Consider the following 57,671-nt stretch of genomic DNA (forward strand, 5'->3'; position numbering starts at 1 on the left):
CCCGTTTCACAAAACACATCTATGTATTCAGCTAATTTTTCGTTGGAAATTTTAGGCAGGATATCTTCAATTAGCATTTTAAGATAACCGTCCTTATTACCTTGATATGCTTTAGGAAGTGCATGTGCTCCTAAAAAAGTTGCCTTAATTTCAATAGAATGATTTTCTTTAAGTTGTTTTATAACCCGGAGCATTTTTAATTCAGATGTTTCAGTCAGTCCATACCCGGATTTTATCTCCACGGCTCCTGTTCCTAACCTGATAATTTCTTCCAGTCTAATTTTGCTCTGGTCATATAGATCAGTTTCAGAAGTATCTTGTAGCGTTTTGGCCGAATTTAAAATACCGCCGCCTCTGTTTGCAATTTCTTCATAAGATAACCCGTTTATCCTGTCCACAAATTCACCTTCCCGATTTCCCGCATAAACAATGTGTGTATGAGAATCACACCAGGCTGGTAAAATCATTTTTCCGGTAGCATCAATAACCTCTGAAAAGTTATCCTGAGGGCAAGAGCTCATAGGTCCATAATCTTTGATCAAATCACTTTCAACAACTAAAAAAGCATTTTTTATAGTTGGTAAAACGCTCATTGCCTTTCCGGATACAAAAGATATTGGCTCGGATCTTACTTGTATTAATTCTTTGATATTTTTAAATAGTATTGCCATTAAAATAGATTATTTAAAATATGATCTTCGACTAAATTGGGTAAAGTTACTTTTAAATTAGGAGTTCTTTCCATTTCGCGCTTAATAGCAAATATAGCTTCATCATTTCTGGCCCAGCTTCTTCTGGCTATTCCATTGTTTACATCATAAAACAACATGTTTTTTAATCGGTCTTCTGCTTCTTTGGAGCCGTCTAATACCATTCCAAAACCACCATTCATGACTTCGCCCCAGCCAACGCCACCACCATTGTGAATAGATACCCAGGTAGCACCTCTAAAACTATCACCAATAACATTGTGAATTGCCATATCTGCAGTAAACTTACTGCCATCATAAATATTGGCGGTTTCTCTAAAGGGCGAATCTGTTCCGCTTACATCATGATGATCCCTGCCTAAAACTACAGGGCCAATTTCACCTTTGGCTATAGCATTATTAAAGGCCAGAGCTATTTTTGATCGTCCTTCAGCATCGGCATATAAAATTCTGGCTTGTGAGCCTACAACCATTTTATTCTTTTTAGCATCTTTAATCCATGTAATATTGTCTTGCATTTGCACTTGAATATCTTTAGGAGAATGCGCCATTATACCTTGTAAAACCTCTGCAGCAATGGCGTCTGTAGTATCCAGGTCTTCAGGCTTGCCCGAAGTACATACCCAACGAAATGGGCCAAAACCGTAATCAAAGCACATAGGGCCTAAAATATCCTGAACGTAAGATGGGTACTTAAAATCAATTCCGTTTTTTGCCATAATATCAGCTCCGGCTCTGGATGCCTCTAACAGGAAGGCATTGCCGTAATCAAAAAAGTAAGTCCCTTTTTGGGTGTGTTTATTTATGGCTGTGGCATGCCTTCGTAAAGATTCCTGAACTTTCTGTTTGAATATTTCCGGTTCCTCACGTATCAATCGGTTAGATTCTTCATAAGAAATACCCACAGGGTAATAGCCTCCTGTCCAAGGAATATGGAGTGAAGTTTGATCTGATCCCACATGAATAAAAATATCCTCCTCATCAAAATGTTCCCAAACTTCAACAATATTACCTATATAAGCAATAGAAACCACCTCCTTATTTTTTTGTGCCAGTTTTACTCTGGAAAGAAGGGCTTCCATATTATCAATTAAAACATCAACCCAGCCTTGCTCATGCCTTTTAATTGCGGCTTTAGGATTAACCTCTGCGGCAATTGTGATGCAACCGGCTATATTCCCTGCTTTGGGTTGAGCACCACTCATGCCCCCTAAACCGGCAGTTAAAAAGATCTTTCCGTTTGGGTTTTCATGGTTTTCTAAAATTTTTCTAAAGGCATTCATTACGGTTATAGTAGTGCCATGTACTATGCCTTGTGGACCAATATACATGAATGACCCTGCTGTCATTTGACCATATTGTGTGACTCCAAGTGCGTTAAATTTCTCCCAGTCATCAGGCTTTGAATAATTAGGGATCATCATGCCGTTAGTTACTACAACTCTTGGTGCATTTTTAGAGGATGGAAATAGTCCCATAGGGTGCCCAGAATATATATGTAATGTTTGTTCATTGGTCATGGTTGCCAAATACTGTACTACCAAGAGGTATTGAGCCCAATTTTGAAACACGGCACCATTACCGCCATAAGTTATCAATTCTTCGGGGTGTTGAGCAACAGCCGGGTCTAGGTTATTTTGAATCATTAACATGATTGCTGCTGCCTGAACGGACTTTGACGGATAATCAGAAATAGGTCTTGCATACATTTTGTATTCAGGTTTAAACCTGTACATATAGATTCTTCCGTATGCTTTCAGTTCGTATGCAAATTCAGGGGCTAATTCTTTATGCCATTCAACAGGAAAATAGCGTAAAGCATTTTTAATAGCCAGTTGTTTCTCTTCAATAGTTAAGATGTCTTTTCTTTTTGGAGCTCTATTAACGCCTATTGGATATGCTCTTTTAGAAGGTAATGTGTTTGGAATTCCTTGTAATATTTGTTCTTTAAAGGTCATAATGGCTATCTTAAATTGAACGCTTGATTTTTTACTAATGCTATCATTTTATCTATATCGGCTTTTAAAGCTCTGTCTTCTTCCAACTTTGGTACTTGTTTTCTAATGATTTTGAAATTATCTTCAATAATATCTGAAAAAGTATTTGGCCTTCTAAATTCTAAAGCTTGTGCTGCATACATGAGCTCTATGGCTAGTATTTTTTCCAGATTCTCTAAAATTTGATTGAATTTCCTTCCGGAAATACTTCCCATAGAGACATGATCTTCCTGCCCTAAAGAGGTTGGAATACTATCTGCTGAAGGAGGGAAGCACAAAGATTTGTTCTCTGTTACCAGCGCTGCTGTTGTATATTGAGGAATCATGAATCCGGAATTCAAACCGCCTCCAGTAGTGAGTAATCGAGGCAACCCAAACTTTCCTTCAAGTAATAGATAGCAGCGTCTGTCTGAAATGTTTCCTAATTCTGCTGCTGCTATGGAACCATAATCTAATGCCATTGCTAAGGGTTGTCCATGAAAATTTCCTCCGGAAATAGCTTCTGTTTCACTTAAAACTATAGGATTGTCTGTTACCGAATTCATTTCAATTTCGGCTAATTCTTTTAAATGATAATATGCATTTCTTGATGCACCGTGTACCTGGGGGATACAACGCATAGAATAGGGATCTTGTACCCGTTCACAATTTTCGTGGGCAACTACATTCTGTGACCTGTAGAGTAGCATAAACATGCGTTCAGCTACTTCAATCGTACCTTTAAACGGACGTATTTTATGGAGTTCGTTTTTAAAAGGTGAAAAACTACCCTGATAGCCTTCAATACTCATAGCTCCGGCAACATCAGCCAAATCTAACAGGTATTCCATTTTACTTAAGCCAGCTATAGTATGGGCCAGAATAAATTGTGTGCCGTTTATTAATCCAAGACCTTCTTTGGCTTGGAGTTCAATAGGTTTTATATCTTGTTCTTTCAAAACAGTTTTAGCTGGCTGAATGTTATCTCCAATCCAAAATTCGCCTTCGCCAAGCAAAGGTAAAAATAAGTGGGATAAAGGTGCTAAATCGCCAGAAGCCCCTACAGAACCTTGCTCTGGTACCACAGGAATTAAATCGTTTTCAATAAATAAAAGAATGCGTTCTATGAGCTCTAAACGCACTCCTGAATATCCCTGGCATAATGCATGAACTTTACAAACCATCATGATTTTTGATAGTTGTTTGTCAATTGGGTTTCCTACACCAACGGCATGGGTTATTAATAAATTTTCCTGTAATTTATTAGTTTCTTCGGGTGTAATTTGAACATCACATAAAGGGCCAAAACCTGTATTAATGCCATAAACTGCTTTATTGCCATTAGCAATAGTCTCCACTTTTTTTCTACACGCTATCACTTTTTCTTTAGCTTCATCAGTGATTTTGGCTTTTAATGAGCCATTGGCTATGCGTAATACTTTATCAATTGTGAGTTTGTCTATTCCGTATTTAAAGATCATTTTAACGCTTATTTTACTTTGTTCAAAGTTATTCTTATTTTTGATGCTTTAAAAGATCATTTGTGTTAAGTATTGATAACTATGAGTAATCAATTAGAAATAAGACATATTAAATATTTTTTGGCTGTGGCCGAAGAACTGCACTTTAGAAGAGCGGCTGATAGGCTGTATATCTCGCAGCCCGGATTAAGCAGGCAGATTAAGCAAATGGAAGACGATTTAGGAGTAGTGCTTTTTGAACGCCATAATAGAAAAGTAGAACTCACCAAGGCAGGGCAATATTTGCAAAACGAGCTAACCAAAAACCTGAAGCATTTAGATCATATATTTAGTCATGCCAAATTATTAAATAATGGACTGGGTGGCCATTTGAAATTAGGCTATGTTGGATCTGCTATGAATAAAATAATTCCGGATTTATTGTTAAAATTCAAAAAATCAAATAGTGATATTTTATTTTCTTTAAAAGAAATGGATAATCAAAAACAGATTGATAGCCTGATCTCACACGATATAGATTTAGGTTTTGTTAGGTTAGAACGGGTTCCTAGAGGAATTGCCCTTAAGCCCATTTTAAAGGAACCTTTTTGTCTGGTGCTTCCTAAACAACATCCTTTAGACCGTTCAAATTTTGAAGGTATTGAGCAATTGAAGGAGGAATCATTCATACTATTTGATAAAGAATATAGCTCTAGTTATTATGAAAAAGTAATGCAAATTTTTGATGATGGTGGGTTTGCTCCCAATATCTCTCACAATACTATTCATGCCGGTTCCATATATAATTTGGTGGAAAATAATTTTGGAGTGTCCATTGTACCTAAATCATTAAAGCCAAAACATAATAAAAATATAAAGTTTATAGACTTACTCCATATATCACAACGAACAATTTTGTCTGCTGTTTGGAATAAAGACATCAGGAATCCTGTGTTGGGAAGAATTTTGGAGTTTTTATAGTAGGATCTAGAACTTCACGTCCACATTAAATTTATTAGATAACAAAAAAGCTCATCAAATATTGATGAGCTTTTTTAATGAATTCTAAAGAAAATTAATCTTCTTTTTTATCTTCTCTAGGCCTTCTATCGTCTCTGCGATTATCCCTGTTACGGTTATCACGTCCACGATTATCACGACCTCTGTTGTTGTCACGACCATTGCGATTATTATCTCTTGGTGGTCTTGCTACGTAGCCTTCTGGTTTTGGTAAAATAGCTTTTCTGGATACTTTCTCTTTTCTAGTTCTAGAATCTATTCCAAAGTATTTCACATCAAAAACATCTCCCATGTTTACAACATCAGTTACATTTTCTGTGCGTTCCCAAGCTAATTCACTTACGTGCAATAATACTTCATTTCCAGGAGCTTCAACATACTCTACAACAGCACCAAAATCAAGCATCTTAATAACTTTTACTTCATAGATACTACCAACTTCAGGCTTAAACATCAAAGAATCTATCTTTGCAATAACGGCATCAATACCTTTACTACCAACACCTAAAATTTCAACAATACCTTCTTCAGTAACAGGATCTTCATTAATAACAATAGTTGTCTCTGTTTCTTTTTGTAATTCCTGAATTACTTTTCCTCCAGGACCAATTAATGCACCAATAAATTCATTAGGGATACGTCTTGTAACCATTGTAGGTGCATGTTCTTTAACTTCAGCATTAGGAGCTTCAATCGTATCAGTAATCTTTTCTAAGATATGTAAGCGACCGTCACGAGCTTGTTTTAAAGCGTTCACCAAGATTTCATATGATAAACCTTTTACTTTAATATCCATTTGGCAAGCCGTAATACCATCAGCAGTACCAGTTACTTTAAAGTCCATGTCTCCTAAGTGATCCTCATCACCTAAAATATCGGAAAGTACAGCATATTTTCCAGAGTCAGCATCAGAAATTAATCCCATAGCAATACCAGAAACCGGTTTCTTTAATTGTACACCAGCATCCATCATAGCCATAGTTCCTGCACAAACTGTTGCCATAGATGATGAACCGTTAGATTCTAGAATCTCAGAAACAACACGTACAGTATAAGGGCAATCTTCAGGAACCATACCTTTTAAAGCACGTTGCGCTAAGTTACCATGTCCTACTTCACGACGAGATGTTCCGCGAATTGGTCTTGCTTCACCTGTTGAGAAAGGAGGAAAGTTATAATGTAAATAGAAACGCTCTTCACCTTCATAAGAAGGCATATCTATTTGGTTTGCTTCTCTTGAAGTTCCTAAAGTAACTGTAGCCAAAGCTTGAGTTTCTCCACGAGTAAAGATTGAAGAACCATGAGTTGATGGTAAGTAATCCACCTCGCACCAAATAGGTCTGATATCAGTAGTTTTACGTCCGTCTAAACGTAAACCTTCATTTAAAGTTAAATCTCTAACAGCTGCTTTTTCAGCTTTACTGTAATATTTTGAAATTAATTCACCAAAATCCTCTTGCTCTTCTTCAGAAAAGCCAGCAACAATGTCTTCTTTAATTTCTGCAAAGGCAGCACCTCTTTCATGTTTAGAAGAACCTGCTTTTGCTACAGCATATACTTTGTCATATGCCATATTGTGAATTTTTTGAGCTAAATCCTCATCTTCACGTTCCGGCTCATATTCACGAGTTTCTTTTTTACCAAAAGCTTCAGCTAATTTAAGTTGTGCCGCACATTGTACTTTAATAGCTTCGTGAGCAAATTTAATAGCTTCGGTCATTTCTTCTTCAGAAATCTCATTCATTTCACCTTCAACCATCATTACAGAATCAGCAGAAGCACCAATCATCATATCAATGTCAGACTCTTCTAATTGAGCTCTTGTTGGATTGATTATGAATTCACCATTTACACGGCCAACTCTAGCTTCAGAAATAGCACATTCAAAAGGAAAATCTGATAACATGATTGCAGCAGAAGCGGCTAATCCTGCCATAGCATCAGGCATAACTTCATCATCATGAGACATTAACTGAATCATAACCTGAGTTTCACTATGATAATCTTTAGGGAATAACGGACGTAAAACGCGGTCTACTAAACGCATAGTTAAAACCTCTCCATCACTTGGTCTGGCTTCTCTTTTAAAGAAACCTCCGGGGTATCTACCCGCTGCAGCAAATTTTTCTCTGTAATCTACCGTTAATGGTAAAAAATCAACATCTGCTTGTTTGTAGTTGGAAACAACAGTACATAATAACATACAGTTTCCAGATTGCACAACAACGCTACCATGCGCTTGTTTTGCTAATTTTCCGGTTTCAATAGAAATCTCTCTACCGTCACCAAGGTCTATAACCTCTTTAAAAACTTGTGGAATCATAAATTTTTTCTTGTAATTCAAGCAAAAATGGGCTCAAATTATATTAAACAATGGTCGTTGTGTTGTGTAGTTGTTGTGTGATGACCAATGAAAAACTATAATTAGCTTCTTCTATTTTATGTCATTGTGAGTCACGCTTTTTTAGTGATGTGTAATCTATGCTTATTGAAAGATTGTCACCTTGTTACTTCTCGTAATGACACCGTAACGTATTTATTTTATTTGGGCGTTTCCCTATTGGGCCGGGCTTTCCCTACTCGCTCTTTACAAGGAGCTCAAACATACCGTTCAATCCCTAACGCAAAAACAAAAAAGAGGCTTAAAAAGCCTCTTTCTTTTATTTTCTTAATCCTAATTCTTTTACTATGGCACGATATCTTAAGATATCTTTCTTAGTTAAGTAATCTAGTAAAGCACGACGCTTACCTACCAGTTTTACTAGTGAACGCTCTGTATTGTAATCTTTACGATTGTTTTTTAAGTGTTCAGTTAAGTGATTAATTCTGTGCGTAAATAACGCAATTTGTCCCTCAGCAGAACCCGTGTCATTCTTTCCTTTACCGTGTTTTGCGAAGATCTCTTCTTTTACTTCTTTTGCTAAATACATGCTAATATTATTGTAAATGATTTTTATGTATACGAAAGCCTTTCTTTCGAGCGGCAAAGATAGTAATTTTTAACAATTTACAAGCAATTTAAGTAACTTGTTCAAATTCATTTGCTGAATTGCTTGAAATGTGTAGTTCCATGACACTTTTATTAGATTAGGCTGATAGCTTTCTCTTTAAATTAATACAATCTTAATATAAGTATAAAGCTATTTTAATGGTGTTTTATCGATAAAATTGTTTTTTTGTCGATATGAAAATTATTACATTTGTTGTCATGAAAACCCTAACCTTTATTACAATGAGAAAAAATTACCTCAAATTTTACATTATGCACTTACTTTTGATTAGTGCTTTTTCAAATCAGGCCCAAACTACCTTAGTAGATGGAGATATTGCATTTACAAGATATAATGCAGGTGATGATTCTTTTTCTTTTGTTTTCCTTACTGATGTGACAGCTTCAACAGAATTCTTTATTACAGATGAAGGATGGGATGGATCTGCATTCTATGGAAATGAAAGTACAATAAAGTTTGTTGTTAATACTAATATAGTGGCAGGAGAAGAATGTCATGTTACTACGAACACTTTAGGATATACTATGACATCAGGGAATAGCCCTATGAGTATAAGTAGTGTTGGGATATTTGACCCAAGCCTTGGAAATATGCTTGGTACGTTTGGTGATAATTTATTTGGGTACCAATCCAGTTCAAATATTATTGCTGGGATTAACGGTGATAATGGGATTTCAGGTTCACCAGGAAATGCGTGGTTTGCAAGTGCAAGTGCATCAACAAATGGTTCTATTTTGCCATCAGGGAAGACTAATGGGAGCAACGGTTTTCTTGGCCTTTTCCCAAATGGAGTTAACTCCGAAGTTGATAATGCCCGTTATAAAGCATCTGCAAATCATAATGATAGTAAAGCAGATCTTCTGGCAAGTTTGATGAATATAAATAATTGGGATTTTGATAATTCAACGGCCTATCCAGCCAGTTCAACTGTTTTTAATGTTTCTCCGGTTTTAAGTATTGAAAAAAAAGGTATGATCAAGAATTTTGAATTATTTCCAAACCCTGCTTCCGATTTTATAGAAATAAGCGGTTTGGAATTAGCTGAAAATCAATTTGAAATTTATAATACTTTAGGAGTAAAAGTTAAAGAAGGACGTTTGCTGAAAAATAAAAAGTTAAGTGTTGAAGGCTTAAAAGCCGGAATATACATCATTCGATTAAATAATAATCAAAATTTAAAATTTGTTAAAAAATAGGCTTAACGTAAAGCTAACACGCCGTAAAGTTTTAAACTTTACGGCGTGTTTATTTTATTAAGATGAAAAAACCTAAACTCTTAGTGGTTGGTTCAATATCAAATCAAGATATTGATTAACCCTGTTTTTTAGATCTCTACGTAAGGTGATAAAATCTAAAAACCCGTGTTCTAATAAAAACTCCGAAGTTTGAAAGCCTTCCGGTAATTCTTTTCCTGTGGTATCTCTTACAATACGTGGCCCTGCAAAACCAATTAAGGCCCCGGGTTCACTAATATTTATATCTCCCAACATGGCAAAAGAGGCTGTGGTTCCCCCAGTGGTTGGATCTGTACACAATGAAATATAAGGAATTTTAGCATCTGCTAATTGCGCTAATTTTACCGAGGTTTTTGCTAATTGCATTAATGATAAGGCGGCTTCCATCATACGTGCTCCCCCGGATTTTGAAATAACCATTAACGGAATATTATGCTTTAACGAATAATCTGCAGCTCGAGCTATTTTTTCTCCTACAACACTTCCCATTGAGCCACCAATAAAGGCAAAATCCATACATGCTACTACTAAATCTTTTCCCTTAGATTTACCAACCGCTGTTCTAACGGCATCTTTTAATTTGGTTTTTTCCTGAGCTGCTTTTAAACGCTCCGGGTATTTCTTGGTGTCTTCAAACTTTAAAGGGTCTTTAGACTCTAAGCTTTTATCTAATTCTTTAAATGTATTATCATCAAAAAGAATTTCAAAATATTCTTTACTGCCTATTCTTACATGGTAACCATCTTCCGGACTTACGTAGAAGTTTTTTTCTAATTCTTCTGTATCGACTATTTTACCTGTAGGAGATTTGTACCACAATCCTTTTGGAGTGTCCTTTTTCTCTTCGGTTTTAGTAGTAATTCCTTTTGTTTTTCTTTTAAACCAAGACATAATGATTTATTATTTTGTTATACCCCTTAAGGTGCTTTTTAAAACTAATGTGCAATTTAACCTTTTGCGTTAAGGATTGAGGCATTTGTTGGAGCTCTCCCAATTTTTATTGGGAAGCGACTGCCGAAAGCCTGACTACAAAATTAAACCTTTTTTTAATTTTGTAGTAACGCCATCATGATTTTATTGATAACTCACCTGTAAGTGTTTGTTAGTTAGTAGTGTAAAGTAAAAAGACTCCGCTTTATGCAGAGTCTTTTTGATATTAATTTGTAGTAAAACTTACCTTAAAATTATAAGGTGTTCACATTGTTTAAGTCTTCAAAAGCCTTTTTTAAACGAGCAACAAATGTTTTTTCGCCTTCACGTAACCAAACTCTAGGATCATAGAATTTCTTGTTAGGAACATCTTCACCATCAGGGTTACCAATTTGAGATTTTAAGTATTCAACTTTATCTCCCATGTAATCTCTAATACCACTCATAAAAGCGTATTGTAAATCTGTGTCAATATTCATTTTGATTACACCGTAGCTAATACCTTCACGAATTTCTTCAACTGTAGAACCTGATCCGCCATGGAAAACAAAATCAATATGGTTTTCATCAACACCATACTTCTCAGAAATATACTCTTGAGAATTCTTTAGGATTTTTGGTGTTAATTTTACGTTTCCTGGTTTGTAAACACCGTGCACATTACCAAACGCAGCAGCAATTGTAAATTGAGGACTTACTTTGCTTAATTCTTCATAAGCATAAGCAACTTCTTCTGGCTGTGTATATAATTTTGAATCGTCAACATCTGTATTATCAACACCATCTTCTTCACCTCCGGTAATACCTAACTCAATTTCTAAAGTCATACCCATTTTGCTCATACGCTCAAGGTATTGTTTACAAATTTCAATGTTTTCTTCAATAGGCTCTTCAGAAAGGTCAATCATATGTGAACTGAATAATGATTTTCCGGTTTCAGCAAAATGCTTTTCACTGGCATCTAATAAACCATCAATCCAAGGTAATAGTTTTTTTGCACAGTGGTCTGTATGTAAAATAACGGGAACACCATAAGCTTCAGCTAAAGTGTGTACATGTTTAGCACCAGCAACAGCTCCGGCAATGGCAGCTTTTTGTCCGTCATTACTCAATCCTTTACCAGCGTTAAATTGTGCGCCACCATTTGAAAACTGAATAATTACAGGAGCGTTTAAATCTCTTGCTGTCTCTAATACACCATTTATAGTGTCTGAACCTATAACGTTAACTGCAGGAAGTGCATAATTGTTAGCTTTTGCATGGTTGAAAATAGCTTGAACTTCTTGTCCTGTAGCTACTCCGGGTTTAATATTGTGTCCCATTTTAAAATTAAAATTGATTTCTATTATTAGGCCATAAAAGTAATCAATTTTTAAGTAATTTGAGATGGTTTACTAGTTGGAAAACGTTAAAACAATACTAAAACGTTATAGTGAACAGCATAAAATAACAGGTTAAAAAGGGTAGTTTATACCAATATTGTAAACAGCATTTCTAAAGTTATATTCTTTAAACCACCTTTTTCCTTCCGGTAAAGCCGGGTTGTAAGTTTTAAGGCCAATATCAAGCCTAAATACAAAAAAGCGGAAATCATAACGGAGGCCAATACCAGATCCAACTGCAATGTTGTTTAATGATTTAAGCCCAGAAAAGATAGCGCGCTCATCGGTCTCACTATCTAAAACATTCCAAATGTTACCGGCATCAATAAAAAGAGCGCCGTTGAGTTTATCAAAAAGATTAAAACGATGTTCTGCGCTAAAGGCTAATTTCATGTTGGCCTCATTAAATTCATTTGTTGTTCTGGAGCTTCCCGGACCTAAATTATAGGCACTCCATGCCCTGTTATCATTAGGCCCCCCTGCAAAGAAACTTTTAGAAAAAGGTATGCTGTTAGAGTTTCCATATGGAATGGCAATACCAAAAAAGCTTCTGATGGCAAGAACATTTTTTTTGCCTAAATCCCAATGTTTGATATAATCCAGCTCTGTTTTTATAAACTGGGAGTAGGCTACATTAAATAAATTATATCTGTTAGAGGCATCTTTTTTTAGATTTAAAAGTTTTGATGTTAGAGACAACAAGTTTCCTGCGGGTTCTATTCTTACTCTGAAAATAGAAAAATCTTTGTCAAACAGGTTGGTGCGTTCATCAATAGTCAGATTAAAGCTGGTAGATAAAATCAGGTTGTTTTCTGTTAGCCTGGTTTTACGTTCATTGATACTATTAACTGTTAAGAGCTGATCTTCAGTAAGCTCATCAGCTGGAGGCGGGCCTAAAGCATAATTTATAAATTCTTCAGCACCTTCTGGCCTGGTTAAATCAGTATCAGGATCTATATAATCAACATCCTTTGCTATTTGATTTAGTGTGTTGAATGAATTATTATAAACATAAAAATATCTGTCAACATTTAAATTTCTAACATATTGTACATTAAATACATCTAGTCGGTTAGATACTTTTTCATTGGGATGCCAGTTATAATTAAATATTCCACTAAAGGTTTGCTTGTCTAGTCCAATATTAGTTTGACTGGTAGTAGATAATGTAATATTGGTAGTGGGTGACATGTATTTTGGTATAAGATGCTTGGTATAAAAAGGAGAGAAAAATCTTGGTATGGTTAATCTTAGGTCTATACCGTATTCAATGATATCAAAAAAAGCATCGTTGGCATTGGGACTCCTTTCTTTTGATGCGCCTATAGACCCCTTACCTGATATTTCAAGGGTTTCTGCGCCTCTGAATATATTTCGCATGAGCAAGCTTGGATTTAAGGAAAGTCCAATGGTTTGGATATTACTTTGTGAAACATCAGTACCAAACCCTAAACTAAACTTTTTTAAAGGGGTTAGTAAAATAGTATCTGATAAGGTTTTGTCCAGGCGTTCTGAAATTTCAATATTGGGGTACCTAAAGGTGCGCAATTCTTTTAAATGCCTGTAAGTTCTTATAAGATCTTTGTCTTTATAAATATCTCCGGGAGTAATAAAAACGGCATCTGTTAAAGTTCTGGGCTTATATTTCATTTTACCATAACTATACAGGTTATAACCGTTAAATGTTACTGAATCCTGAAAGGGTTTGTTTCTGTTCTCAAAGGTGTAATCTGTAATGATATTAACATCACTAATTTTATAAACTTCAAAAGGTTCTCTTTTTATAGAGTCTGAGGTTCTAATGGCTCTGTCCTGAATGGTTAAATTAACATTTACTTTTTTATTTGTTCCTATAGTGTCAATTTGAAAGGTGACATAGTCCTGTTTAAAATGATAGATCCCGGAATTTCTTAAACTATTGGAGATCCTTTCACGCTCATTCTCAAAGTTTGAAGTTTTATACTGCTCATTTGGCTTTAAGATAGCTTCCTTTTTAATGTCTTCATAAAGGTTTTCTATAATGGGAGATTTTATGGTAGTTGTAATAGAGTCAAGTATAAATGCCGGACCTGTTTCAACAGTGTAATTAATTTCGGCACGTTTATTTTCTCCTTTTATAATGTTATAATCAGCTTCTACATCAAACCAACCGTTATTTATATGATAGGCCTTAAGTAAATTAACAGATTTTTTTGTTTTTTTCTCATTTATAATAACCGGAGCTTCCCCGGTTTTTTTCAGCCAGCTATTAAAGCCTACAACAGATTTTTTCAACCTGTCAACTTGCTTTTGAGAATAGATGCTATTTAAGCGTTCTCTCCGGTTAGCTTTTTTATCAACCCATGCTTCAAAAATGGAATCTCTGTTTGGCCTGGCTGTGTTATATAAATGCAAACGTAATGGGGTACCGATTATTTTTCTGTTAGGCTCCTGGATAATGAGTCTATTAATAGTTTCGGTCTTATCTTTTTTATCATTAATGGTTACTACGTTTTTAGTAAGCAAATATTCATCCTCTGCAACCCTTTTAACAGCATCACAAGAAAAAAGAATACTTGTAATTAGTGCTAATAATAATATATTTTGAAGTTGTTTTTTCAAATGAAATTAAGGTTAAATCAAGGTCTTATTGGCTTAATAAATTAAGAGATTTAATAGTAAATATCCAATGTAGGATCAAAAATAAACTATTTAGGCTAAAAAAATACTTAAATCGCACAAGCTTAAGTTAATCTTATTAATATTTTCTTTTCTTTATAAAAAAATAAATATTGCATGCTCTCAAAAAGCCAAATAAAATTAATTGCCAGTTTAAAGCAGAAAAAATATAGATTAAAACATGGTTTTTTTGTTGTTGAAGGTGTCAAAACAATAAAAGAACTTTTAAAATCTAATTTAGAACTTCATATGCTATTTACTGTAGAGACCTTCAATATTAATGCCAAAACTGAAGTTTTAATAACAGAAAGAGAATTAAAACAGATTAGTTTTTTGACAACCCCTAATAAGGCCATGGCAATTTTTAAAATCCCGAAGGTTAAACCTATAGATAAAAAAAACCTTATTGTTGCTCTGGATGATGTGCGTGACCCCGGAAACTTAGGTACTATTATCAGGCTTTGTGACTGGTTTGGTATCAAGGATTTGATATGTAGTAAAGCTACTGTAGATTGTTACAATCCAAAAGTAATACAAGCTACTATGGGGTCAATAACCAGGGTGAACATAAGCTATATTGATTTGTTGGATTTTATAACGCATACTGAGCTCCCTGTTTTTGGCGCTTTTATGAATGGTGAAAATGTATATCAAAAGCGTTTGCTTAAAAAAGGTGTTTTGATAATGGGTAATGAAGCCAATGGTATTTCAAAAGACCTAGAGGCGCTTATTAAGGAAAGAATAGCTATTCCCAGATTTGGAGACCTTAAGACAACCGAAAGCTTAAATGTGGCAACCGCAACAGCTATTTTACTTAGTGAATTTAGCAGGAGTTATTAATTACTGAAATGTAAAGTTTACAAATACACCGCGGGTTTTCATACTAACAATATTACTTGTCCATGGACTATCCGGATCTTTATCCCTAACTAACTCGTCATTTATTCCAAAGATGCCTCTTATGGATGGCGTGAATTTGAAGTTGTATAAGTATAAATCAATTCCAAAGCCCAGTTCATAGAAAATAGAATTCTTTGTAGTTCTAAATTGACCGTTACTGTTGTCTTCCGGGTTTTTTTCGTTGCTTGATAAATTTAATGCTGTTGAAAAACCACCGACAATAAAAGGTTTAAAGTTATTAATGCGCTTGGCAGAAATTTTTACTAATAGCGGTATATGAATATAGGTTGATTTAACCTCTCTGATTAAATCAGATTGATTAACATCAACACCCTCAAAATACTCTTGGCTATAATACAATTCTCTGGTAGTAATACATAAACCGGGCTCGAGGCGTAAATCTATAAAACTGTTTACACGCAAATTTCCAATAAGCCCTACATTAAAACCGGGACTTCGCTTTACATAAATATCTCTTAGATCTTCATAATAATCAAAATTGAAATCATAATTATTGAACCCTAAATAGTATCCCCAACGTAACAGATTATTATCCGTAGAACCTCTCCCTTGATTAGCATCATAGGTCACTTTTTCTTTTTTAAAAAGCTGCGCATGAGTGGTTTGTATTATGAGTAAAAATGCTATTAGGGCAAAAAAATGCTTCATATAATTACTTAGATGATTTGTAAATTGTAGCCACACCAAATGTTTGTGGAAAATCCTCAACATTAATAAACCCAATTTTACGTAAAATATTGTTCAAAGCTTCACCATACGGAAAAACAGATGCAGATTCACTTAAATATTTATAAGCACTTCGGTCTTTTGAAAACATTTTCCCTATCAGAGGCAAAATATTTTTGGAATAAAATTTATAACCTTGTTTAAAAGGAGTTTTGGTTGGTATTGATGTTTCAAGAATTACAAAAGTTCCATTTGGTTTTAATACTCTAAAGATTTCTTTTAAACCATTTTCTAAAGTTTCAAAGTTGCGAACACCAAATGCTACGGTAATAGCATCAAAAGTATCATCATCAAAAGGCATGTTCTCACTATCGCCTAAAGTCATCTCTATTTTTGATTCTAAACCTTTCTTTTTAACTTTTTCTTTACCAATTTCCAGCATGCCACTGCTAATATCCAGGCCAATAATTTTTGAAGCGTTGGTTTGAGCCAGGTTAATGGCCAAGTCGCCGGTTCCTGTTGCAATATCTAAAACAGTATCCGGGTTACTTTCTTTAACCAGTTTTACAACTTTATTGCGCCATTTAATATCTATTCCAAAACTAATTACACGGTTTAAACCATCATAATCTCCTGAAATCGTATCAAACATTTGGGTAACTTGCTCTTTTTTACCTAAATCACTGTTTTTGTATGGTTTTACTTTTGACAAGGTTCTGTTTTTGGGCAAACCTACATAATTTATTTAAAATTTGATATATCAAGCAATGTCAAAATAAATATTAATGGGCTATTCAGGGCAAAAAATTGTAAAATTGATCTTATCTAGACAAATACAACGCTATAAAAGAGCATTATATAATTTTGGGAATCTAAATAATTATATTAAGTCAATTTCATATAGCACTATGTATTTTGTGTTATATTTGTTGTACTTTTTATGATAATTAAACAATGAAAATAATTATTGCAGGAGCTGGTGAAGTAGGATTTCATTTGGCAAAGTTACTGTCTTACGAATCTCAAGAAATTACCCTAATAGATACCGAAAAAGAGAGTTTAGCCTATGCCGATACGCATTTAGATATAAAAGTTATCAGGGGAGATGCCACATCAATTGCTATTTTAAAAGAAGCAAGGGTGGAGGCTTCTGATTTGTTTATTGCTGTAACTGCTATTGAAACAACAAATATTACTGTTTGTGTTTTGGCAAAACAGTTAGGTTCTAAAAAAACCATTGCCAGAATTTCAAATACAGAATTTATACGTTTTAAAGACGAAGTTGGTTTTATAAAATTTGGAATAGATGAGTTGATTTCACCAGAAGCTTTAGCAGCATCAGAAATACTATTATCACTTAAGCAATCATCTTTTAACGAGAATTATGAATTTGAAGAAGGTGCTTTAACTATGGCAGGGTTAACGCTATCAAAGGAAGCTTCTTTTGTTGGTAAAACGGTAAAGGAAGCCGCTGAGATATTTCCGGAAATTCATTTTGTACCTATAGCAATACAAAGAGCAGGAACTCAATTTACCATAATTCCCAGAGGAGATACCATGTTTTATGAAGGTGACAATGTGGTGTTTGTAACTTCTGAAGGTGGAGATGAAGAGCTTTGTAAGCTTACCGGTAAAAAGAATGTTGAGATTAAGAATGTTATGATTCTTGGAGGAAGCCAAATTGGTTATAAAACTGCACGAGACCTTAGTGAAAAAGGATTTAAAGTTAAGCTCCTGGAAAAAAATAAGGAAAGGGCTTTTGATATTGCGGATGAATTACCAAAAGTTTTGGTCATTAATAGTGATGGAAGGAATGTTGATCTTTTAAATGAAGAGAATATTAGCGATATGGATGCCTTTATTGCTGTAGGAAATAATTCTGAAACCAATATTATGTCTTGTCTAGTTGCAAAATCAAAAGGTGTAAAAAAATCCATTGCTTTGGTTGAGAATATGGATTATTTTGAGTTATCTCATTCTATAGGAATTGATACATTAATCAATAAAAAACTTTTGGCTGCAAACAATATTTTTAGGTATATACGTAAAGGAGAAGTAGTAGCCATGACAAAACTTAGTAATATGAATGCCGAATTACTGGAGTTTGAAGTGAAAGCAACCTCACAGGTTTGTAATAAACGCATAAGGCATATAGATTTCCCCAGATCAGCTATTATTGGAGGGGTAATTAGAGATGGTTTAGGTTTAATAGCTTTAGGAAGTTTTAGAATTCAGGAAGGAGATCGTGTGGTAGTTTGCAGTTTACTCAGGTCTATAAAAGGTGTTGAAAAACTATTTCTTTAAATTAAAGGATGAAATTAAATCGTAAAATAATTTTTCATTTTTTAGGCTTATTAATGCTCTTTAATGGGGGCTTTATGTTATTGTCTGCATTGGTGAGCTTTATTTATAAAGATGGTGTGACCTTCCAGATATCTTTAGCGGGTATTATTACTTTATTGATAGGAACTTTGACCATGTTTTTGACTAGAAAGCATAGAAAAGAAATGAATAAACGTGAAGGCTATATTGTTGTAGCTTTTGGTTGGGTGATCATGTCTTTATCAGGAACTTTACCCTATATTCTAACAGAAAGTATATCAAGTTTTACAGATGCCTTTTTTGAAACCATGTCTGGCTATACCACAACAGGAGCTTCTATTTTAAATGATATAGAGGTTGTTCCTAAAGGCGTTTTATTTTGGAGAAGTTTAACACATTGGATAGGTGGTATGGGTATTATTGTTTTGGCCGTGGCTATCTTGCCCTTACTGGGAATTGGTGGCATGCAACTTTTTGCTGCTGAAGCTCCGGGGCCCAGTGCAGACAAATTGCATCCAAGAATAACAGATACAGCAAAACGACTGTGGTTAATATATTTTGGTTATACTGCCGCAGAGACTTTGCTTTTAAATGTGGCTGGTATGTCCTTTTTTGATGCCATAAATCATGCGTTATGCACATTGTCAACGGGAGGGTTTTCTACAAAGAATGCCAGTTTGGCTTATTGGAACGGGCAGCCTATAATTCAATACATTGTTATCTTCTTCATGTTTTTGGCCGGAGCAAATTTTGTATTGAGTTATTTTGCATTTAAAGGAAAGATCCAGAAAGTGATACATGATGAGGAATTTAAATTGTACTTTAAGTTTGTAGCTATATTTACTATAATAGCAGCATTTATTATCTATTTTAAAGCAGATGTATCAATGTCATCTATAGAGCATCCCATGGTTTGGGGAGAAGCAGAGAGTGCTTTCAGGCATGCTTTATTTCAGGTATTGGCTATAGTAACTACTACCGGATTTGTATCAGCAGATTATACGTTATGGGCACCTTTTCTTGTGGTTTTCTTTTTCGGATTGATGTTTCTTGGCGGGTCAGCTGGAAGTACTTCAGGAGGGGTTAAAGTGGTACGTCATTTGATTATGATAAAAAACGGATTTTTAGAGTTTAAAAGAGCATTACACCCTAGTGCCATTTTACCGGTTAGATATAATAAAAGAGCTATTTCCGGGGACATTGTATTTAATATATTGGGTTTCTTTATTTTATATATGTTATCCTTTATTATTGGCTCATTGGTTTTTTCAATGTTTGGAATAGATTATAAATCATCAATAGGTTTGGCGGCATCTACTTTAGGTAATGTAGGGCCAGCATTGGGCGATTTTGGACCGGTAAATAACTATGCACCTTTACCGGCTTTAGGTAAATGGTGGGCTTCTTTTTTAATGCTTATTGGGCGTTTAGAATTATTCACCGTACTTATTTTATTTACACCATTCTTTTGGAGAAATAGATAATGGTATAATATTTTGACGTTACCACAAGAGGTGGGCTTTTATTCATGAGTTTTTATTTTAGATTGTTGGATTCATGAACATAGATGTTTCATTATCTCTTTTTGCTTTGTCACTTTGAACGAAGTCAAGAGAATTTTACATAAAACAAAAAAGATAGCACTACAACCCCTAACACAACTTCTCGCTTTTGTTGTAACATTCTTGTTAAATATCCTACATATATATAAAGCAGCTACTTTTTATAATTATCAATTGATGCTCTAGGAAAACTTTATAGAGCTCAATTACACTTATGTTGGCTATTTCAACAAAGATTCACATTTAAAATTTTAGAACTTATGAGTTTTGGAGTAGTGCAATCTGCTATATCTACTATTAGGAATAACAGGAACTTATTACCTAAAAGGGAAAAACTAAAAAATAAATTGTCTGGTAAAGAAGGTAAACCGTTTGAAGCGAAAGTAGCTGATGCTAGTCCCTTGGAATTAAAAAGGATAAGGGATAAGCTGCAAAAGGAACACAGAGAAATTAGGATAAAGCAGCTGGTATTTGTTGCAGTTATAATGTTGATCTTGATTTCAGTATTTATCTATTATTATTAATCAAGTATAATCTAAAAGATGCCTTTAGGAGAATCATTTATAAGCACACTAAAAAGCAATAGGTCTATTATGCTTGATAAGAGCAGGAGATTTAGAAAAATACCTGGTAGTTATGATCAGTCTAAGAAAGAGTTTTTAAATCTACCTAAAGCAAAACCGGAAGGGTTATTAGAAATAAAGATTAGAATTCAAAAAGAAAACAGGGTAGTTTTTATTAAGCAACTCTTATTTGTGGCTTTGTCAATGGTAGCTGTTATTTCGTTAATTATTTATTTAATATTTTAAAACTAAAAAATCATGGGAGGAGAAGGTGCAATGGCTGCTGCTAACAATTCATTAAAGAATAACAGAAGTCTCTTATCTAAAAGAAAAGAAAAAAAAGCGTTGTCTGGAAGTTATGCTAATGTTGAAATGAGAGAATTTCCAGAGGCAACACCAGAAAAATTAAGAGAAATAAAAGAAAGATTACAAAGAGAAAACAATCAAGCCAAAGTAAAGCATTTTATAGGGTTTGTTATCCTTTTTTTAGGGTTTGTTATCCTTTTTTTAGGGTTTGTAGCTTTACTATTTTTCGTTACGTAACGATACCATTATATGATTAGTGTTTTTATATGGTCACGACTCTTTCATTATTTACCATATGTTAATGTTAATTACGTATTGGTGTAATACATTTGTAATGTTTACATATAAGTATAGTTTTATTTGTAAGTAGAAATAGTTAATATTTCATATAATAATTATTTTGAAGTTAGTCACAAAGCCTTGTTTTAACAGGGCTTTGCTTTTTGGTAAAGGAATCTATTTAAATCATGTAATAACCATTTATAGATTTAATGATAAAACGCTACTATTTTAATTAGTAGCTTTTAAAAATGTTATAAGACTAGCATTATTTACCATATGTGAAATTTATTTACACAAAAGTATAGTTTATTTGTAAGTAGAGATGATTAGTATTTTTACATAAAAATTATTTTGTAAATTTTAGTTTGAATAAGGCCTTGTTTTAAACAAGGCCTTATTGTTTTTTTGAGTTATTTAATTTTTCGTGATAACCATAATCGATTTAATATTAACAAGGACTAATTAAAATAGTCGCTTTTTAAATTTTGATAGATATAATCATTATTTACCACATGTTAAGTTTATTTACACATAAGTATAGTTAATTTGTAAATAGGAGTAATTTGAGTTTTCATACAATAATTATTTTGAGTTTAGTCTAAAATAAAACCTTGTTTTAAACAGGGTTTTATTGTTTTTGCTTATCAAGCATTTAATTTTTATGATAAGCATAATAGGTTACCGATAAAAAAAGCCACTAATTAATTAGTGGCTTTTTTTAAAATATTTTAAAGTTGTAAATCTTTAACTAACAGCTTCTTTAATACGCTTTATAGCTTCAACAATTTGTTCTGTAGAAGCAGCATATGATATTCTAATACAATCCGGATTACCAAAAGCTTCCCCAGTAACGGTTGCAACAAGCGCTTCTTCTAATAAATATAAAGAAAAGTCTGTTGCGTTATTAATGGTTTTACCTCTTAATGTTTTCCCAAAGAAATGAGTAATATCCGGGAACACATAAAATGCACCATCAGGAGTATTACATTTAAACCCTTCAATATCATTAAGTAAGTCTAAAATTAGGTCACGACGTTCTTTGAACTCGTCAATCATGTATTTAACTTTCTCAGGAGATTCATTACAAGCCGTAATTACTGCACGTTGAGCAATACAATTAGCACCACTTGTTGCTTGTCCCTGAAGTTTATTACAAGCGCGAGCAATTTTTTCAGGAGCACCAATGTAGCCTATACGCCACCCGGTCATAGCAAAAGCTTTAGAAACACCGTTTACTGTGATTGTTCTATCATACATGGAATCAAACTCAGCTATACTTGTATGACCTTTACCATAGTTTATATGTTCATAAATTTCGTCAGAAACCACACAGATGTTTGGGTGTTTTTCCAAAACATCAACTAGAGCCTGTAATTCAGCTTTACTATAAACTGATCCACTAGGATTACATGGTGAGCTGAACCACATCATTTTGGTGTTAGGGGTAATGGCAGCCTCCAATTGGTCTGCAGTCATTTTAAAATCTGTATCTATAGAGGTTTTAACTTCTACAGGAACACCTCCAAATAATTTAACAATATCAGAATAGCTTACCCAATACGGACAAGGTAAAATCACTTCATCTCCTTCGTTAAGCATAACTCCGGCTACATTAAATAAGGCTTGTTTAGCACCCGTTGAGACCACAATTTGGCTTGGTGAATAGGTTAAATTATTATCACGACTAAACTTTGTAATGATGGCCTCTTTTAAATCAGCATAACCATCCACAGGAGTATAGGAGTTATAGTTGTCATTAATAGCCTGAATAGCGGCATCCTTAATAAAATCGGGTGTGTTAAAATCCGGCTCTCCAAGACTTAAACCGATAATGTCTTTTCCCTCTCCTCTTAATTCTCTTGCTTTGGCAGCCATTGCTAAAGTAGCAGACGTAGCCATGCTTAAAATTCTATCAGATAATAATTGCATGTATTTATTGTTTTTGGATATATGATTAAGCTTAGGCAAAACTAGGTTTTTTTCCTAAATCTTTTAGTTGGTTATAATGTTCAGCTACAGCTCTCCAAAATGTTTTATATTCATTGTAAGGTAGGCTAAACTCTTTTGTAGTTTCTTTAACTATACTAGCTATTTTACTATAGTGGATATGACTAATATGCGCAAACAAATGGTGTTCTACCTGCCTGTTTAAACCACCGGTGTAAAATTCGGCTAACCAGCTTTTTGGTGAAAAGTTTGATGTAGTGAATAACTGATGAATAGCCCAGGTATTTTTCATATTACCATTTTCATCAGGTAAAGGCATTTCGGTATTAGGCATGACATGAGCTAACTGGAAAATAATACTTAAAATGATTCCGGCCGTATAATGCATTACAAAGAAACCAATTAAGACCTGCCACCAGATAAAACCAAGAGCTAACGGTAGTACTATCCATATGAAGTAGTACACTATTTTACCAATAATGAGTTTGGTCCATTGTGTAGCAGGATTAGGAAATTTACCATAAGCCAGCTTTCTTTTAAGGTACTGATAGGTTTGAATAAAATCTGTGGTAATAGCCCAGTTTGCAGTTAATAAACCATATAAGAAAAAGGCATAAAACTTTTGGTACTTATGAATTCTTAACCATTTTGTGTGCTTTGAAAAACGTATAATTCTACCGGCGTCAATGTCCTCATCATGCCCTTGAATATTAGTATATGTATGGTGTAATACGTTATGTTGTACTTTCCAGTTATAATCATTACCAGCTAAAATATAAATGCTGCTACCCATTAATTTATTTACCCATTTTTTACTGGAAAACGAGCCATGATTTGCATCATGCATAACGTTCATTCCAACCCCGGCCATTCCAATGCCAGCGGTAATCATACATAGTATTTGAGCCCACCAAGGTAAGCTAACAGTTAAAACCAGAACAACAGGGGCAACAAATAAAGCAAACATTATAATGGCTTTTGAGTATAATTTCCAATTTCCTGTACGCCTTATATTATTCTCTTTAAAATAATCGTTAACCCGCTTATTTAGTGTTTTGAAAAATTTTGCAGAATCAGTCCTGGAAAATGAAAGTGCTTGTTTTGTCATGCTATTAATTTTAATATGATAATTAATAAAAATTACTGATCATACCTGCGGCAAAGATAGGTATATTCAAATTTAAGTAATAACGTTTTTTTGTAAAAAAAAGCATTTAAAAAGCATATTTTTGTTGAAAATTTAACATCTGTTAAAAGCACATAGTTAAGATGCTATTTTTATACAAGATGGTTGTTGTGCAAATAATGCCGGTACGGTTTAACAAAAAACACATAATAATGGAACTTATTTTAAAGTACTTTCCTGATCTTACTGAAAATCAAATAGAACAATTTAAACAATTGGAATTGTTATATCAGGATTGGAACTTAAAGATTAATGTGGTCTCAAGAAAAGATATTGACGAATTATACTTACGCCATGTTTTACACGCTTTAGGTATTGCAAAAGTAATACGGTTTAAAAGTGATAGTAAAATTCTTGATGTAGGTACTGGAGGAGGCTTTCCAGGAATTCCATTAGCTATTTTGTTTCCTGAATGCTCATTTCATTTAGTAGATAGTATAGCCAAAAAATTAAAGGTGGTAGATGAAGTGGTTACCGGCTTGGGCTTAACTAATGTAAAAACAACTCACAGTAGGGTAGAAGCTATTAATGATACTTATGATTTTATAGTAAGTAGAGCAGTAGCCGCAATGCCAACATTTGTCCACTGGGTTAAAGGTAAAATTGCTAAAAAGCAAAATCACGATATGAAAAATGGGATCTTATACCTAAAAGGCGGAGATCTAAAAGAAGAACTTAAAGACTATAAAACAACTACAATATATGATTTAAGTAACTATTATTCTGAAGCCTTCTTTGAGACTAAAAAAGTAGTGCATTTGCCATTAAAATATAAGGGGTAGTTATTTTATTTTGACCAATTTAGCAATGTTGTTGTTAAAGTAATAGTATTGATTTTGAAACCAATAGGTGTTACTATACAGGTCTACAGAGTTTATTTCCTTATTTATTGACAATATTTGATTGGCGCGGTCAAAATTAAGTTTAGCATTTTTATCATCATTTATTTTATAGTATGCTACGGCCAATCCTAAATAAGCATCAAAATCATTGGAGTCAAATTTTAGGGCTGATGAGAAATCAGAAATCGCCTCAGTGAATTTTCCAAGTAATAAATATGAGGCACCCCTATAAAAATAGGCATAGGAATTATTTTGGTTGAGTTTTAAAGCTGTTGTTAGATCATCATTAGCTTTTTGAAAATAATTGATGTCCATATAAAAGGCACCACGATTATAGAATGTATTTGAATTAGGGTCTACAATGATAGCTTTGGTGTAATCTTCCAGAGCTTTTGTATATTTTTCCAGGGCTTTATATGCTGAGGCTCTTAATAAATAGGTTTTTGGTTGATTTGGAGCCATTTTTATAACCTGATCAAAATCTGTAATAGCATTTTCAAATTCTCCTAAATCAAATTTTACGCATGCCAGACTGTATAAAGCATCTATAAAATTCTCGTCCAGCATAAAGGCTTTGGCATAATCTTCTTTTGCTCCGGTATAATCTTTTATGCTATATCTGGAATTACCTCTATTATAATACGTATCCGCGTCAGGGTCTTGAACAATAATTTTTGAATAATCAACAATAGCACCTCTGTAATCGCCTAAATCGTTTTTTGCAATACCTCTTTGAAAATGAGCGTCCAGATTTTTAGGTTCTATGGAGATAACTTGAGATAATAGCTCAATTTTCTCTTTTAAATCTGTAGTTCTAAGAGCTTTCCTATACAATTTGTTTGCCTGACCAAAGGCTAGCAAAGGAAGAATGGTTAAGAAGGTGATTAGTGTTTTTTTCATTGACAAAATTTAATCCACAAATAACATGCCGTTTTTTGTATGAATAAAGTTAATGATAATTTTATATAAATAACAAACAATAATTTTTGAAAAAAATTGTTGCTTTTAAATTTTGTTTGCAAAATTTATATGAATCACTTTAGAATATTTATTTAATGTAGAAATAAGTTACAATATAAGAGGTTTTATTTTTCAACAAATAGAATTTTTTATTATCAATATACCCAAATTTGTTTGCAGAATATTGGTGTTATTTGGTGCTTTTAAGAATTTTTAAAAAAGTTGTTTTCTTTTTCTCCAAATATGTTCTTTCCAACGTATTATGTACGGTTTTTAATGCTAAATTTAAATACGTAATAGCTTTTTTTAGGTTATGTGTACCAGTAAAATAATCAGCCATAGTTCCATAGTACAGGTAGGCACGTTGTTCAAAATCCTCCTGCTTGATATCGTCCAGATATACTTTAGCCATTTTAAAATCCTGCATCTGTATGCATACCACGGCCATAGTTAATACATGGGAAGGCATAGGTTGCAGTTTGTTCAAGCATTGATACCAATAATGAATTTTCTCCCAGTTGGTCTCATTAAACGTACAGGCACGCAAATGTTCTGAAGCAATGGCTGCCTCATAGTGGTAGCAGGAAAATTCATTGGTTTCAACAGCTTTATTCATCATAACATGACCTAATTTGATGAGCGGAAAATACCAGGTACTACGATCCTGAGTTCTTAAATCCAGTAACTCGTTTTCAGTATTGATTTTTGCTTCTAGCCTGGCAGAATGAAAACACATTAAAGCACATAAGGCATAAGCTTCGGGTGTTCGGGTATGTATATTCTTTAAAAGCATTTGGGCAAGCCTAAGGGCTTCACCACATAATTCTTTGCGTATAAGCTTATCTTTTTGGTTGGAATGAAATCCTTCATTGAAAATTAAGTACAGCACTTCCATAACACTTTCCAGACGTTGAGGTAGCGATTTGCCTTGCGGAATCTCAAACTTCAGGTCAGCCTTACGAATGGTTTTTCTGGCTCTGAACAATCGTTTTTTAATGGACTCCTCTTTAGTAAGTAAGGCAGAGGAGATCTCTTTAATGCTAAACCCAGAGACCGTTTTTAAAGCAAAGGAAATACGGTCTCTGGGATCAAGTTTAGGATGACAGGCAGTAAATATCATACGTAACTGTGCATCTTCAATTTCTGTATCTAAAAAGAGTTCGTTTAGGGCAATAGTGTCCGTTCCCAGATTGATGTTTGGCAGGTGTTTTTGCTCTGTTTTGAGTTTTCTGAAAATATCCAGAACCCGGTTTTTAGCCGCTTGTGTTAACCAGGCTTCCGGGTATTCAGGTTGTTGAGTACGCCAATTGATACTGGCTTTAATAAAGGTGTCCTGAACGGCGTCTTCAATAATATCAAGATACTTAAATCCAAAGATCCGGATTAAAACAGAAACCATCTTTCCGCTATGATGCCGGAAAAGATGGTCTATTAATTTGTGGTCCATTAGCGGTCAAATACCATAATTTCTCTAATCTCAACGGTACCGCCCAGATCATAATCAGGGTAATCTTCGGCAATTTTTTGTACGGCATCAAAATCGGTAGTTTCTACAATGTAATAGCCCCCAACAATTTCTTTGACTTCGGCGGAAGTTAAATCGGTAACCGTTCTGTTAGCTCCAACCACACGTCTTATTTGCGGTATTAAGGCGTTACCTCCTCTTAGTACACCGGCTTGTTCCATTTTATCGTTCCAGGCAAACCATTTTCCCATTCTACCTTGAAGTTCCTCAGGGGACAGGCCCAGATCGGTATAATCGGCTCCAATGAAAATCATCATAAATTCTTTCATAATTATATATGTTTTTTAGTTTATACTTCTAAGACGTTTGCCATTTTAAAAAGGGGACAGGCTTTTCAAATTTAATTATTTTCTATAGGAATTGAGTTTTAAGAGTTGGTTCTTTTTTAGGCTTTTAGATACTGTTTTATCCTTAAATACATTATATGTATTATATTGAAATGGTAATTGAGGGTGTTCGTTTAACTTTTGGGATATGAAGTCGTTTTAATGATTTATATCCGACGTTAAACGAAATTAGCTGAATTTTTATACAAAATCAAATTTTAAAAAGCAATAAGAAACAAAAAAGGCTATCTAAATTTTAGATAGCCTTTTTATAATTTTTATCGGTTTAATAATCCTGTTTTACAGGGTGTATTAATTATTCTCCTAAAAACGGATATCTATAATCCGTAGGGGTTACAAAGGTCTCTTTGATCATTCTGGGCGATACCCAACGCAGTAAGTTCTGGGCACTACCGGCCTTATCATTAGTTCCTGAAGCTCTGGCACCACCAAAAGGTTGTTGGCCAACTACAGCCCCTGTTGGTTTATCATTAATATAAAAATTACCGGCACTGTTTTGTAAAGCTTCGGTAGCCTGGGTAATAGCATAACGGTCTTTAGCTAAGATAGCTCCTGTTAAGGCATATTCACTGGTTTCATCTACCAATTTTAAAGTTTCGGCATAAGCATCATCATCATACACATAAATGGTAATAACCGGGCCAAATAATTCCGTACACATGGTGGTGTATTTAGGATCCTTAGCAAGAATAACAGTAGGTTCTATAAAATAACCTTTGCTCTTATCATAGTTTCCTCCAACAATGATCTCAGCATCCGCATCCGCTTTAGCCTGATCAATATATTTTGCTAATTTATCAAATGACCCTTCATGGATCACAGCTGTAATAAAATTGCTCATATCTTCCGGAGATCCCATTTTAAAGGACTTTACATCTTCAATCACAAAGTTTTTGACATCTTCCCATAAACTTTGTGGAATATAAGCTCTTGATGCGGCACTACATTTTTGACCCTGGAATTCAAAAGCCCCACGGGAAATAGCTGTGGCCACTTGTTTGGCATTAGCCGATTTATGAGCAATGATAAAATCCTTACCACCGGTTTCTCCAACAATCCTTGGGTAGGTCTTATAGTTATGAATATTATTTCCTATTTGTTTCCAAAGCTCTTTAAAAATAAAGGTAGACCCTGTAAAGTGTAAGCCCGAAAAATCAGGACTGGACATTACGGTATTAGTAATCATTACCGGGTCGCCAAAAACAACATTGATTACTCCCGGAGGCACTCCTGCTTCTTCAAATACATCCATGATCACTTTAGCTGAATACACCTGACTATCACTAGGCTTCCAAACCACCACATTACCCATTAATGCCATACAGGCCGGTAAGTTTCCTGCAATTGCCGTAAAGTTAAAAGGTGTTACGGCATAGGTAAACCCTTCTAACGGACGGTATTCAATTCTATTCCAGGCATCACTGGTACTTTCAGGTTGCTCCATATAAATGTCAGTCATAAACTGCACATTAAAACGCAGAAAATCTATAAACTCGCAAGCAGCGTCTATTTCTGCCTGGTGAATGGTTTTAGATTGTGCAATCATAGTTGCCGCATTGATCTTTGCTCTGTATGGACCTGCAATCAATTCAGCAGCTTTTAAAAAGATACCTGCACGCTGTTCCCATGGCATTAAGCTCCACGTTTTCCTGGCTTCCAGGGCTGTAGCAATAGCCTCATCAATATGAGATTGCTCTGCCAGGTGATAAGTACCAACACTGTGTTGGTGGTCATGAGGAGGTGACATGGTTCTGGTATTACCCGTTTTTACATGCTCGCCATTTATATATAAAGGAACGTCAATTTTACTATTAAACATTGCTTTGTAGGTCTTAAGAACAGCATCGCGTTCTGGTGACCCCGGTGCATAAGATTTTACAGGTTCGTTAACCGCAACCGGTACATTAAAAAAGCCTTTTCCCATAATATTAGGTTTTTTATTATTGAATTTTCAGTAAATGTGGTGCAAATTTAAGAATTTTCAAATGATTAATTATGAGTTTGTCTTCATAAAATGACGTTAAATTTTGATTATTTTTTGTAAGTTGCCCCAGTGATTACAGACTACAATTTTTATGTGTACAGTAACTATTATTCCAAAAGGAAAAGAAGACTTTGTTTTAACTTCTAACCGCGATGAAGCCCCTAACAGGATATCGCTTAGCCCGGATTTTTATACTATTGAAAATACCAGGCTTTTATTTCCAAAAGATAATTTGGCAGGAGGTACCTGGATTGGGGTAAGCGAAAAAAAACGTGTAGTTTGTGTGCTTAACGGAGGGTTTGTACTACACCAACGAAAACCAAAATACAGAACCAGTAGAGGGGTTGTTGCCAAGGATCTTATGGTCTCTGATGCTATTGAAGCTACAATTGAAGCTTATGATTTTAATGGTATTGAACCTTTTACTATAGTGATTGCCGATTGGAACGAGACTTTAAAATTTTTGGAACTGGTTTGGGATGGAGAAAAGAAACATTTTAAAGCCTTACCATTAGCCCCTAAAATATGGTCATCTTCAACATTGTATTCTGAAACAATGAAACAGGAGCGTTTAAACTGGTTCAATGATTTTAAATCTGAAAACAAATTGAATGCAGATGCTTTATTGACATTCCATAAAACTGCTGGAAAGGGTAATGAAGATTTTGGTGTTGTTATGGACCGTGGTTTTGTTAAAACGACAAGTATAACCCAGGTTGAAAAGAATCATTCAAATGTAAGTATGCAGTATGAAAGCCTGGAAAATAATGTGGTTAACACTAAAACCTTCAATTCACCCCAGGTTGTAAATGAATAATACAGGAATCATTTTAACACTGGCTTACCCGGATACTATTGTGATGGTATCAGAAGAGTGGTTTTCTCCTTTTTTAAAATATGTAGGCGTAGGTACAAAAAACTATTTGCGTGCGGGACATGCAGCTTTGGTATTGATCCATAAAGAAACAGGCATTCTGGAATATCATGATTTTGGACGTTATATTACTCCCGAACCAACAGGTAGAGTGCGTGGACGGGATACTGATAATGAACTGCATTTTCCAATAAAAGCCGAAATAAACGGTAACACTATTGAAAATCTGGATGCCATTTTAGAATATTTGGCAACACACCCTAAAATTACGCATGGAGATGGTAAATTAGTAGCTTCAGTTTGTAAGCATGTTGATTATGATCTGGCCCGAATGCATATTACTGATATGCAGGATAAACACTTTATTCGGTATGCCGCTTTTATAAAAGAGGCTTGTAATTGTGCTCGTTTTGTAACCGATAGTTTAATTGCTTCGGTAACAGATACTATTATAAAAAAGAAACTTAAAAAGTCTAAATGGTTCACCCCGAGCACGGTGGGCAATGTACTGCTAGCAGATACTGAAAATCATGTTTATGAAGTTTCTGAAACCGGATTGATCTCTCAATTTAAGGGCTCACAAAAAAGTGAAAATCTACGTTGTTTTTTGGATAAGCTTAAAGATCATAAACCGTCATTTATTGGTACTTTAGAGCCTAAACCTGTTGACGGCTTACATAAAAACGCACAATGGCTGTCGGGTATTGCGGCTGGGGCCTGGTATGAACTGCATCAAACTAATCATGATCTGGAATATAGATACAGGCGCATTTCGCCTTATGGTCATGTAGATGTAGATGACCTGTTTGTAGTTAAAAATGAGTTGTTTGATTACAATACAGAATTTGAGATTGTACATTATTCAAATTGTAATTTTTTTCATGTAAAGCAAGGTAATGAGACGTTTAGGTTTGATAGAATAGGTTAATCTTTTATTCAGTTTGCTAAATAGCTATATTAGCATATTATTTAAGCTAAAATTTAGAGTTAACTTTAATATTTCAATAAAGAAGTTAATTGTTCTGCAACCAATAAAATAAATTAAAGACCATGAAAGGATATCCAATAAAATTTGAACCCATATTAAAAGAGCGCATTTGGGGTGGAGAGAAGTTAGTCAGTACCTTTAAGAAGCCATCCACTAAGACCAATATAGGAGAGAGTTGGGAGATATCAGATGTAGAAGGCGATATATCAGTAGTTTCAAACGGAGCATTAAAAGGCCAGTCACTAAGAGACCTGATCAGCACCTATAAAGGTGAATTTGTAGGGGATAAGGTTTACAAACAATTTGGAGACGCCTTTCCCATATTGATCAAGTTCATTGATGCCAAAACCCCTTTATCTATCCAGGTACATCCCAATAATGAGTTGGCAAAATCCAGACATAACTCGTTTGGGAAGAATGAGATGTGGTATATTATGGATACAGATAAAGACGCAGAACTCACAGTAGGGTTTAATAAAGCCGTATCCCAGGAGGAATATGTAGAAGCATTGCATAAGGGCAAGCTCTTAGATATTTTAAATACAGAAAAGATAAAGGCAGGAGACACTTTTTATATTCCTACTGGACGGGTACATGCTATAGGAGCGGGGGCGGTATTGGCAGAAATCCAGCAAACCTCAGATATTACCTACCGGATCTATGATTATGAACGGGTAGATGCCTCAGGCAACCAAAGGGAGTTGCATACGGAACAGGCACTGGAGGCCATAGATTATCAATTATATGACAATTACAAAACAGATTATGCAGTAGAAGCAAACCAGTCCACAAAATTGGTACATTCGCCTTATTTTAAGACAGATATTATTCAATTAAGGGGAGTTTTAGAGAAGGATTATAGGGCGTTGGATTCGTTTGTGATCTATATGTGTGTAGAAGGCGAATTTGAAATAGCCCACGATAATGAGGTCATGCCAGTCAATACAGGAGAAACTATTTTGTTACCGGCAACAGTTGAAGCCGTTAAATTGCAATCAAGATCAGCCAGAATCTTGGAGGTATACTTATAGTGGTTTTTAAGGGTTTTATTTTAAGTTTTCCGCTTCCAAATATGCTTTTAAGCTTTCATTAATGAAATAATTCCAGCCTGCAACCCCACTTTCTCTTTTGAATTCAGGGATGTTGTCAGGGAAATTTTCGAGTACTGTGAAGGTCAGTTTTAGTTTTGTTTGATTCTCTATGTGGCTTAGTTCAAAAGTTGAAATTCCACTACCAGTATACCCCTCGAACTTCCATTCATAGGATATTTTCTTCATTGGAATTACTTCTGTCAATGTCCATAAATGCGGAAATATTCTATCTTCAACCTGAATGATAAATCGGGTTTTAAATCCAACAACAGGCTCAAAAGATGGAATGTTAGGAAAAAACCATTGTGTCATTTTATCAAGTACCGTTATGGCATTCCAAACATTTTTTATGGACGTATTAAAAGTTTGTTCAACAATTATGGGCTGCTCTATATTTTCCATATTTTAAGGACAACTACAGGTATAATAAATTATTTTACTCTTACACTTTTAGGGACTAACTTGGTGTAATCTCCATTATTTCTAATCACATCCCTTACAATATTAGAAGCAATATAAGAGGTGTCTGCAGAGGTTAAAAGAAAAACAGTTTCAATAGGAGCGAGATCCCTGTTTGTGTGCGCAATGGCTTTTTCAAATTCAAAATCTGCCGGATTTCGTAAACCACGTAAAATAAACTCTACCCCTATACTTTGACAAAAATCTACCGTTAAGCCTTTGTAAGTTACTACTTTTACCTTGGGATCATCAGCAAAGGTTTTTTCAATAAAAGCTTTGCGTTCGTCAAGAGAAAACATATATTTTTTAGCGGCATTAACACCAATAGCTACAATAACTTCATCAAAAAGTGTAACACCACGTTTAATAATATCGTAATGTCCTAATGTTAATGGATCAAATGATCCTGGGAATAAAGCACGTTTCATTAAAAATGATTATTTAACATTCCAATTCAAAGATAACTATAAATTATTTCAAAGCTTCCTGAATAGCATTATCAAACAGTTCAGTTAATGAAATATTAGCTGCAGCTGCTTGCTGTGGTAATATACTTTCTCTAGTTAAACCGGGCACCGTATTCATTTCTAATAAATGAGGTTCTCCATCTTTAAAAATAAATTCACTTCTGCTAAATCCTTTCATTTTCAAAACTTCATAAACCTTTTTGGCTTCAGCAATTACTTTTTCTTCTTGTACTTTAGTTAATCTGGCAGGTGTGATTTCTTGTGATTTCCCCAAGTATTTTGCCTCATAATCAAAAAAGTCATTTTCAGAAACTATTTCTGTTATAGGCAATACTGTTGTTTTGCCTTTATAAGTAATAACCCCAACAGATACTTCTATACCATCTAAAAATGACTCAATGATGATTTCATCATCTTCTTTAAAAGCCACTTCAATTGCCTTTTGTAAGTCTTCCTTTTTGTGAGCTTTACTCACACCAAAACTACTTCCTGCTTTATTAGCTTTTACAAAACATGGTAATCCAACTTTAGCAATAATAGTATCTTCATTAATGGGATCTCCAAGGTTTAAATAAAAAGACTCAGCAGTTTTAATACCATAGGGTTTTAAAACACTTAACAGGTCACGTTTGTTAAAAGTTAAAGCTGCCTGATACATATTACAGCTGGTATGTGGCATATTCAATAATTCAAAATATCCTTGCATAAAACCATCCTCTCCCGGAGAGCCGTGAATGGCATTAAAGACACAATCAAATGAGATTTTTGTATTGTTAACCATTACTGAAAAATCATTTTTATCAACAGTAAATTCGTTATTGTTATCATCAACATGTACCCATTTGTTCTCGAAAATATGTATGCGGTAAGGGGTGTACTTTTCAGTGTCTAAGGTTTCATAAACTACATTTCCGCTGGTTAATGAAATTTGATATTCGCTGGAATAACCTCCCATTATGATGGCTATATTTTTTTTCATCAATTACTTTTTTTATTTCTGTAATAACAGAAATCTCATCACTACTAAATTATATTCATCTAAAAGCTATAATAAAACGTATTTATTATAGGCAAGCTAAAATATCATATAAATTGCAAAAGAAAAAACAGTTCTGTTTTTATATATTTGCTTAATCCAAAAATCTATAAATGAGTATTATAAAATTCTTTACCAGCAAAACGTTTTTAAAACAAATTTTATTGGCTGTTGTAGCAATTGTTGTGTTATGCTATGTTATTTTAAAATGGTTAAATGTATCTACTAACCATGGTGATTTTGAAACAGTTCCTGATTTGAAAGGAAAGTCTATTAGTGTTGCTCAGGTAGAATTAAATGACAATAATTTAGTAATGAAAATTCAGGATTCAGCCAATTACAATCCTGACTATCCAAAATTTTCTGTAATAGAACAAGAACCTGTGGCAGGATCTAAAGTAAAAGAAAACAGAAAGATATACATTACACTTAACCCGTCAGGATATAGAAAAATGAACATTCCGGATGGCTTAATAGATAAAACGTTCCGTCAGGTAAAACCAACTCTGGAAGCTTTGGGGTTTAAAGTGGGAAAAATTACTTATGTGAATAATATTGGTAAAGATATGGTGCTCAAATTATCACATCAGGGAAAAGTTTTAAGTCCGGGTGATAAATTGGCTAAAACTTCAGTGATTGATTTAGAGCTTGGTAATGGTAAACGCCCTTAAACCATGGACGATTATACACCGCAATTACCAGATGAAGACAACCTTTATGAGCATCATGCTTTTGTTGTTGATAAAGGCCAAACACCGTTACGTATTGATAAATATTTAATGAATTTTGTTGAAAATGCAACCCGTAACAAAATTCAGGCTGCAGCAAAAAACGGCAGTATTTTTGTAAATGATGTTCCGGTAAAATCCAGCTACAAAGTTAAGCCAAATGATACCATTCGTGTATTATTTACCCACCCGCCACATGAAAATTTATTGGTTGGAGAAGCTATTGATATTGATGTAGTTTATGAAGATGATGATCTTTTAGTAGTTAATAAACCTGCAGGGATGGTAGTGCATCCGGGGCATGGAAATTATTCAGGAACACTTATAAATGCTCTGATTTATAAGTTTGATAATTTGCCAAATAATTCAAGTGAACGTCCGGGTTTAGTACACAGAATTGATAAAGATACAAGTGGGCTTTTAGTGGTGGCAAAAACCGAACAGGCTATGACACATTTATCCTTACAGTTTGCAGAAAAAACCAGTGAACGTGAATATGTAGCTTTGGTTTGGGGGAATATTGAAGAAGATAAAGGCTCTATAGAAGGCCATATAGGACGTCATCCCAGGAACAGGTTGCAAAATACAGTGTTTTTAGGTGATGAGGCTGAAAAAGGTAAGCCGGCCATTACGCATTATAAGGTTATAGAACGCTTGGGGTATGTTACCGTAGTGTCCTGTAAATTGGAAACCGGACGTACACATCAAATACGTGTACATATGAAGCACATGGGGCACACCCTTTTTAATGATGAACGCTATGGTGGTGAAAAGATCTTAAAAGGAACAACATTTACTAAATACAAGCAGTTTGTAGAAAACTGTTTTAAAGTATTACCCAGGCAGGCACTTCATGCTAAAACATTAGGATTTACGCATCCAACAACAGGCAAGTTTATGTCTTTTGACACTCCTATTCCAGAAGATATGCAACTGTGCATTGAGAAATGGAGAGGGTATACTAAGCATATGGAGTAAGTTTAATCTTTTATAACTTCTTCATGAATAGCATCTAACAAGCCATTTTGTTGTGCATCATCGGTTAGTTGCCAGAACATAATACCGCCTAATCCGTTGTTTTTAACATATTTTGTTTTTAATTGCACGGATTTAGGGTTATCGTAAGATATAAATAAGCTATCAGTGGCATTATATAAATAGGGGGCTTTTGCAATGGGGTCCCAATATTCTACAAAGCCACCTTTACCTTCATGTTTATTCCTAATGTTTGCATATTGAGCCCAGCCAACCCAAACGCCATTGTTTTTTTGATACAGTCCGTTGTTTTCCGGTCCTACACCTTTCCAGCCTCTGCCGTAAAAAGCCCCGCCGATAATTATTTGCTCTGGTTTCACTCCTAGGCCTTTACAGAAGTCCACAATACTTTCTGCTGATCTCGGATTCCCCTTTCTTTTACTTTTAGTTACAAACTCATGAGCAGGAGTTCCTTTTATATCATCAAAACTAAAGGCTCCTAAATTGGTGTGATGCGCCGTAAAAGGAGAGCTGCCACCGGCTAGATCATAGGTCATGACATTCATGTAATCAGCATATTTCATAACTTCTAAAGTCTCAATATGATCATAATAACGTTCCCAGCCCGCAGAGGCAAAGGTCAAAGTCATATCTTTTCCTGTAGCATCCAGGCCTTCTCTTAATTCTTTCATTAAGGCTGTGAAGTTTTGAGTGTCTTCTTTTCTAAAGGTATTTCCAGCACCTCTCATGCCAGGATATTCCCAATCCATATCGGTGCCATCCAGATCATATTCTTTAATAAAATCCATAGTACTTTTAACAAACTTTTGCCTTAATTCAGGATCATTGGCCATATCTGAAAACCCGGCACAGCCACCCCAACCACCACAAGCAATCATCACTTTTAAGTGCGGGTATTGTTTTTTGTAGGTTACCAGATCTTTTAACTTTTGAGAAGAGGACTCATTTTTAAATTTCATTTGGTTGTCTATCACTTCTGTAAAAGAAAAAATGATGTGTGTTAATTTTTCAAAAGGAATATTTTCTAACGGATAATTATTTGAAGGCACATAATAGGCCATAACCGCCAATTCTTTTTCTTCTTGTGATGTACATGAATTTGAAACCAATGTTAAACTCACTAGGACTATTATAATTTTAAAAGCTTTCATAATATATTAAATTGTATTTATTGATGCGATAAAGGTATAAAACGTGTTGACAGGTTCGGTGTGTCCATATCTTTGTCTAAGGGGAGCATGTGCTGGACTCAATAGCAATACCTGCAATAGCGATTTTTGGTAATGGATTGTTTTTTTTACTTTTACAAGGACTTAAAATCAGTAGTAAATAAAACGAACGGATTAATATTTTCATAGCTGTAGTTTTGAAAATAGTTGATTAAGATAACTTATTTTAGTTATACCTCAAACTAATTTGTCAATCCTAAAAAGGAAATTATCAATTTTATTTTCAAAAAAAAATAATAGAATAAATACTGTTTATAACACTATTGCAAATAATTCTTATTTAAGATTTTAAAAGTAGATTAGTAATTGTAACTTTGGTTTTGTTATAAAGGGTTTCCGTTTTTATTTCGATTTGCTTCGACTCTGTTTAGCAACCGTAGCTTAGCGGAGACACGGAAATGCCTAATAAGTCATATATATGAAACTAGTTTTATCTCCAGCTAAATCACTTAATTTTGAAAGTGAATTGCCAACTGTACTAAATACAGAAGCCTGTTTTTTAAAGCAAGCAGAACGTTTAAACAAATTGCTTAAAAAAAAGTCAGCAAGAAGTTTATCAAAGCTGATGAATATTTCAGATGCTCTTGGGCAGCTAAATTATGAGCGTAATCAATCCTGGCAATTACCGTTTACAAAAGATAATGCAAGGCCAGCAGTTTATGCGTTTAGTGGTGATGTATACAGGGGGTTGGATGTGTATACAGTGCCTCAGGAAAAAATTGAAGTACTGCAAAATACAGTACGTATTCTTTCCGGACTATATGGTTTGTTAAAACCAACAGATTTAATCCAGCCCTATCGATTAGAAATGGGAACCAAAATGCCTGTTGGAGTTAAGAAAAACCTTTATGAATTTTGGAAAAAAAGCATCACCAAAGCTTTAAATGAAGAATTAGATGATGATGAATTGTTTTTAAACCTTGCAAGTAACGAATATTTTAAGGCTATTGATGTAAAAACTCTAAAGGTGCCTGTTGTAACTGCTAACTTTAAGGATTTTAAAAATGGTGAATATAAAACCATTATGACCTTTGCTAAACTGGCAAGAGGATACATGGCACGTTATGTTATTGATACTAACGCTAAAACTATTGATGATATAAAAGGATTTAATTATGAAGGATATGGGTTTAGTGAACCCATGTCAAATGGAAATGATTTGGTCTTTATCAGATAGTCATGATTTATTATTTAATAATTGCACTTCAGGGCTATTGCATATACCATTTATACACACATAGAAATGCGTATTACTGGTGGTTTTTAATCATATGTTTACCACCAATTGGCTGCATTATTTATCTCATTACTCAGGTATACAATAAGCGTGATGCCGAAAAAGTAACAAATGAAATTACCCATATTATAAACCCTGGTAAAAAAATACGGGATTTAGAAAAGCAGTTGCAATTTGCCGAAACTTACCAAAATCAATTAAACCTAGCTGATGCCTATTTAGAAATAGGAGATTATAATAATGCCATTTCTCAATATTTAGAAGTTTTAAAAGACGATTCGCAAAACAATTTTTACGCTATAACCCAACTGATTGAGGCATATTATAATATTAAAGATTTTGATCATGTGATTATGTATGCTGAAAAGGTTAAAACCCAATCAGAATTCAATAAATCCAGAACTCAATTTTTGTATGGTTTAGCACTTGAACATGTAGGTCAAATTGATGAAGCAGAAGTTAATCTAAGACAAATTGATATTAGATACTCCTTTTATAAAGAACGTTTAATGCTTGCCAGATTTCTCTTAAAAATAGGTAAAGAAGAAGAGGCAATAGAAATTCTGAACGATATCTATACAGAATCAAGTCATATGACAAAGACTAATAAACGTATTTACCGTTCAACTATTTTGGAAGTAGAAAAATTGTTAAAAGAATTAAACTAAATATTACTTAGCAGTAGCTTTATTGCTAATGTCAACTTTGTTTTCAATAGATGGTTTCTTTTTAACCCGTGGTCTTCTTGCTCCAAATGTCCCACGGTTTATTTTTCCGCGTTTTGTTTTTTTATCCCCTTTTCCCATAATTAGTAAATTAGTTGATATTCCTATAAAAGGAATTTTTACATTTATAACAAAATAATAATTTTAAATTAAAAGTCAAGTAAAACGTGTTTAAACATAAGCATCCGTATCCGCCTTTTATTAAAAAAGACACTACAAAGCTTATTGTAGGGACCTTACCGCCTCCCAGATTTTCAACCGGAGAGCTTTTAGAGAAAGATGTTGATTTTTGCTATGGGAGTTACTATAATTCACTATGGTTGTTTATAGATAAAATTCACCAACTAAATTTACGATATGATAATTCCAGAGAAGCTATAGAAGAAAGAAAACAATTTTTAATACAGCGTAAAATTGGAGTTTGTGATATTGTTGAAAGTTGTGAGCGTGATAAAATAGATGCCTCAGATTTAGGAATGAAAAACATTAAACTTAGAAATATTATAAGCTATTTGAAAGCCTATCCAAATATTGATACACTATTATTTACCGGAGGAAATAGTAAAAACGGACCGGAATACTTTTTCAGAAAGCATTTAAAAGATTATAATTTGAAGTTAGAATTGGTAAATAATGACATACCACGGATTCATCAAGTGGTCCTTCCCGGCAAAGCACAAGAGTCTGTTAAAAAAGGGCGTATTATTAAAACCGTTTCTCTAACCTCAGGCTCAGGTGCTGCAAATATTTCTATAAGCAGATTACCACTTTATAAGCAGTTAAAAGCTGAAAATCCTGAATTCAATACATTTGATTTTAGAGTGATGCAATACTCAGAGTATTTTTAATTAACGCTAATCCCTGTTGTGCCTATTGAATGGATAAAAAAAGCTCAAGTTAGAAACTTGAGCTTTTTTAATTTATTTTATAAATAAACTATTCTTGTTTTTTCTTTTTGCCTTTTCCTTTTCTCTTTTTCATACTTTCAGTGAATTCTTCCAGAGTAACAGAACCATCAGAATTAGCATCTAATCGGGCAAACTGCTTTTCTAATTTTTCAGCAGGAACTTCATTTTTTCGTTTCTTACCTTTAAACTCTTCCAGTGAAATGGAGCCATCCTTATTGGCATCAAACCTTTGAAACATTTTTTCTGGATTAGGTTTCTTTTTCTCTTGAGCTTCCGCAGTGGAAAATGCAAACAAGGCTAAGGCCAATGTTCCTAATTTTAAAGCTATTGATTTCATTTACAATGTGTTTTAAATTGTTAAATTAACTTTTAGACTAATTTTCATCTAAAAAGTTTAATGAATATAGTCAATTTTTTTTAATCCTTCATATACTACTATACTAACAGCATTGGCAAGGTTTAAGCTTCTTACATGTTGACTGTATAATGGTATTTTATAGAGCTGTTTTGAGTATTTGTTTAATATGTGCTTTGGCAATCCTACAGATTCTTTTCCAAATATTAGAAAGAGATGGTCTTCAAAAGGAATATCCCAGTGCGTCTTATTACCATGGCTGGATAGAAAAACCATCTTTTTATTGTTGTTAATATTGAAAAATTCATCTATGCTTTCATAATACGTCACAGAAAGGTGTTGCCAGTAATCTAATCCCGCTCTTTTAAGTCGAGTATCGTCAATTTCAAAACCAAAGGGTTTAACTAAATGTAAATGAGACCCTGAGGCTAACGCTAATCGCCCGATATTTCCAGTGTTGTTAGGGATTTCAGGCTCTATTAGAACAATGTTTAAAGGCATTTAATCTTGATTTACAGGTTTTCCAATGTCATCAATTTCATCTATTATTGGAGCTTTTGGGTCGGGACCGTATTGGTTGGGGCCAGTATCTCCAGAGTTAGCCATTAAAACAATGTACCATATTCTTCCAACAATAGGAATCAAATTGATAAATAAATAACTACCGCTTTTTCCGGTATCATGTAACCTTCTAACATTTACTGCAAGCCAGGGAATGAATGTTGCTAATATGAAAACACCAATAGTAACAGAACTCCAATCATTATCAATAAAATCTTCTAACAGTTCCAATGTTATGCTAATGGTTATTACAGTAAGTATCCAAAATATGACATACATCCAATACTCTTGTCGCCTGGCTCTTCCGGAAAAATTAGCATAATTATCCACCAAAACGGTTAAATACCATTTGAAAACACCATGCTTTTCTTTAACCATGCTTTATTTTATTTACGAAGGCATCTAGAGAGTTTATACCTTTATGAGTGACATGTTTTACAAAGGCGCTACCAATAATAGCCCCTTTAGCGTATTTGGTTGCTTGTGTAAAGGTGTTGTTATTACTAATACCAAAACCAATAATTTGTGGGTTTTTTAAGTCCATTTTGGCAATACGCTCAAAATAGGCTGTTTGCTCATCTCCAAAACCCGATTGTGCACCTGTGGTACTGGCACTGCTTACCATATAAATAAACCCGTTTGATATAGAGTCTATATAACGAATACGCTCATCGCTGGTTTGCGGTGTAATTAGAAACACATTAATTAGTCCGTATTTTTCAAAGATTTCTTGATATTGTTCATGATAAACATCAACGGGCAAATCCGGAATAATCAATCCGTCTATACCCAATTCCTGACATTTTTTACAGAAAGCTTCAACACCATATTGAAACATGGGGTTAAAATACCCCATAATGATTAAAGGAATTTTAACGGTTTTTCTAATGTCTTTTAATTGATCAAAAAGTACTTTGGTGGTCATACCATTTTTTAAAGCCTGAGTAGAGCTATCCTGAATGGTTGGCCCGTCAGCTAAGGGGTCACTAAATGGTAAACCAATTTCAATTAAGTCTACCCCGTGTTTTTCTAAATCTTGAATAATAGAAACGGTATCATCTATATTTGGATATCCAGCTGTAAAGTATATGGATAGTAGTTTCTTGTCTTCTTGTAGTTTTTGATTTATTCTATTCACAACTTATATTTTAAAATACTTTATATAATTCTCTAAATCTTTATCACCACGGCCAGATAAACTCACAACCACAATATCATCTGGTTTAAAGGTTTTCTGTTCAAAAATAGCCAAAGCATGAGAGCTTTCAATAGCTGGAATAATACCCTCCAACTTACAAAGTTCCAGACCGGCATTCATGGCTTCATCATCTGTGATAGACATAAACGCTGCACGCCCTGTTTTGCATAAATGTGAATGCATAGGGCCAACACCAGGATAATCTAAGCCTGCAGAAATAGAATAAGGTTCGGTAATTTGTCCGTCCTGAGTTTGCATTAACAACGTTTTACAGCCATGAATAATGCCTTCTTTACCTAGTACTGAAGTTGCAGCACTTTCTCCGGAATCAACTCCCAAACCTGCAGCTTCTACGGCTATAATGCCTACTTCTTCTTCATGTAAATAGTGGTAATAGGTACCTGCGGCATTACTGCCACCACCAATACAGGCCACTACATAATCAGGATTTTCTCTACCTTCTTGCGCTTTTAATTGCCATTTTATCTCCTCTGAAATAACAGCCTGAAAGCGTGTTACCATATCCGGGTATGGATGAGGGCCAATAGCAGAACCAATAATATAATGGGTGTTTACAGGGTTGTTGATCCAATCCCGGATGGCTTCGTTTGTGGCGTCTTTTAAAGTACGGCTACCAGATAATGCCGGTATTACTTTGGCTCCAAGCATTTTCATCCTGGCTACGTTTGGGGCCTGTCTGGCAATATCAATTTCACCCATATATACAATGCATTCCAATCCCATTAATGCACAAACGGTAGCGGTTGCAACACCGTGTTGCCCGGCACCGGTTTCGGCAATAATTCTGGTTTTACCTAAACGTTTGGCCATTAAAATTTGACCAATGGTATTGTTAATTTTATGGGCGCCGGTGTGATTTAAATCTTCACGTTTCAAATAAATTTTGGTGTTATACTTTTTCGAAAGGCGTTTAGCAAAGTAGAGTGGAGAAGGGCGCCCCACATAATCTTTTAAAAGCTGGTTGAATTCCTTTTGGAAATCCGGTTCGGCCATAACTTTTAAATAGTTTTGACGTAACTCTTCTACATTTGGATAGAGCATTTCCGGTATGAATGCACCTCCAAATTCCCCGTAATATCCTTTTTCGTCTACGTTGTAATTCATAATCTTTTGTCATCCTGAACTTGATTCAGGGTCTTTTAATTTTAGTTGCAATTTATAATGGATTCCGTATCAAGTACGGAATGACAAGTTTTCTTTAAATTCTTTTAATTTATCTATGTCCTTCAATCCGGGCTTTATTTCAAATTTACTATTTACATCTAACGCGTAACAATATGTTGAAGCCTCACTATTTACAAATAGTTTAATGTCTTCAATTTGGTCAACCCCTATACCTCCACTTAAAAAGTAAGGCTTGGTTGAAGGGTAATTATTAAGTACATTCCAGTCAAACGTATAACCGTTACCTCCGGGTAATTTGCCTTTGGTGTCAAAGAGGTAATAATTACAGACCCCTTCATAGGGTTTTAAGGCGTCAAAATTAAATTCATCTTTGATTGAGAATACTTTTACAATGTCTACAAAGTTAATAGCAGAGTCAGTAATAATCCTTGTCAAGTCTTTACAGTATTCCGGAGATTCCTTTCCATGCAATTGAATGGCGTTTAACCCATATTTATTTATTTTTTCTAAAATAAAACCAAGACTAGCATCAACAAATACGCCTGTTTTTTTTATAGTATTTGATATATCAGGGATGATTTCAGCATCAAAATGTCTTGCGGATTTTTCGTAAAATATAAATCCAAGATAATCGGGTTGCAAGGCTGCAACCTGTTTTATATTATCTGAATATTTCATTCCACAGACCTTTAATTTCATGCTTCTAAAGTATTGATAAAGTTTGTAGCACTAACTCCTGGATTATCAGTTTTCATAAAGTTTTCACCAATCAAAAACCCTTGATAACCATAAGGCTGTAATTCTTTAATAGCATCTATATTGCTAATACCACTTTCTGATACTTTTACAAAATCATCAGGGATACTATGGCTCAGGTTTTTACTGGTTTCTAAACTGACTTCAAAAGTCTTTAGGTTTCTGTTGTTTACCCCTAGCATATCTAAACTGGGCATGATTGATTTGTGTAATTCTTCTTCGTTATGAACTTCTAAAAGCACATTCAAATTCAAGCTTTTGGCACATTCTGAAAAATGCTTGATCTCTTCTCTTGTTAGAATGGCTGCGATCAATAAAATAACATCTGCGCCATAGGCTTTAGCTTCTATTATTTGATATTCGTCAATAATGAATTCCTTTCTTAGAAGGGGTAAGTTGCAACTTGCTCTTGCTGTTAATAAATCGTCTAAAGAGCCACCAAAATATTTGCCGTCAGTTAAAACAGACATACCACAAACACCTGCATCTTCATAACCTTTGGCGACATCTTGAACGTTCAATCCGTTATTTATAATTGATTTTGACGGTGAGCGACGTTTGTGCTCAGCAATAATTCCCGAATTACTTTGACGTAAATTATTTGCTAATGATATTGTAGCTCTTTCAAATAAAACAGATTGTTCTAATTGAGAAACCGGAATCAAATGCTTTCTAAGGTCAACTTCTTTGCGTTTATCTAATGTTATTTTATCTAAAATATTCATATTTCGGTCTTCAGTTTTCAATAGTCACAGTTTATTATCCTTATACTGCGCATTACATACTGTGGATTATTTTTTACTCAACTCAATCAATTTATCTAAACTTGCTTTTGCTTTTCCAGAGAATAACGATGTTTTGGCCATTTCAAAGCCTTCTTTATGCGAAATTTGTTTTGTGGTAGCAATAGCTAAACCTGCATTGGCGCAAACCACATTATTTTGTGCTTCAGTACCATTTCCACTTATAATAGCAACAAATATTTTTGCAGCATCTTCAACAGTATTTCCTCCAAAAATAGCTTCTTGCTTTATTTTACCAAGTCCTAAATCTTCTGGCGAAAAAAGCTTTTCAGTATGATTGGAAACAATTTTTGCCTTTCCGGTTAATGAAATTTCATCATAGCCATCAAGGGCGTAAACAATATTATAGTTCTTGTCTGTATTTTGATATATAAAGCTATAAAGGCGTAAAAGTTCTAAACTATAAACTCCCAACATTTGATTTTTTGGAAATGAAGGGTTAACCATAGGGCCTAACATATTAAAAAAAGTTTTAACACCTAATGCCCTGCGAATAGGAGCAACATTTTTCATTGCCGGATGAAACAATGGGGCGTGTAAAATACATATGCCGGCTTTGTCTAAACAGCGTTTTAAAAAATCTTCATCATTGGAGAATTTTACACCTAAATTTTCCATGACATTAGATGAACCCGAAGTAGATGACACACCATAGTTGCCATGTTTGGAAACATTAACTCCAGCACCTGCGGTAATAAAAGATGACAAGGTGGAAATGTTGAAGGTGTTTTTACCATCACCTCCCGTACCCACAATATCAATGGCATTAAAGTCGCTAAGGTCTATGGATATACAAAGCTCTAAAAGGGCATTTCTAAAGCCTTGCAGTTCTTCAATAGTGATACTTCGCATCATATAAACTGACAAAAAACATGCTATTTGACTAGGGTTGTACAGGTCATTTGATATATTAACAATAACCTGTTTAGCTTCCTCAGTCGATATGGTCTCATGATTTATAAGCCTGTTTAGTATATCTTTCATTTTTTTAACTTTGGCCATTAGCTTTTGACTATTGGCTATTTTGTGAATTCATTAATTTTGAGAAAGGTTAATAACTCATGGTTAATTATTGACCCAGTTCTCCAGTATCTTTTTTCCTGTTGGTGTTAATACAGATTCAGGATGGTATTGTACACCTCTAACATCATATTCTTTATGCCTTAAAGACATAACTTGTCCGTTTGCATCAAAGGAAGTGGCTTCTAAACTTTCTGGTAAGTCAGGGCTAACAACCCACGAATGGTAACGTCCTACTTCGATATCTTTATCTAGGTCTTTGAAGATGTATTCATCATCTACGCTTATGGTCACATGGGTTGCAACGCCATGGTATACATCCTCCAGATTCACTAAAGAACCTCCAAATACTTCTCCAATGGCTTGCTGCCCCAGGCAAACACCAAAAATACTTTTAGTAGCTGCATATTTTTCAATAATTGGTTTTAATAACCCAGCTTCATCCGGAATACCGGGGCCTGGAGATAGCACTATTTTATTAAAAGGTTGTACATCTTCCAAAACCAACTTGTCGTTTCTCACTACAGTAACATCGCAGTCTAAATCTTCTAAATAATGTACAAGATTGTATGTGAAACTGTCGTAATTATCTATAACTAATACTTTTTTCATAAGCCCTCTTAATTCCCCCTGGGGAGACAATTTTGGTTAATTTTTTATTTTAAACTTTATAAACTCAAATATCTTCTGCTAATTGAATAGCTTTGGTTAATGCGCCTAACTTATTATATACTTCTTGTAATTCATCTTCTTTGTTTGATTTAGATACCAAACCTGCACCGGCTTGCCAATTTAATTTATAATCCTTGCTTAAAAATGTACGAATCATGATGGCATGATTAAAATCACCTTCAAAATCCATAAATCCTATAGCGCCACCATAATATCCACGACTGGTTTTTTCATATTGTTCTATCAATTGCATGGCTCTGTGTTTTGGAGCTCCACTTAATGTGCCGGCAGGAAATGTATCGGCAACCACTTGCATAGTAGAGGTGGTATTGTGCTTTTGTCCGGTAACCTTACTAACTAAATGAATGACATGAGAGAAAAACTGAACCTCTCTGTATGTTTCAACTTTTACCTGGCTTCCATGCCTGCTTAAATCATTTCTGGCCAGATCCACAAGCATAACATGTTCTGCATTTTCTTTATCATCCTTTTTTAGTTTTTCAGCCAGAATTTCATCCTTTTGCTCATCACCGGTACGTTTAAATGTTCCTGCAATAGGATGGATTTCAGCTAATTTGTCAGTTACAATAAGTTGTGCTTCCGGTGAACTGCCAAATATTTTAAAATCACCATAATCAAAATAGAATAGGTAGGGAGATGGGTTAATACTTCTTAAAGCCCGGTAAATATTAAAATCATCACCGGAGTATTCTTGTGAAAAACGCCTTGATAGTACTAATTGGAATACATCCCCACGGCCACAATGCTTTTTTGCTAGTTCCACATGGTCTTTAAACTCTTCATCTGTAAGATTAGATTGAATCTCTCCCTTTGCACTAAAATTGTATGAAGCAAAGTTCTGAACATTAATAAGTTTATCAATGGCATCTATGTTATTTTCAACGCCTTCAAAACAATGTGCAAAAATATAGGCCTCATTTTTAAAGTGATTAATGGCAATAATATTCTGGTAAACCGCATAGTAAATATCAGGAATAACAACCGAGTCATCTTTTTTCCCGATTTCAATATCCTCAAAGTACCTTACTGCATCATAAGCGGTGTAACCAAAAATACCGTTATTGATAAATTTGAAATTTTCTTCAGATTTGGTGTCAAATCGCTTAGTGAAATTATAGATCTCATCCACTACATTGACAGTTTCAGTAATGTTTAATGCAGTAGTACTCCCATCCGGGAAGGTTTGAGAAATAACTTCGTTTTCAACTTTTATAGAAGCTATGGGATTAAAACAGATGTATGAAAAGTTTTTATGATTTCTGTGATAATCACCACTTTCCAGAAGAATACTATTTGGATATTTATCACGGATCTTATAATAAACCGTTACAGGTGTAATAGTATCGGTTAGGATACGTTTGTGATGTGTGTAAAGACTAAATTTTTTCATATGTAACATAAAAAAGGCTTGTCGTGAATGACAAGCCTTTTGATATTTTTATTTTTAAATATACTAGGATTCTACTTCACGAAGATTAGTTTCGTAAGCACCACCACCAAGTATTATTTAAAATTGATTTCATCTTTTAGTTTTGATAGGTTCAAATATAGAAATGAAAATATTATTACACAAAACTTTAATTCATTTTTTAATTAAAAGTTTGTTAAACTAGAAGATACACAAAGAACTATTGTATATTTTTATACTTATGAAGTTAAAACTATTATTTGTTGTCATTTTAATAATGACAGGTTGTGCAAAAAACAAAAAAACTGCCGAAGTTTCTCAATCTGTTATAGAGAACGTGATAAATCAAGAACAGGGGGCAAATGACATTAAGTTAGAAGTTTATGATTATGCCGGCTTTGAAAAGTTCCTGAATTTACAAGATGATAAAGTTCATGTTGTTAATTTTTGGGCTACCTGGTGTGCACCGTGTGTGAAAGAACTCCCTTATTTTGAAAAATTGAATGCAGAATATAAAAATGTTGAAGTTTTATTAGTGAGTTTAGATTTTCCACATTTATATGATAAAAAACTGAAACCATTTATTAAAGACAAAAATTTACAATCAAAAGTTATAGCCCTTGATGATGTAGATATGAATTCCTGGATACCTAAAGTTGATGAAAACTGGTCAGGTTCCATACCTGCTTCTATAATTTATAAGAATAATAACAGTCATTTTTATGAACGCTCATTTACTTATGAAGAATTGGAAAAAGAAGTCAAACAAATTTTAAATTAAATACTATGAAAAGGTCAATTAAATTTACAGGATTATTGTTATTACTGTTTTGTATTAGTGCTTTTACAATAGGTGATAGCTTGGGGAGTGGATATAAGGTAGGAGATATAGCAGAAGATTTTAAGCTTAAGAACATTGATGGGAAAATGATTTCTTTATCTGATTATAAAGATGCCAAAGGCTTTATTGTGACGTTTACCTGTAATACGTGCCCGTATGCCGTTATGTATGAAGATAGAATTATTGCATTAAACAAAAAATATGAGTCTAAAGGGTATCCTGTAATAGCTATTATGCCAAATAATGTCAAAGTTAAACCCGGTGATGCATTACCGAAAATGAAAAAACGAGCAGAAGAAAAAGGCTTTAATTTTCCATATTTAATAGATGCAAACCAAAGTGTATATCCAAAATATGGGGCAACAAAAACACCTCATATATTTGTGCTTCAAAAAACCAAAGCAGGTAATATGGTAAAATATATTGGAGCAATTGATGATAATTACAAAGATGCATCGGCAGTAACAACCAAATATGTAGAAGAAGCTGTTGATGCTTTGTTGAAAGGTTCTGAAGTGCCTCATAAAGAAACCAAAGCAATAGGTTGTTCCATCAAAGCATAACTTAAATTTACTCAATATTAAATCCAAAGCGTAATACTTTGGATTTTTTTTCGTCTATAGTTTCAGAAATATTAGTTTTGTGAAATATATTTATTTAGAATTATATGGAAGATTTAACACAAGATGAATGGGCAGAACAATTAGCTAATGATGATAATGCTGTTGTAATGGATGTTAGAACAGATGCCGAAGTGGCTGATGGAATCATCCCCAATGCTATTCATATTGATATTTATAAAGGTCAGGAATTTATAAACGAAATTGATGACCTTGATAAGAGTAAAAATTACTACGTATACTGCCGTTCAGGAAATAGAAGTGGACAAGCCTGTCAAATTATGGAAGAACTTGGGTTTGAAAATGCATATAACTTAGAAGGCGGTATATTGGAATGGACCGGTGATGTTGTAGATATGGAATAAGTTGTTGTGAAAGGATATTTAACTTATTTGTTTTCTGTGTTTGCTTTGATGTTGTTAAATTGCAAGCAATCGGACTATCAGGATGAGTCTATTAGAGTAGATCCGGCACAATTTAAATCATTCATTACTAACGATTTTGTACAGCTTATAGACATTAGAACGCCAAAGGAGTTTGCTCAAGAGCATTTACACAATGCTATCAATATTGACTTTTTTTCGGAAGAGTTTACTGAAGCCATTAACACATTAGACAAGCAAAAACCAGTATATATTTATTGTCGTTCCGGAAAACGGAGTAGTAAAAGCAGTATTTTATTTAAAGAAGCTGGATTTGACACCATTTATAATTTAAATGGCGGTTTATTAAAATGGAAATCCCAAGAATTACCAATTATTGTTGAAAAATAGTTAGGATTTAGGTATTATTAGACATGAAAATCTAATATATAAGCCTTTTTTAATAAACAATTATTCATTTAACTTGTTTTTACAAGAGTTTACTTTTAACCATTATTTTAGTCATTCACCTTTTTTATTTTAACAAAAGGCACCCTATTTTATATCTTTGACAAAAGATTTAGGATATTTTGAATTTTTAATAATTTTTTTTAAAATTTTTTAGGAATTTAATTAATATAATTATTTAAATAAGTATGGAAAATGGTTATGTGATATTAGGAATTATAGCATTGTTATTCTTAAGTATGTATGGGTATTCTTATTTTTCAGTTGCAAGAGAGAAGATGAGAATGAAAAGAGAGAAGAAAAGGCAGCTTGAACAAGATGCGTTAAGGCGTGAAAGGCGTTTAAAGCATCAAGCAATTATTGATGAAAAAGTTGAAAACTTTAATAAACGAAAAGAAGAAATACAACGTGAATTACAGTTGTTGGAAAAAATGAAAGAGAAACAGAAAGTGGGGTAAAACCTTATCGGTTTCTTTCATTTGAAAAGCCCATGTAAATTGATTTACATGGGCTTTTTTTATTGAAAAAGAAGATAGTAAGTTTAAAACAATATTAATATTGTTTTGGTATGGTTAAAAATATTGAAATGTTTAAATTGGGTATTTGTTTCTGGTTAGGCATATTATGAGGTCTAAAAATTTTAAAGTTATAATTTTGATTAAGCATTTTTTCTTTTTTTTATTTTCATTGCCTTTGTTTTCACAGGAAATAAGTATCCCTACTCAATTTTCGCAGGAAGGAAGTTTGTATTCAGATTTGAATACAAACTTAAACGAATTAACCCAACCTTTAATTCAATTTACAGAAGGAGAAGCCTGTATAGTGATTGACTATTTAGGTAGAGATAATTACAAGATTAGGTATAATGAAATTGAGGGCATAGTAACGGTTGATGATTTGGAAGTTAATGAAGAAATGACCGATTTATATTATGACTACCAGGAAAGAGAACGATTAAAGGCTATCGAAATAAAAGAAAATAGACAGCAAAAATTGTCGGAAATAACAGGAGAATCAGAAGCAAAGCAAAACGCATTGCAAGAACAACGCGTTAAAGATTCCATTTCCAGAGTTGAGGCCGCACAAAAAGCATTACGGGAACAACGTGTTAAAGATTCCATAGCCAGAGTTGAAGCAGCACAAAAGGCATTGCGTGAACGACGCGTTAAAGATTCCATAGCCAGGGTTGAAGCAGCACAAAAGGCATTACGGGAGAAACGTGTTAAAGATTCCATATCCAGAGTTGAGGCCGCACGAAAGGCATTACGGGAACAACAAGTTAAAGATTCCATAGCCAGGGTTATAGCAGCACAAAAAGCATTACGGGAACAACGTGTTAAAGATTCCATATCCAGAGTTGAGGCCGCACGAATGGCATTACGGGAACAACGCGTTAAAGATTCCATAGCCAGGGTTGAAGCAGCACAAAAGGCATTACGGGAGAAACGTGTTAAAGATTCCATATCCATGGTTGAAGCAGCACAAAAGGCATTACGGGAACAACAAGTTAAAGATTCCATAGCCAGGGTTATAGCAGCACAAAAAGCATTGCGAGAACAACGCGTTAAAGATTCCATAGCCAGAGTTATAGCAGCACAAAAGGTATTGCGAGAACAACAGGTTAAAGATTCCATATCCAGAGTTGAAGCAGCACAAAAGGCATTACGGGAACAACGGGTTAAAGATTCCATATCCAGAGTTGAGGCCGCACGAAAGGCATTACGGGAACAACGGGTTAAAGATTCCATAGCCAGAGTTGAGGCAGCTCAAAAAGCATTGCGAGAACAACGCGTTAAAGATTCTATAGCCAGGGTTGAGGCCGTACAAAAAGCATTACGGGAACAACGGGTTAAAGATTCCATAGCCAGAGTTATAGCAGCACAAAAGGCATTACGAGAACAACGCGTTAAAGATTCCATTTCCAGGGTTATAGCAGCTCAAAAAGCATTGCGAGAACAACGCGTTAAAGATTCTATAGCCAGGGTTGAAGCAGCACAAAAGGCATTACGGGAACAACAAGTTAAAGATCCCATAGCTAGAGTTATAGTAGCACAAAGGGTATTAAAAGAACAGTTTATAAAGGACTCTATAGCAAAAAGCAGTTCCAAAGCAGATAATCTGGATACTATTAAAACGAAAACTAAGGAAAGAAGCCTGGAATTCAGAAACACGTGTCACTACATAATTAATGAATTTGACCCGTTCTATAATATAAAAACTGTGAGAACCGAGGCATATTCTATTTCACAAAATTTAACTGTAGAATTGCATAAGCAAGGACAGAAATTAAATGTGTTCTTTAATTCATCGGAAGATTTGGGGTGTGTTAGCTATTTTTCAAATAATAGATCATCAGTAAAAGTAACACTTGAAAATAACAGAACGGTTTCCTTCTATCATTCATGGGATATGGAATGTGGAGAATTTTTGTTTAAGGGAAGTTTATCAAGATCTCAGATGGCTAGTTTAAAAAAATCTCCAATTAAGTCTATAAGACTCAGAGCAACCAAAGGTTCTAAGGTTATAACTGATATAAGTTATAAAGAGTTTTTTATAGATAAATTAAAGTGTATCGAATAAAAATTAAGTCAGCGATATTACAATGATTAAGTTTATAATCTATATATAGTTTGTACTAAAATATGTTGTTTTTAGCATTTGTAAAATATACCGGTATTTTGATTTAGGCCATATTGGAATACCAAATTCTATAAGTTAGCCTACTAGGTAGTTATAAAAAGAGTTTTAAAATCTCTAACAAACCTCAGGTTCTTTTTGAATAATAAATGCAACAACAATTAATCTATTTTATTAGTAATTCAGCTTTTTTAAAGGAGTGTTTAAATTATTTATGTAAGAAAATAACAATAGAATTATTCTTATTAAGGTGAAATGTAAGACGTTCATGCATAGAACATAAACAATTTATTATATTGGCACATAATTGAATCTTATTAGTTAATCAAATGGCATTTAAATGGTATTTAATTAAAGCATTATTCTGTTTTCTAATAGTTCAAACTATGCTGGGGCAGAACAATAAAAGTAACTACGAAGCTCTAAAGTTTAAACAAATTTCATTAAAAGAAGGGCTTTCACAAAGTTCGGTATTATCTGTTATGCAAGATAGTCAGGGATTCATGTGGTTTGGCACAAGAGATGGCTTAAATAAATTTGATGGTAATACGTTCAAAATCTTCAGGTATACCTCAAAGGACTCTACCAGTTTAAATCATAATCATGTAAAAACCATATATCAGGATACTTTTAATAATCTGTGGGTAGGAACACTAAAAGGGCTAAACAAGTTTATTCCGGAGTCACAATCATTTAAGAGATACGTTTTACATGATAATAAAGAGGAGGATAAGAGTTTAATAATTTGGAGCATAATTGGGGGAGAAGAAGGTGTTTTATGGTTAGGAACAGATTCTGGTCTTAAGAAATTTGATATTCAAAAGGAAGCTTTAGTTGAATTTGATTATAAAGAGGAGTATAGTGAATTGTTCAATACTCCTGTTAAATCGTTAGTACTAGCTAAAAATAATAACTTATGGATTAGAACAACATATGATTTGGCGGTTTATAATCTGAGTACAAAAGCTGTTAAAAGTTACTTACTTCCTGAGCATATCGTACCAGAACGAAATGAAAGTGGTGTAACTACATTATTTGAGGACATGAAAGGTGATATCTGGTTAGGGTTTCACAATGGTCTGGCTATATTAAATAAAGAGCAGGGTGTATTTGAGTATTTTAAAACAAAAAATAAAACTAAAGCGTGTGTCAAAGATGATACAAGAAGTATTTGCGAAGATCATTTAGGAAATTTATGGGTAGGGACATATAATGGGCTTTACATAATTAATAATGCTAGAAATTCAATATCACATTTTGTACACGATGAAAATAATTCAAATAGCTTAGGCCAAAATTCGATTTATAAAATTTTTAGAGATACTAAAGGCGATATATGGATTGGTACTTACTCAGGGGGTATTAGTTATTATGATAGAAGTTTTGATGTTTTCAAACATTTTAATTCCGGAACTAATAATTCTAAACTAAACTATAAGGTAGTTAGTTCATTTATAGAAGATTCAAATCAAAACTTATGGATTGGCACAGAAGGAGGAGGTATAAATTTTTATAATAAAGAAAACGGTACGTTTAAATATTATACAAGTGATAGTGATAACAATACACTTAGCAATAATAATGTTAAGGCCATGGTACAAGATCACTCGGGTAATTTATGGGTTGGTACACATGACGGCGGGTTAAATTTTGTAAACCTTAACAAGATTCCTTTTCAATTTATACGATATAAAAACATACCGAACAATATTAACAGTATTAGTAATGATAGGGTCATTTCATTATGTGTTGATGATAATGACAAGGTTTGGATAGGTACGTCTGGAGGCGGTGTAAATCTGTTTGATAAAAACACCAAATCTATTACGCGTTTAAAAGGGCTTGGTACGCATATTTATACAATATCAAAAGCAAGGGATGGTCACTTTCTTTTTATCGGAGGAAGTAACGGATTAGCAAAAATAAATGTTGATACAAAAGAATTTGTCTCAATTAATTATATAGGGAATAATGAGTCTAAGGGGTCAAACAATGTATTATGTGTCTATGAGGACGATGATAAAAATATATTAGTAGGAACAGAGGGGGATGGGTTGTATTATTATAACCAGGAAACCAATCAATCCATTAAATATGACTCTTCCAATGGGTTGCCCAATGATATTATTTACGGAATAGTACCTGATCATAATAACAATATTTGGTTAAGTACTAATAATGGATTGAGTAGAGTAGATTTACAAACGTTTCAAATTAAAAATTTCAATGGGGCCGATGGATTACAAGGTAATGAATTTAATTATGGAGCTTACTTAATGAGTAAAAATGGTGAATTGTTGTTTGGAGGAGTCAATGGATTTAATGTATTTAATCCGAATGATATTGTTGAAAATGCATTTGTTCCGCCAGTAACAATAACAGCATTAAAAGTAAATAATAAACCCTTTTTAAATGTAACAGATACAAATACGTCTGCTGAGATTCACCTTAAACATGATCAAAACATGCTTAGTTTTGATTTTGTTGGATTAAGTTTTTCACAACCAAATGAAAATGAATATGCCTATATGCTGGAAGGCTTTGATACGGAATGGAACTATGTAGGCAATCAAAAATCAGCAACTTATACAAACTTAAATTCAGGACATTATATTTTTAAAGCAAAAGCATCAAATAGTGATGGCCTTTGGAATGAAAAAGGGGCTTCAATTCCCATTAGAGTACGTCCTGCACCATGGAAAACCTGGTGGGCATATTTAATATATATACTACTTTTAACAGCTACGGCTTTAGTAGTTAGAAAGTATAGCCTTATAAGGATCAAAGAGCGAAATGAGCTAAAAAATGAACGCTTGGAAAAAGAGCGCATTGAAGAAGTCAACAAATTAAAGCTGCAGTTATTTACAAACGTTTCACATGATTTTAGAACACCATTAAGTTTAATTATCGGACCGCTTCAACAATTATTAAAAGAAAAAACAGGAAATGAGTTTGTTAAAAGGCAACATGAAATAATGTATAGAAACGCCAGCTCATTAATGGAATTGATAAATCAATTGCTTGATTTTAGAAAAAGTGAGTCAGGAAATTTAAAATTGAGTGTGTCAAAAAATAATATAGTGTCTTTTATAGATGATATACAAAAAGCATTTGAAGAATTGGCAAAAGCCAAAAATATAACGTTCACGTTTAAACCGGATATTGAAGATACACAGGTATGGTTTGACCCCATTGGCTTTAAAAAAGTAATCGTTAATTTATTATCAAATGCATTTAAGTTTACACCCGAAAATGGAGAAATCTCATTAAGGCTTTCTCTCCGTGAAAAATCTACTAAAGAGATACCTAATAAGTATGTTAAGTTTGAAGTTCAGGATAGCGGAAAAGGCATTACAAGCTTAAATAAGAAAATTATTTTTGAAAGGTTTTATCATTCAGGAGAGCGATCAGGAACAGGAATAGGTTTAGCCTTAACAAAGAATATTGTTGAATTGCATGGTGGAGAGATTAAGGTTAAAAGTAAGGAAAATAAAGGGGCACGTTTTATAGTATATCTGCCTTTTGGAAATAACCATTTTAGTGAAGATCAAATAAATAATGAAGTCCTAGACACTAATGAAAATGACTTTTTTAAACTAAGAGAGTCTGTTTATGTGGAAAAAGAATTAGAAGCACTAAAAGAAGAAAGTGAGATTCATGAAGACATCATTGACAAATCAAGGCCTTCCATTTTAATAGTTGAAGATAATGCTGAGTTAAGATCTTTCATTAAAAATATCTTTATAAATACGTATAATGTTTTTGAATCACCAAATGGTGAAAAGGCATTAGAAGTAGCAAGAACTGAGTCAATAGATTTGATAATCAGTGATGTTATGATGCCTAAAATGGATGGATTAGAATTATGTGATAAATTAAAGACTAATATAGAAACAAGTCACATTCCGGTCATCTTACTTACGGCTAAAACGTCTAAAGAATTTCAAAATACAGGTTATGAAAATGGAGCAGATGCTTATATAACCAAACCTTTTGACGCTAATGTATTAGAAGTAAGAGTCATAAATCTATTAAAATCTAGAAAAAACCTAATAGATAAGTTTAGAAAGGATATCATTCTGCAACCAAAAGAACTGACGGTGGTATCAGCAGACGAAGTCTTTTTAAAGAAAGCAATAAGCCTAGTTGAGGAGAATATTTCTGATTCAGAGTTTAATGTGGCAGAATTTACTGATCATATGCATATGAGTAGGTCGGTGTTGTTTAGAAAAATCAAGGCACTAACCGGGCAGTCTATTACATTATTTAT

55 protein-coding genes (2 of these 55 only partly in view) are annotated in these 57,671 nt (G+C 33.9%); 24 read left to right on the forward strand and 31 right to left on the reverse strand.

Annotated features, from left to right (window positions below; all coding sequences use genetic code 11):
• The 3 genes in view from hutI to hutH are tightly spaced (at most 5 nt apart) and all read right to left on the reverse strand, a layout consistent with a single transcriptional unit that may run on beyond the window.
• Positions 1 to 671 carry the 5' portion of an imidazolonepropionase gene (gene hutI, locus VOI54_RS08760; RefSeq protein ID WP_326282356.1) on the reverse strand. Its footprint begins 589 nt before the window's first position, so only the first 671 of its 1,260 coding nucleotides appear in the window; its start codon is at positions 669 to 671; the stop codon falls past the left edge of the window.
• Positions 671 to 2,668 (reverse strand): urocanate hydratase, encoded by a 1,998-nt coding sequence (gene hutU, locus VOI54_RS08765; RefSeq protein ID WP_326282358.1) that lies wholly within the window; start codon positions 2,666 to 2,668, stop codon positions 671 to 673. The genes hutI and hutU overlap by 1 nt, the downstream gene beginning before the upstream one ends.
• Positions 2,669 to 2,673: 5 nt before the next feature.
• Positions 2,674 to 4,167, reverse strand: a complete 1,494-nt coding sequence (hutH, locus tag VOI54_RS08770; RefSeq protein ID WP_326282359.1) for a histidine ammonia-lyase — start codon at positions 4,165 to 4,167, stop codon at positions 2,674 to 2,676.
• A gap of 81 nt (positions 4,168 to 4,248) precedes the next feature.
• Between hutH and VOI54_RS08775 the strand changes: the two genes are divergently transcribed.
• Positions 4,249 to 5,127: a LysR family transcriptional regulator gene (locus VOI54_RS08775; protein WP_326282360.1), complete on the forward strand. Its 879-nt coding sequence runs from the start codon at positions 4,249 to 4,251 to the stop codon at positions 5,125 to 5,127.
• 94 nt (positions 5,128 to 5,221) lie between these two features.
• Here the strand turns inward: VOI54_RS08775 and VOI54_RS08780 are convergent, their stop codons facing one another.
• Complete coding sequence (locus tag VOI54_RS08780) at positions 5,222 to 7,489, reverse strand: polyribonucleotide nucleotidyltransferase (RefSeq protein WP_326282361.1); 2,268 nt, start codon at positions 7,487 to 7,489, stop codon at positions 5,222 to 5,224.
• A gap of 337 nt (positions 7,490 to 7,826) precedes the next feature.
• Positions 7,827 to 8,096 (reverse strand): 30S ribosomal protein S15, encoded by a 270-nt coding sequence (rpsO, locus tag VOI54_RS08785; protein ID WP_326283147.1) that lies wholly within the window; start codon positions 8,094 to 8,096, stop codon positions 7,827 to 7,829.
• A gap of 332 nt (positions 8,097 to 8,428) precedes the next feature.
• Here rpsO and VOI54_RS08790 point away from each other — a divergent pair, with 332 nt between their 5' ends.
• On the forward strand, positions 8,429 to 9,373 hold the full coding sequence (locus tag VOI54_RS08790) for a T9SS type A sorting domain-containing protein (RefSeq protein ID WP_326282362.1): 945 nt from the start codon (positions 8,429 to 8,431) through the stop codon (positions 9,371 to 9,373).
• 72 nt (positions 9,374 to 9,445) lie between these two features.
• Here the strand turns inward: VOI54_RS08790 and accD are convergent, their stop codons facing one another.
• The 3 genes from accD to tamL all read right to left on the reverse strand — a co-directional run bounded on the left by accD (position 9,446) and on the right by tamL (position 14,325).
• Complete coding sequence (gene accD, locus VOI54_RS08795; RefSeq protein WP_326282364.1) at positions 9,446 to 10,303, reverse strand: acetyl-CoA carboxylase, carboxyltransferase subunit beta; 858 nt, start codon at positions 10,301 to 10,303, stop codon at positions 9,446 to 9,448.
• Positions 10,304 to 10,596: 293 nt separating this feature from the next.
• Positions 10,597 to 11,664: a class II fructose-bisphosphate aldolase gene (gene fbaA, locus VOI54_RS08800; protein ID WP_326282365.1), complete on the reverse strand. Its 1,068-nt coding sequence runs from the start codon at positions 11,662 to 11,664 to the stop codon at positions 10,597 to 10,599.
• 132 nt (positions 11,665 to 11,796) lie between these two features.
• Positions 11,797 to 14,325, reverse strand: coding sequence for a translocation and assembly module lipoprotein TamL (tamL, locus tag VOI54_RS08805; RefSeq protein WP_326282366.1), 2,529 nt, complete (start codon positions 14,323 to 14,325; stop codon positions 11,797 to 11,799).
• Between the two features lie 174 nt (positions 14,326 to 14,499).
• Here tamL and VOI54_RS08810 point away from each other — a divergent pair, with 174 nt between their 5' ends.
• Positions 14,500 to 15,222 (forward strand): TrmH family RNA methyltransferase, encoded by a 723-nt coding sequence (locus VOI54_RS08810; RefSeq protein ID WP_326282367.1) that lies wholly within the window; start codon positions 14,500 to 14,502, stop codon positions 15,220 to 15,222.
• Here VOI54_RS08810 and porT read toward each other — a convergent pair whose 3' ends face one another.
• Positions 15,223 to 15,951 (reverse strand): type IX secretion/gliding motility protein PorT/SprT, encoded by a 729-nt coding sequence (porT, locus tag VOI54_RS08815; protein ID WP_326282369.1) that lies wholly within the window; start codon positions 15,949 to 15,951, stop codon positions 15,223 to 15,225.
• 4 nt (positions 15,952 to 15,955) lie between these two features.
• Positions 15,956 to 16,681, reverse strand: coding sequence for a bifunctional demethylmenaquinone methyltransferase/2-methoxy-6-polyprenyl-1,4-benzoquinol methylase UbiE (gene ubiE / locus VOI54_RS08820; protein ID WP_326282370.1), 726 nt, complete (start codon positions 16,679 to 16,681; stop codon positions 15,956 to 15,958).
• Positions 16,682 to 16,923: 242 nt separating this feature from the next.
• Between ubiE and trkA the strand changes: the two genes are divergently transcribed.
• The 5 genes from trkA to VOI54_RS08845 all read left to right on the forward strand — a co-directional run bounded on the left by trkA (position 16,924) and on the right by VOI54_RS08845 (position 20,959).
• Entirely contained in the window at positions 16,924 to 18,273 is a 1,350-nt protein-coding gene (gene trkA, locus VOI54_RS08825; RefSeq protein ID WP_326282371.1) for a Trk system potassium transporter TrkA, read from the forward strand.
• Between the two features lie 8 nt (positions 18,274 to 18,281).
• Positions 18,282 to 19,775, forward strand: a complete 1,494-nt coding sequence (locus tag VOI54_RS08830) for a TrkH family potassium uptake protein (RefSeq protein ID WP_326282372.1) — start codon at positions 18,282 to 18,284, stop codon at positions 19,773 to 19,775.
• A 338-nt stretch (positions 19,776 to 20,113) separates the two neighbouring features.
• A complete protein-coding gene (locus VOI54_RS08835; RefSeq protein ID WP_326282373.1) occupies positions 20,114 to 20,377 on the forward strand; it encodes a hypothetical protein in 264 nt (87 codons plus the stop codon).
• Between the two features lie 18 nt (positions 20,378 to 20,395).
• On the forward strand, positions 20,396 to 20,662 hold the full coding sequence (locus VOI54_RS08840) for a hypothetical protein (protein ID WP_326282374.1): 267 nt from the start codon (positions 20,396 to 20,398) through the stop codon (positions 20,660 to 20,662).
• A gap of 12 nt (positions 20,663 to 20,674) precedes the next feature.
• Positions 20,675 to 20,959, forward strand: a complete 285-nt coding sequence (locus tag VOI54_RS08845; protein ID WP_326282375.1) for a hypothetical protein — start codon at positions 20,675 to 20,677, stop codon at positions 20,957 to 20,959.
• Between the two features lie 789 nt (positions 20,960 to 21,748).
• Here the strand turns inward: VOI54_RS08845 and VOI54_RS08850 are convergent.
• Positions 21,749 to 22,933 carry a pyridoxal phosphate-dependent aminotransferase gene (locus VOI54_RS08850; RefSeq protein WP_326282376.1) on the reverse strand — a complete coding sequence of 395 codons (1,185 nt, stop codon included), beginning with the start codon at positions 22,931 to 22,933 and terminating at the stop codon, positions 21,749 to 21,751.
• Positions 22,934 to 22,964: 31 nt separating this feature from the next.
• A complete protein-coding gene (locus tag VOI54_RS08855) occupies positions 22,965 to 24,059 on the reverse strand; it encodes a fatty acid desaturase family protein (RefSeq protein ID WP_326282377.1) in 1,095 nt (364 codons plus the stop codon).
• 230 nt (positions 24,060 to 24,289) lie between these two features.
• Between VOI54_RS08855 and rsmG the strand changes: the two genes are divergently transcribed.
• Positions 24,290 to 24,919, forward strand: coding sequence for a 16S rRNA (guanine(527)-N(7))-methyltransferase RsmG (rsmG, locus tag VOI54_RS08860; protein ID WP_326282378.1), 630 nt, complete (start codon positions 24,290 to 24,292; stop codon positions 24,917 to 24,919).
• On the opposite strand, the gene VOI54_RS08865 is transcribed toward rsmG, so the two are convergent.
• The 4 genes from VOI54_RS08865 to pruA all read right to left on the reverse strand — a co-directional run bounded on the left by VOI54_RS08865 (position 24,920) and on the right by pruA (position 29,735).
• Positions 24,920 to 25,879 (reverse strand): tetratricopeptide repeat protein, encoded by a 960-nt coding sequence (locus tag VOI54_RS08865; RefSeq protein ID WP_326282380.1) that lies wholly within the window; start codon positions 25,877 to 25,879, stop codon positions 24,920 to 24,922. It lies immediately after the preceding gene.
• Between the two features lie 250 nt (positions 25,880 to 26,129).
• The gene (locus VOI54_RS08870) at positions 26,130 to 27,386 is read right to left on the reverse strand and encodes an RNA polymerase sigma factor (protein ID WP_326282381.1); all 1,257 of its coding nucleotides are present in this window, start codon (positions 27,384 to 27,386) and stop codon (positions 26,130 to 26,132) included.
• Positions 27,386 to 27,733: a YciI family protein gene (locus VOI54_RS08875; protein ID WP_326282383.1), complete on the reverse strand. Its 348-nt coding sequence runs from the start codon at positions 27,731 to 27,733 to the stop codon at positions 27,386 to 27,388. The genes VOI54_RS08870 and VOI54_RS08875 overlap by 1 nt, the downstream gene beginning before the upstream one ends.
• Before the next feature lie 373 nt (positions 27,734 to 28,106).
• Entirely contained in the window at positions 28,107 to 29,735 is a 1,629-nt protein-coding gene (gene pruA, locus VOI54_RS08880; RefSeq protein WP_326282384.1) for an L-glutamate gamma-semialdehyde dehydrogenase, read from the reverse strand.
• Positions 29,736 to 29,886: 151 nt separating this feature from the next.
• On the opposite strand from pruA, the gene VOI54_RS08885 reads away from it, so the two are divergent.
• The 3 genes from VOI54_RS08885 to VOI54_RS08895 all read left to right on the forward strand — a co-directional run bounded on the left by VOI54_RS08885 (position 29,887) and on the right by VOI54_RS08895 (position 32,688).
• On the forward strand, positions 29,887 to 30,612 hold the full coding sequence (locus tag VOI54_RS08885) for an NRDE family protein (RefSeq protein ID WP_326282385.1): 726 nt from the start codon (positions 29,887 to 29,889) through the stop codon (positions 30,610 to 30,612).
• On the forward strand, positions 30,605 to 31,597 hold the full coding sequence (locus VOI54_RS08890; protein ID WP_326282386.1) for a DUF6695 family protein: 993 nt from the start codon (positions 30,605 to 30,607) through the stop codon (positions 31,595 to 31,597). The genes VOI54_RS08885 and VOI54_RS08890 overlap by 8 nt, the downstream gene beginning before the upstream one ends.
• A 122-nt stretch (positions 31,598 to 31,719) precedes the next feature.
• Positions 31,720 to 32,688, forward strand: a complete 969-nt coding sequence (locus VOI54_RS08895; RefSeq protein ID WP_326282387.1) for a type I phosphomannose isomerase catalytic subunit — start codon at positions 31,720 to 31,722, stop codon at positions 32,686 to 32,688.
• A gap of 15 nt (positions 32,689 to 32,703) precedes the next feature.
• Here the strand turns inward: VOI54_RS08895 and VOI54_RS08900 are convergent, their stop codons facing one another.
• Genes VOI54_RS08900 through VOI54_RS08910 form a run of 3 tightly spaced genes read right to left on the reverse strand, consistent with a single transcriptional unit; the run spans position 32,704 to position 34,653 of the window.
• The gene (locus VOI54_RS08900) at positions 32,704 to 33,150 is read right to left on the reverse strand and encodes an SRPBCC family protein (RefSeq protein WP_326282388.1); all 447 of its coding nucleotides are present in this window, start codon (positions 33,148 to 33,150) and stop codon (positions 32,704 to 32,706) included.
• Between the two features lie 29 nt (positions 33,151 to 33,179).
• A complete protein-coding gene (gene coaD / locus VOI54_RS08905) occupies positions 33,180 to 33,635 on the reverse strand; it encodes a pantetheine-phosphate adenylyltransferase (RefSeq protein ID WP_326282390.1) in 456 nt (151 codons plus the stop codon).
• Between the two features lie 43 nt (positions 33,636 to 33,678).
• Complete coding sequence (locus VOI54_RS08910) at positions 33,679 to 34,653, reverse strand: D-alanine--D-alanine ligase (RefSeq protein WP_326282391.1); 975 nt, start codon at positions 34,651 to 34,653, stop codon at positions 33,679 to 33,681.
• A 170-nt stretch (positions 34,654 to 34,823) separates the two neighbouring features.
• Here VOI54_RS08910 and VOI54_RS08915 point away from each other — a divergent pair, with 170 nt between their 5' ends.
• Together VOI54_RS08915 and VOI54_RS08920 are read left to right on the forward strand one after the other, a co-directional pair.
• Entirely contained in the window at positions 34,824 to 35,381 is a 558-nt protein-coding gene (locus VOI54_RS08915; protein WP_326282392.1) for a PASTA domain-containing protein, read from the forward strand.
• A 3-nt stretch (positions 35,382 to 35,384) separates the two neighbouring features.
• Entirely contained in the window at positions 35,385 to 36,416 is a 1,032-nt protein-coding gene (locus VOI54_RS08920; protein ID WP_326282393.1) for an RluA family pseudouridine synthase, read from the forward strand.
• A 2-nt stretch (positions 36,417 to 36,418) separates the two neighbouring features.
• Here the strand turns inward: VOI54_RS08920 and VOI54_RS08925 are convergent, their stop codons facing one another.
• Positions 36,419 to 37,585 (reverse strand): glycoside hydrolase family 18 protein, encoded by a 1,167-nt coding sequence (locus VOI54_RS08925; RefSeq protein ID WP_326282394.1) that lies wholly within the window; start codon positions 37,583 to 37,585, stop codon positions 36,419 to 36,421.
• Positions 37,586 to 38,081: 496 nt separating this feature from the next.
• Between VOI54_RS08925 and yaaA the strand changes: the two genes are divergently transcribed.
• Positions 38,082 to 38,840 (forward strand): peroxide stress protein YaaA, encoded by a 759-nt coding sequence (yaaA, locus tag VOI54_RS08930; RefSeq protein WP_326282395.1) that lies wholly within the window; start codon positions 38,082 to 38,084, stop codon positions 38,838 to 38,840.
• 2 nt (positions 38,841 to 38,842) lie between these two features.
• The gene (locus tag VOI54_RS08935) at positions 38,843 to 39,568 is read left to right on the forward strand and encodes a tetratricopeptide repeat protein (protein ID WP_326282397.1); all 726 of its coding nucleotides are present in this window, start codon (positions 38,843 to 38,845) and stop codon (positions 39,566 to 39,568) included.
• A gap of 3 nt (positions 39,569 to 39,571) precedes the next feature.
• Here the strand turns inward: VOI54_RS08935 and VOI54_RS08940 are convergent, their stop codons facing one another.
• Positions 39,572 to 39,706: a 30S ribosomal protein THX gene (locus VOI54_RS08940; protein ID WP_326282398.1), complete on the reverse strand. Its 135-nt coding sequence runs from the start codon at positions 39,704 to 39,706 to the stop codon at positions 39,572 to 39,574.
• Positions 39,707 to 39,792: 86 nt separating this feature from the next.
• Here VOI54_RS08940 and VOI54_RS08945 point away from each other — a divergent pair, with 86 nt between their 5' ends.
• Positions 39,793 to 40,473, forward strand: a complete 681-nt coding sequence (locus VOI54_RS08945; protein WP_326282400.1) for a uracil-DNA glycosylase family protein — start codon at positions 39,793 to 39,795, stop codon at positions 40,471 to 40,473.
• 88 nt (positions 40,474 to 40,561) lie between these two features.
• On the opposite strand, the gene VOI54_RS08950 is transcribed toward VOI54_RS08945, so the two are convergent.
• The 10 genes from VOI54_RS08950 to VOI54_RS08995 all read right to left on the reverse strand — a co-directional run bounded on the left by VOI54_RS08950 (position 40,562) and on the right by VOI54_RS08995 (position 48,455).
• Complete coding sequence (locus tag VOI54_RS08950; protein ID WP_326282401.1) at positions 40,562 to 40,870, reverse strand: EF-hand domain-containing protein; 309 nt, start codon at positions 40,868 to 40,870, stop codon at positions 40,562 to 40,564.
• 57 nt (positions 40,871 to 40,927) lie between these two features.
• On the reverse strand, positions 40,928 to 41,389 hold the full coding sequence (locus VOI54_RS08955) for a tRNA (cytidine(34)-2'-O)-methyltransferase (RefSeq protein WP_326282402.1): 462 nt from the start codon (positions 41,387 to 41,389) through the stop codon (positions 40,928 to 40,930).
• A complete protein-coding gene (locus VOI54_RS08960; RefSeq protein ID WP_326282403.1) occupies positions 41,390 to 41,827 on the reverse strand; it encodes a DUF805 domain-containing protein in 438 nt (145 codons plus the stop codon).
• Positions 41,820 to 42,587: a tryptophan synthase subunit alpha gene (gene trpA, locus VOI54_RS08965; protein WP_326282404.1), complete on the reverse strand. Its 768-nt coding sequence runs from the start codon at positions 42,585 to 42,587 to the stop codon at positions 41,820 to 41,822. The genes VOI54_RS08960 and trpA overlap by 8 nt, the downstream gene beginning before the upstream one ends.
• 3 nt (positions 42,588 to 42,590) lie before the next feature.
• Positions 42,591 to 43,772, reverse strand: coding sequence for a tryptophan synthase subunit beta (gene trpB / locus VOI54_RS08970; RefSeq protein WP_326282405.1), 1,182 nt, complete (start codon positions 43,770 to 43,772; stop codon positions 42,591 to 42,593).
• 69 nt (positions 43,773 to 43,841) lie between these two features.
• The gene (locus VOI54_RS08975; RefSeq protein WP_326282406.1) at positions 43,842 to 44,492 is read right to left on the reverse strand and encodes a phosphoribosylanthranilate isomerase; all 651 of its coding nucleotides are present in this window, start codon (positions 44,490 to 44,492) and stop codon (positions 43,842 to 43,844) included.
• Positions 44,489 to 45,274, reverse strand: a complete 786-nt coding sequence (trpC, locus tag VOI54_RS08980) for an indole-3-glycerol phosphate synthase TrpC (protein WP_326283148.1) — start codon at positions 45,272 to 45,274, stop codon at positions 44,489 to 44,491. Before trpC ends, VOI54_RS08975 begins: the two co-directional genes overlap by 4 nt.
• A gap of 66 nt (positions 45,275 to 45,340) precedes the next feature.
• A complete protein-coding gene (gene trpD / locus VOI54_RS08985) occupies positions 45,341 to 46,336 on the reverse strand; it encodes an anthranilate phosphoribosyltransferase (protein ID WP_326282407.1) in 996 nt (331 codons plus the stop codon).
• An 81-nt stretch (positions 46,337 to 46,417) separates the two neighbouring features.
• On the reverse strand, positions 46,418 to 46,984 hold the full coding sequence (locus VOI54_RS08990) for an anthranilate synthase component II (RefSeq protein ID WP_326282408.1): 567 nt from the start codon (positions 46,982 to 46,984) through the stop codon (positions 46,418 to 46,420).
• 64 nt (positions 46,985 to 47,048) lie between these two features.
• Entirely contained in the window at positions 47,049 to 48,455 is a 1,407-nt protein-coding gene (locus VOI54_RS08995) for an anthranilate synthase component I family protein (RefSeq protein WP_326282409.1), read from the reverse strand.
• Between the two features lie 259 nt (positions 48,456 to 48,714).
• Between VOI54_RS08995 and VOI54_RS09000 the strand changes: the two genes are divergently transcribed.
• The 7 genes from VOI54_RS09000 to VOI54_RS09030 form a co-directional block, all read left to right on the forward strand.
• Positions 48,715 to 49,254, forward strand: coding sequence for a TlpA family protein disulfide reductase (locus VOI54_RS09000; RefSeq protein ID WP_326282411.1), 540 nt, complete (start codon positions 48,715 to 48,717; stop codon positions 49,252 to 49,254).
• A 5-nt stretch (positions 49,255 to 49,259) separates the two neighbouring features.
• Positions 49,260 to 49,877 (forward strand): thioredoxin family protein, encoded by a 618-nt coding sequence (locus VOI54_RS09005; protein ID WP_326282413.1) that lies wholly within the window; start codon positions 49,260 to 49,262, stop codon positions 49,875 to 49,877.
• A 104-nt stretch (positions 49,878 to 49,981) separates the two neighbouring features.
• Complete coding sequence (locus VOI54_RS09010) at positions 49,982 to 50,299, forward strand: rhodanese-like domain-containing protein (RefSeq protein WP_326282415.1); 318 nt, start codon at positions 49,982 to 49,984, stop codon at positions 50,297 to 50,299.
• Between the two features lie 6 nt (positions 50,300 to 50,305).
• Complete coding sequence (locus VOI54_RS09015; RefSeq protein WP_326282417.1) at positions 50,306 to 50,707, forward strand: rhodanese-like domain-containing protein; 402 nt, start codon at positions 50,306 to 50,308, stop codon at positions 50,705 to 50,707.
• 245 nt (positions 50,708 to 50,952) lie between these two features.
• Positions 50,953 to 51,222 carry a hypothetical protein gene (locus tag VOI54_RS09020; RefSeq protein WP_326282418.1) on the forward strand — a complete coding sequence of 90 codons (270 nt, stop codon included), beginning with the start codon at positions 50,953 to 50,955 and terminating at the stop codon, positions 51,220 to 51,222.
• A gap of 196 nt (positions 51,223 to 51,418) precedes the next feature.
• Positions 51,419 to 53,344 (forward strand): coiled-coil domain-containing protein, encoded by a 1,926-nt coding sequence (locus VOI54_RS09025; RefSeq protein ID WP_326282419.1) that lies wholly within the window; start codon positions 51,419 to 51,421, stop codon positions 53,342 to 53,344.
• Positions 53,345 to 53,730: 386 nt separating this feature from the next.
• A protein-coding gene (locus VOI54_RS09030; RefSeq protein ID WP_326282420.1) for a hybrid sensor histidine kinase/response regulator transcription factor crosses the window boundary here: on the forward strand, positions 53,731 to 57,671 show its 5' portion. 172 nt of this gene lie beyond the right edge of the window; only the first 3,941 of its 4,113 coding nucleotides appear in the window; its start codon is at positions 53,731 to 53,733; the stop codon falls past the right edge of the window.

This window comes from Alterotamlana spongicola, from assembly GCF_035818475.1.
GTDB lineage: Bacteria > Bacteroidota > Bacteroidia > Flavobacteriales > Flavobacteriaceae > Cognatitamlana.

Coding starts and splice junctions, on each gene's coding strand:
- VOI54_RS08935 (WP_326282397.1), top strand. CDS start 38,843: ATGATTTATTATTTAATAATTGCACTTCAGGGCTATTGCATATACCAT.
- VOI54_RS08875 (WP_326282383.1), bottom strand. CDS start 27,733: ATGAAAGAATTTATGATGATTTTCATTGGAGCCGATTATACCGATCTG.
- VOI54_RS09005 (WP_326282413.1), top strand. CDS start 49,260: ATGAAAAGGTCAATTAAATTTACAGGATTATTGTTATTACTGTTTTGT.
- rsmG (WP_326282378.1), top strand. CDS start 24,290: ATGGAACTTATTTTAAAGTACTTTCCTGATCTTACTGAAAATCAAATA.
- accD (WP_326282364.1), bottom strand. CDS start 10,303: ATGTCTTGGTTTAAAAGAAAAACAAAAGGAATTACTACTAAAACCGAA.
- VOI54_RS08775 (WP_326282360.1), top strand. CDS start 4,249: ATGAGTAATCAATTAGAAATAAGACATATTAAATATTTTTTGGCTGTG.
- VOI54_RS09020 (WP_326282418.1), top strand. CDS start 50,953: ATGGAAAATGGTTATGTGATATTAGGAATTATAGCATTGTTATTCTTA.
- hutH (WP_326282359.1), bottom strand. CDS start 4,167: ATGATCTTTAAATACGGAATAGACAAACTCACAATTGATAAAGTATTA.
- VOI54_RS08950 (WP_326282401.1), bottom strand. CDS start 40,870: ATGAAATCAATAGCTTTAAAATTAGGAACATTGGCCTTAGCCTTGTTT.
- VOI54_RS08845 (WP_326282375.1), top strand. CDS start 20,675: ATGGGAGGAGAAGGTGCAATGGCTGCTGCTAACAATTCATTAAAGAAT.
- VOI54_RS08900 (WP_326282388.1), bottom strand. CDS start 33,150: ATGGAAAATATAGAGCAGCCCATAATTGTTGAACAAACTTTTAATACG.
- VOI54_RS08865 (WP_326282380.1), bottom strand. CDS start 25,879: ATGAAAAAAACACTAATCACCTTCTTAACCATTCTTCCTTTGCTAGCC.
- yaaA (WP_326282395.1), top strand. CDS start 38,082: ATGAAACTAGTTTTATCTCCAGCTAAATCACTTAATTTTGAAAGTGAA.
- VOI54_RS08890 (WP_326282386.1), top strand. CDS start 30,605: ATGAATAATACAGGAATCATTTTAACACTGGCTTACCCGGATACTATT.
- VOI54_RS08960 (WP_326282403.1), bottom strand. CDS start 41,827: ATGGTTAAAGAAAAGCATGGTGTTTTCAAATGGTATTTAACCGTTTTG.
- VOI54_RS09010 (WP_326282415.1), top strand. CDS start 49,982: ATGGAAGATTTAACACAAGATGAATGGGCAGAACAATTAGCTAATGAT.
- VOI54_RS08810 (WP_326282367.1), top strand. CDS start 14,500: ATGCTCTCAAAAAGCCAAATAAAATTAATTGCCAGTTTAAAGCAGAAA.
- VOI54_RS08780 (WP_326282361.1), bottom strand. CDS start 7,489: ATGATTCCACAAGTTTTTAAAGAGGTTATAGACCTTGGTGACGGTAGA.
- VOI54_RS08885 (WP_326282385.1), top strand. CDS start 29,887: ATGTGTACAGTAACTATTATTCCAAAAGGAAAAGAAGACTTTGTTTTA.
- VOI54_RS08995 (WP_326282409.1), bottom strand. CDS start 48,455: ATGAAAAAATTTAGTCTTTACACACATCACAAACGTATCCTAACCGAT.
- coaD (WP_326282390.1), bottom strand. CDS start 33,635: ATGAAACGTGCTTTATTCCCAGGATCATTTGATCCATTAACATTAGGA.
- VOI54_RS08855 (WP_326282377.1), bottom strand. CDS start 24,059: ATGACAAAACAAGCACTTTCATTTTCCAGGACTGATTCTGCAAAATTT.
- VOI54_RS08955 (WP_326282402.1), bottom strand. CDS start 41,389: ATGCCTTTAAACATTGTTCTAATAGAGCCTGAAATCCCTAACAACACT.
- VOI54_RS08920 (WP_326282393.1), top strand. CDS start 35,385: ATGGACGATTATACACCGCAATTACCAGATGAAGACAACCTTTATGAG.
- hutU (WP_326282358.1), bottom strand. CDS start 2,668: ATGACCTTTAAAGAACAAATATTACAAGGAATTCCAAACACATTACCT.
- VOI54_RS08895 (WP_326282387.1), top strand. CDS start 31,720: ATGAAAGGATATCCAATAAAATTTGAACCCATATTAAAAGAGCGCATT.
- VOI54_RS08990 (WP_326282408.1), bottom strand. CDS start 46,984: ATGAAAAAAGTATTAGTTATAGATAATTACGACAGTTTCACATACAAT.
- rpsO (WP_326283147.1), bottom strand. CDS start 8,096: ATGTATTTAGCAAAAGAAGTAAAAGAAGAGATCTTCGCAAAACACGGT.
- VOI54_RS08925 (WP_326282394.1), bottom strand. CDS start 37,585: ATGAAAGCTTTTAAAATTATAATAGTCCTAGTGAGTTTAACATTGGTT.
- VOI54_RS08790 (WP_326282362.1), top strand. CDS start 8,429: ATGCACTTACTTTTGATTAGTGCTTTTTCAAATCAGGCCCAAACTACC.
- VOI54_RS08915 (WP_326282392.1), top strand. CDS start 34,824: ATGAGTATTATAAAATTCTTTACCAGCAAAACGTTTTTAAAACAAATT.
- VOI54_RS08850 (WP_326282376.1), bottom strand. CDS start 22,933: ATGCAATTATTATCTGATAGAATTTTAAGCATGGCTACGTCTGCTACT.
- trpD (WP_326282407.1), bottom strand. CDS start 46,336: ATGAAAGATATACTAAACAGGCTTATAAATCATGAGACCATATCGACT.
- VOI54_RS08910 (WP_326282391.1), bottom strand. CDS start 34,653: ATGAAAAAAAATATAGCCATCATAATGGGAGGTTATTCCAGCGAATAT.
- trkA (WP_326282371.1), top strand. CDS start 16,924: ATGAAAATAATTATTGCAGGAGCTGGTGAAGTAGGATTTCATTTGGCA.
- VOI54_RS08840 (WP_326282374.1), top strand. CDS start 20,396: ATGCCTTTAGGAGAATCATTTATAAGCACACTAAAAAGCAATAGGTCT.
- VOI54_RS08870 (WP_326282381.1), bottom strand. CDS start 27,386: ATGGACCACAAATTAATAGACCATCTTTTCCGGCATCATAGCGGAAAG.
- VOI54_RS09000 (WP_326282411.1), top strand. CDS start 48,715: ATGAAGTTAAAACTATTATTTGTTGTCATTTTAATAATGACAGGTTGT.
- VOI54_RS08835 (WP_326282373.1), top strand. CDS start 20,114: ATGAGTTTTGGAGTAGTGCAATCTGCTATATCTACTATTAGGAATAAC.
- trpC (WP_326283148.1), bottom strand. CDS start 45,274: ATGAATATTTTAGATAAAATAACATTAGATAAACGCAAAGAAGTTGAC.
- VOI54_RS08975 (WP_326282406.1), bottom strand. CDS start 44,492: ATGAAATTAAAGGTCTGTGGAATGAAATATTCAGATAATATAAAACAG.
- VOI54_RS08830 (WP_326282372.1), top strand. CDS start 18,282: ATGAAATTAAATCGTAAAATAATTTTTCATTTTTTAGGCTTATTAATG.
- porT (WP_326282369.1), bottom strand. CDS start 15,951: ATGAAGCATTTTTTTGCCCTAATAGCATTTTTACTCATAATACAAACC.
- fbaA (WP_326282365.1), bottom strand. CDS start 11,664: ATGGGACACAATATTAAACCCGGAGTAGCTACAGGACAAGAAGTTCAA.
- pruA (WP_326282384.1), bottom strand. CDS start 29,735: ATGGGAAAAGGCTTTTTTAATGTACCGGTTGCGGTTAACGAACCTGTA.
- trpB (WP_326282405.1), bottom strand. CDS start 43,772: ATGAATTACAACGTAGACGAAAAAGGATATTACGGGGAATTTGGAGGT.
- VOI54_RS08940 (WP_326282398.1), bottom strand. CDS start 39,706: ATGGGAAAAGGGGATAAAAAAACAAAACGCGGAAAAATAAACCGTGGG.